Source organism: Saccharopolyspora sp. NPDC049357 (assembly GCF_040677225.1).
In the GTDB taxonomy this organism is placed as follows: domain Bacteria; phylum Actinomycetota; class Actinomycetes; order Mycobacteriales; family Pseudonocardiaceae; genus Saccharopolyspora.
In genome coordinates, this window is record NZ_JBFAQJ010000054.1 from 1 (window position 1) to 42,975 (window position 42,975).

Below are 42,975 nucleotides of genomic sequence, written 5' to 3' on the forward strand. Positions count from 1 at the left end.
CGAAGGGGGGGCGTTCCCCCGGTGACACACGGCGGTGCGACGACCGGATTCCGGTCGTCGCACCGCCGTTCTCGTCCCTCAGGCCAGGGTTCTCGGGAGGTCCGCGCCCCAGGCCGCCAGCAGCTGGGGCGAGGTCATGCCGGTGGACTCGTGGAGGGCGGCCTCCGCCTCGTCCGGGCTGGTGGCCATCGCGATGCGGCGGTAGAGCTCGGTGAGGCCCGGCTCGCCCAGGCGCTGCGCCAGGAAGTGCACCACCGACCAGGACTGCTGGTAGGCGAGGTCCAGACGGCGACCGGCCTGGTGGAACTCGGTGTTGGTGGGAAGCCGCAGCGGCGGGCCCACTTCGCGAACCGCGCGGGCGAGGTCCGGGGCGACGTCGCGGGGAGCCAGTCCGCTCTTGCGGTAGCCGATGTAGTCCGGGTAGCCCTCCAGCATCCACATCGGAGCGCCGTCGGCGGTGACCGCCCGAGCCGCGACGTGGGTGATCTCGTGCCGCAGCACCACGCCCAGCGCCACGCCGGAGAGCTGCTCGGTGGTGCTCGGGCTGAGCACCACGCGGGCGCCCTCCACCCGCTTCGTCCGGGTGTCCACCAGATCGGCGACCGCCACGCCGGCGATGCCGTCGACGGCGAACTCCGGGCCCACCAGCGATCGCAGCTCCTCCGGTGTGCCGGGGACCAGCACGCCCACGCGCTGCGCCCAGCCGCTCCCCCACACCTCCGTCACATCGGCCACCGACGCGTCCAGCTGCTCCGCGACCCGGTCCACAGCGGCGGCGTCGTGGCCGACGACCACCCCGCGATCGGTGCGCCGCACCTCGACGCGGCCGAAGTCCCACGGTCCGCGCCACGCGTCGGGCACCACGCCGGTGTCCTCGGCGAGGTACCAGGAGGCGCCGCGGCGGACGAACAGGTAGCCGAGAGGGCGCTGGGTGGGCACCGAATCGGCACCGGACAGCGCGTACCGCAGCACCACCCGGGACGCCAGCACCTCGTCGGCGGCGGGAACCGGGGCGTGCGCCAGCGGAGCGCCGTCGAGCCGGTAGCCGAAGCTGCTCAGCGGCACGGACCGCAGGTTGTGGAACAGCTGCACCTGGCGCTGCTGGAACTCGGCGGGCGCTTCCGGGTCCACAGTGGCCGCGAACGCCGCTTCGTCTCCGTCCCGGATGGATTCCTCGCGGCGGGCCAGCAACTCGCGCACGGCCATCTCAGGGGCCGGCAACCGGGCGGCCAGACCCGCGTGCCCGGCCGAGGCCGGTGCCGGCGGCGGCTCGACCGGAGCCGGGGAGGGCAGCCCCACCAGCGCGAGCCCACCCAGCACCGCGGCCGACGCGGCGAGCACCAGCCAGCCGCGGGCTTTTCCGGTCGAAGACACGGCTCGCATCGTAAGTCCGCTCACCGCACCGGTCGACGCGCACCGCACGCGAAAAAATTTCGGGGCCGGCACCCGAAGGCACCGGCCCCGAACCACGACTTCGCGGATCAGCCCGCCACGCGGCGCATGGCCGTGACGTCACCGATGTTCTTGTAGTCGGTCACCTTCACCACGTCGCCCGAGGTGGGGGCGTGCACGGCCTTGCCGTTGCCGATGTACATCGACACGTGGCTGACCGGGCTGTAGTAGAAGATCAGGTCGCCCGGCTTGAGCTCGCTGGCCGACACCGACCTGCCCTCGCTGACCTGGGTCTTGGTGGAGCCGCCGATGGTCACGCCCGCCTGCTTGTAGGCCCAGTACATGAGCCCGGAGCAGTCGAAGCTGCTGGGGCCCTTGGCGCCCCAGACGTAGGGCGAGCCCTGCTTGCCCAGCGCCGCGTTGACGGCCTGGATGGCCGCGCCGGCACCGGCGATCGAGCCGACACCGGTCTCACCGTCGGAGATCAGGGAGTCCTGATCCTCGCCGCTGAGCTCGGCGTACTTCTCCTCGACCTTCTCGATCTGGTCCTTCATGGCCTTGGACTTGTTCTTCATGTCCACGGCCAGCCGCGCGGCGTCCTGTTCGGCCTGAGCCGCGCGGTTGCGCGCGTCCTTGGCGGTCCGCTCCGCGTTCTCGGCCTGGTGCGTGGCCGCAGCGAGCGCCTTAACCGCGTCGTTGTTGTCCTTGGCCAGCGCGTCCAGCGCGGAGGCGCGGTTCAGGAAGTCATCCGGGGTCTCGCTCACCAGCAGTGCCGAGAGCTTGTTCAACCGCGCGCCCTGGTACGAGGCGTGGGTGAGCTTGTCGACCTGGCCGCGGAACCTCTCTTCTTCGCCGCGGGCCTGGTTGGCGACCTGCTCGGCCTGCGCGGCCTGAGCTTCGGAACGACCCAGTTCGGCCTTCTTGGCCTCGTGGTCGTCCTCGGCCTTCTTCATGTCCTCGGTGAGCTGCTCAGCCTGGTGCTGGAGCTCGCGGACCTGCTTGGCCGCGTCCGAGGCGTTGTTCGGGAGAGGCGGGTCTGCGAGGGCGGCACCGCCGGAGGTCATGCCGACGACTGCAGCGACCGCAGTAGCGGCCAGGGCGCCTCGCAATGAGCGCTTGATTCCGTGCGACGCCACGTCGCGCACAGCTCCTTCTGCGTCCGACCGCCTGACCGCATGCGGAAAACCCGCTGGAACGCGGCCCGGTTCCCCGACAAAACCGAATCAGCGGCGCCTCGCGTGTCGCCCGGTATGAGCAACTGATCGCCACGAGGACTCAGGTAGGTTACGAAAGGTGAGGCGACACGTCTAGAAGCGGGGTCCGTTTTCTACTGAGTGCGACTGAACTCCCCTAACGGAGGATAGTCACTTGCTCACAGTAACGGATCTTGTGCCATCGTCACCTGGTCTTGTCACCACAACACGCCCACCTTCGGGATACGGAGCGTACCCGAGTGATCGACTATGACTTCGGACACCTCCCCGAAGTCGCCGGGTGGCAGCGGAGGAGCGGTGAACGGCTAGACCCGGTTCAGACGCGCCAACAACATCGCCGAGGACACCGAGTAGGCACCGCGCCGCTGCACCGAGGTCACCACAGCCCGGTCCGACGTGGCGACCACTACCTGACGACCCTCCGGCTCCGCGGCGACCAGATCGCGGATCACGTCGTCGGCCTGCACCCCTGAATCGCTGAACAGCACCCGCACACCACGAGGTCCCGCCGTCGGCACCGCGAGCACGTCCGCGCCGTCGAAGACCAACGTGACCTCGGCACCCGTGCGAGCGGCCAGCGCCGCGAGCTGATGGCTCAGCCGATCGCGCTGATCGGCTAGCGGCAACTCCGGATACCCGGTCTTGGTGACGTTGTAGCCGTCCACGATCAGGTGCACCGCTGGCAGGCCCAGGAGCCGGTCCAGCGCGGCGACGTCGGCGACCTCACCGGAGGTCGCGGTCTGCTCCCGGACCCGCCGGACCACGTCCGCCGGGCGCGGCCCGGAACCGGCGGCACCGAGCTCGCGGCGCAATCCGCCGACCGCGCCCTCCAAGGTCTCCAGCAGCAGCGCGAGCCGGACCTCGTCGCCCTGCCGCGCCTCCCGGGCGCTCTCCCGCGCCACCCGCGCCTCCGCGGCGGCGTGATCGGCGCGCTGCCGCTCCTCCTGCGCGCGGAGGCGTTCGCGGTCCCGGTCGGCGGCGACCTCGGCGACGGCCGATTCCCGCTCCTCGTGGGCCCGCGCGAGCTCGTCCCGCGCGGCCTCAGCGGCGTCCTTGGCCTCCCGCAGCCGCACGCCCTGCTCCCGCAGGCGCTTCCGCAGCCGGTCGGCTTCCGCGTTGCCCGCGGCCTGATCCACCGACTCGCGCGCCTGCGCGAGCTCCGCCTTGAGCCGGTCGACCTCGGTGGTCAGCCGATCGACCTTCGCCAGGGCCGAATCGCGTTCGGCCCGCAACTGCCCCTGCTCGCTGCGGAAGCCGATCAACTCCGCGTAGTGCGAGGCGATCGCGGCGCCCTGCAACACCGCCGCGGCACCGACGACCACCGGATCCGGGTCCTGCAACGACAGCGCACCCGGGCGGTGGTTGCGGCACCAGTCCAGCACCGAGGTGCGGAACACCGAGGAATCGCGCAGCGCGCTCAGCAGCGCGGGCTGACCCAGCTTGGCGCGCTTGGCCGGTGCGAAACGCACCACCGGGCGCAGCGCGGCGGGCACGTCGGTCGAGCGCATCTCGTCGAGCGCGCCCGCGGCCAGGTCGGCCAACCGGGCGCGCAGCGGAGGCGGCAGGTCCTCGGGATCGACAGGCGCGGCACCGGGAGTCTGCTGGGAACCGTCCACAGCGGACTCCTCCGGAGTGGGACCGTCCGGCCCCGAGTTCGGTGTCGCCATCCCCACAGGCTAATCGCCGTCCTTCGGCGCACACGCACGCGTGGCGGTGTCGGTAGTGGGACGTAACGTGCCGATGATGTCCGCGCACCGCCAACTGACCTTCGACGAGATCGCCGTCAGCGAGGAAAACCCGCTGCAGGAGGCGACGTTCGTGGTGGTCGACCTGGAGACCACCGGTGGCGACCGGCAGGGCGACGCCGTCACCGAGATCGGCGCGGTGAAGGTTCGCGGCGGAGAAGTGCTCGGCGAGTTCGCAACCCTGGTCAACCCCGAACGCGGCATTCCGCCCGCCGTCGTGTCGATCACCGGCATCACCGAGGCGATGGTGCACGACGCACCTCGCTGGGACAGCGTGCTGCCCGCGTTCCTGGAGTTCTGCCGGGGCGCGGTGCTGGTCGCGCACAACGCGCCCTTCGACCTCGGATTCCTGCGGGCCGGCTGCGAACAGCTCGGACTGGAATGGCCGAAACCGCAGGTCGTCGACACCGTGCGGCTCGCCCGCCGGGTCCTGACCCGCGACGAGACGCCCAACCACAAGCTCGGCACGCTGGCCCGCGTCCTGGGGGCCCGCACCGAACCCGTGCACCGCGCGCTGGACGACGCCCGCGCCACCGTCGACGTGCTGCACGCCCTGCTGGAACGACTCGGACCGCTGGGCGTGCGCAGCCTGGAGGACCTGCTCGGGCACCTCCCGGACGTCACCCCGCAGCAGAAGCGCAAGCGCGGACTGGCCGACTCGCTGCCCAACTCCCCCGGCGTCTACCTCTTCCGCGGCCCCAACGACGAGGTGCTCTACGTCGGCACCGCGTCCGACCTGAGGCGACGCGTGCGGCAGTACTTCACCGCGGGCGAGCGCAGGTCCCGCGTCAAGGAGATGGTCGGCATCGCCGACCGGGTGGACCACGTCGAGTGCGCGCACCCGCTGGAAGCCGAAGTGCGGGAGCTGCGGCTGCTCTCGGCGCACCAGCCCCGCTACAACCGGCGCTCCAAGTTCCCGCAGCGCGCGTGGTGGGTGGTGCTCACCGACGAGGCGTTCCCGAGGCTGTCCATCGTGCGCACGCCGCGCGACGACGCGTTGGGGCCCTTCGGTTCCCGGCACGCCGCGAGCGCGGCCGTCGAAGCCCTGCAGTCGGCGACCTTCGTCCGGCGCTGCACCGAGCGCCTCTCACCGCGCAAGCCGATCCGCCCGTGCGCGCTGCACGAGCTGGGCCGGTGCGGCGCCCCGTGCGCCGGGCTGCAGAGCGCCGAGGAGTACGAACCCGAGGTCATCGCCATCCGGGACGTGATCCGCGGGCGCAGCGGAGACCTCCTGGAGCGGTTGCGCGAGGAGCTCCAGCGGCTCTCCGACACCGAGCGCTTCGAAGACGCGGCCAACCACCGCGATCGGCTCGCCGACCTCGTCCGCTCGCTGGACCGGGGCCAGCGGCTGTCCGCGCTCGCCTCGGTCCCGGAGCTCGTCGCGGCACGCCCGGACGGGCGGCGGGGCTGGCACCTGTCGGTCATCCGCCACGGACGTCTCGCGTCCGCAGGGGTAGCCCGCCGGGGCGTCCCCCCGATGCCGGTCGTCGACATGCTCCAGGCATCGGCGGAAACCGTCCTCGACGGCCCTGGTCCCCTCCACGGCGCCACCGCCGACGAGACCCGCGTCATCCACCGCTGGCTCACCACCGGCGGAACCCGCCTGGTCCGCACCAGCACTCCCTGGACCGAGCCCGCGAGCGCAGCGGCCACCTGGCGAACCTGGCTCGACAAGGCCACCACAGGCCGAACCCCCTACGCGGCCATCGACTGACCCATCCCGGACACCCCGAATACTCCGGTGATCAGAACCCCGAATACCGCAGCAGTCGGGGACCTGAATACGGCGGTATTCGGGGTTCGGGCGGGCGGGGTGGGTCAGCCGGTCATGTCGAAGGCGGCGTTGATCTTGGTGGGGTGGAGGCGGATCGCGAGTTCGCCGGGGACGCCGTTGCGGCGGCCGAACTCCTCGGCCTTGTCCGGTCCGACGTAGCGGGCGGCGATCATCGTGGCGGTGTCGACGAGCTCCTGGGGATCCTCCGACACCTCCGCCGTGCCCTGGACCTGCACGAACGCGTAAGGCGGCTGAGGCAGATCGACGCACAGCGCCAACCTGGGGTCGCGGAGGACGGACCTGCCCTTGGCTGAGTCTTTTCCGGTGTTGAACACCAGCGCGTCGCCGTCGACGACGAACCACACCGGCGCGACCAGCGGACGGCCGTCGGCGGCGGTGAAGCCCAGCAACCCGGTGCGGGTGCCCTGGGAGAGGAACTCGCGGACCTTCGGATCCTGCAACGTAGCCATGCCCGGACGCTACCGACCACGGCGAACCGGCGCCGGAGACGCGAAACGGCCCGGCACCCGCTCGGGGTACCGGGCCGTTTCGGCTTCGGTGCTTATTCCGTCGGCTGCGAAGGCTTGCCGGCGGTCAGCTGCGTGCGCTCCTCGGCTTCGCGGACCGCGTCGTCGTGACGGGCCTGCTCCAGCGCGGCGGTCTCCTCGACCGGGTCGGGCTTCAGCAAGCTGCCCTCGACCGGGTGACCGGCGGCGCCCAGCTGGTTCATCTTCTTCGGCACCGGAGCGCCCTGGTAGGGCAGCGCCTCCGGGTGGCCGTGGTCGTCCACCGGGCCGAGCGGCTGGTGGACCTCGATGAACTCACCGTGCGGGAGCCGCTTGATGATGCCGGTCTCGACGCCGTGGTCGAGCACCTCGCGGTCGCTGTGCTGGAGACCCAGGCACATCCGGTAGGTGATCCAGTAGGCGATCGGCGGCGCCACCAGCAGGCCGATGCGGCCGGCCCAGGTCATCGCGTTCAGCGAGATGTTGAACTCGAAGGCGATGATGTCGTTGGTACCGGAGATCATCAGCACCATGAAGAACGTCAGCGCCATGGCACCCAGCGAGGTGCGTACCGGGTTGTCGCGCGGACGCTGCAGCAGGTTGTGGTGCGCGTTGTCGCCGCTGAGCTTGCGCTCGATGGCGGGGTACATGATCGCCACCGTGAAGATCAGGCCCATGAACAGCGCGGTCGGGAAGAACGGCGCCGGGATCGTGAACGGTCCCAGGTAGACCTCCCAGGCCGGCCACAGACGCGACGAACCGTCCGTCCAGATCATGTACCAGTCGGGCTGCGACGCGGCGGAGATCTGCGAGGCGATGTACGGGCCGAGGTTCCAGATCGGGTTGATCTGGAAGACACCGGCCATGATCGCGCAGACGCCGACGACCATCGCGAAGAAGGCACCGGCCTTGACCGCGAACACCGGCATGATCCGGACGCCGACCACGTTGCTCTCGGTGCGCTTCACGCCCGGGAACTGGGTGTGCTTCTGGTACCAGACCAGCGCCAGGTGCGCCGCGACCAGACCCAGGATCAGACCCGGCAGCAGGAACACGTGGAACAGGTAGAACCGCGGGATCAGGTCGGTGCCGGGGAACTCGGCGCCGAACAGGATCCAGTGCACCCAGGTGCCCAGCACCGGGACCGACATGGTGATGCCGGAGGCGATGCGGACACCGGTGCCCGACAGCAGGTCGTCCGGCAGCGAGTAGCCGGTGAAGCCCTCGAACATGCCGAGGATGAACAGCGTGACGCCGATCATCCAGTTCGTCTCACGCGGGCGCCGGAACGCACCGGTGAAGAAGATGCGCAGCATGTGCGCCACCATCGACGCCATGAACAGCAGCGCCGCCCAGTGGTGCAGCTGGCGGGCGAACAGACCACCGCGGACCTCGAAGGAGATGTCCAGCGTGCTCTCGAACGCCCGCGACATCTCCACGCCGCGCAGGTTGGTGTACAGGCCCTGGTACTCGACCTCCTGCATGGAGGGGTCGAAGAAGAACGCCAGGTACGTGCCCGTGATCAGCAGCAGGATGAACGTGTAGAGCGCGATCTCGCCGAGCAGGAACGACCAGTGCGTCGGGAAGACCTTGTTCAGCTGCCGCCGCATGCCGGGAGCCAAGCGGTACCGCGTGTCCAGCTCGTCGGCGGCGTGCGCGACTTTGCCGTACAGCTTGCTCTCTCCCTTCGTGGGCGTGGTGATCGAACTCATGACTTACGCTCCCAGTACGCCGGACCGACGGGCTCGATGAAGTCGCCTTTCGCCACGAAGTAGCCGTCCTCGTCCACCGTGATCGGCAGCTGGGGCAGGGCACGCGTGGCCGGGCCGAACACCGGCTTCGCATAGGTGTTGACCACGTCGAACTGCGACTGGTGGCACGGGCAGAGCAGGCGGCCGGTCTGCTGCTCGAACAGCGACGTCGGGCAGCCCAGGTGGGTGCAGATCTTCGAGTAGGCGTAGTAGTCGCCGTAGTTGAAGTCTTCCTGCCCCTTGCGCTTGAGCGGCTTGCTGCCGGGGCGGAGCCGGATCAGCATGACCGGCGCGTCGCCCTTGCGCATCGAGGTGATCAGCTCGTGCTCGTCGTGCCGCCAGGCTTCCCGGAACGGGAAGACGGTCTCGAAGCCACCGGCGTCGATGTCCTCGGGCCGCAGCAGCGAGACGTCGTGCGGGTTGCCGGTGTCGCGACGCAGGTAGATCTTCTCGCCGGGGTGCTCCGGCATCCAGCCGGTGTGCAGCAGCGACTCCTGGCCCTCTTCGGCCCAGGGGTTGCGCACCATGCCGCCGAGCGCGAACACGCCGGCGCCGAGGCCGAAGGCACCCAGACCGAAGCCCGCTGTGCGCGTGATCATCTTGCGGCGGGCGATGCCGCTGCGGTTGCCGGCGTCGGCCAGGATCGCGGCGGTCGTCTGCCGGTCGACCTCGCTGGACCCGTGGCCGTCGTGGCGCTGCTGCACCGCGACCTCGTGCGGGATGAACTTCTTCTGGTACTGCACGACGCCGATGCCCACGGCCAGGATCGACAGGCCGAGGAAGAAACCGATCAGCGGGTTGTACAGCGAGTAGATGAAGTGCGCGCTCGGATCGGTCGAGGGCTGGTAGCCCCACGGCCAGAAGATGAACACCGCGATGAAGGCCAGCGCGGACAGGCCGGCCAGCACGAACCAGGCGGCGATGTTGCGCTCGGCACGGCGCTCGGCGCGGGTCCCGCTGACCGGGAAGTTGTCCCGGTACTCGACCAGCTCGACGTCGTCGAGGGCCAGACCGAGCCGCATCTTCTCGTCGCGGCTCATCTCGGCCAGCTCGGCCTCGGTGTAGTCCTTGTTCTCTTGCTCACTCATGCCCTGGCTCCGATCCACAGGGTGAGGCCGATCAGCGCTCCGAGTCCGACGACCCAGGCGATCACCGTTTCCGGTCCGGGGCCGTAGCCGCCGAGGGAGTTGCCGCCCGGGTTGTTGTTGCCGTTGGTCACGGACTTGACGTAGGCGATGATGTCTTTCTTCTCTTCCGGCGTGAGCTGCCGGTCCGAGAACTTGGGCATGTTCTGCGGCCCGGTGAGCATCGCGTGGTAGATGTCCTGCTCGGTCGCCTGGTCCAGGTTCGGCGCGAACTTGCCGGAGGACATCGCGATGCCTCGTCCGGTGAAGTTGTGGCAGGACGAGCAGTTGAGGCGGTAGAGCTCGCCACCGCGCGCGGGGTCGCCGCCCTGCAGCGCTTGACCGGACTGCTTCTGGGCCTCCGGGCCACCGCCGTAGGTCTGCACGTACGCGCCCAGCGCGTCGATCTCCTCCGGGCTGAACTTCGGCGGCTTGCGCACCGCCTGAGCTTCCTGCCGGACCATCGGCATGCGGCCGGTGGCGACCTGGAAGTGCACTGCGGCTTCGCCGACGCCCGTCAGGCTGGGACCACGGTCCTGCACGCCCTGCAGGTTGGATCCGTGGCAGCTGATGCAGGCGTTGTTGTAGAGCTGCTCGCCCTGCCTCACCAGTGCCGGGTCCGCTGCGGCGTGCGCGGTCTGCGGCTCGGGAGTCAGGACGGTGTACAGCCCACCGGCACCCACCAACGCAATGCCCAGCGCCAGTACACCGGAGATCCGCCGCTTGAGCTTCGAGCCCGCGCGGTTCCGTTTCTTAGTGGTGGTCATGAGTGCGGCAACCCTTGCTGTCCGGTTCGGGGTGTTCGTTTCGGCCTCGTTCGTGCCAGGCGATCGAGGTTCCTCGCTGGAGGAGCGATCACGGGACGAGGTAGATCACGGCGAAGAGGCCGATCCACACGATGTCCACGAAGTGCCAGTAGTACGACACGACGATCGCTGCGATGGCTTGAGCCGGCGTGAACTTGCTGAGCTTCGTCCGGATGATCAGGAAGACGAACGCGACCAGCCCGCCGATGACGTGCAGCCCGTGGAAGCCGGTCGTCATGTAGAAGACCGTTCCGTAGGCCGACGACGCGATCGTGGTCGCGTGCTCGGTGACCAACTGGAAGTACTCACCGGCCTGCCCGAGCACGAAGACCGTGCCCATGATCAGCGTGATCACGTACCACCGGCGGAGACCGAAGACGTCACCCCGCTCCGCCGCGAACACGCCCCACTGGCAGGTGAACGAAGACGCCACCAGGATGACCGTGAACGGGAGGGCATACGGGAGGTTCAGGTGAGTGGGCGGTGGTGGCCACGCGCCCTCGTTCTGCGCCTTCACCGTGAAGAACATGGCGAAGAGTCCAGCGAAGAACATCAGCTCGCTGGCCAACCAAACGATGGTGCCGACGCTGACCATGTTGGGTCGGTTCAGCGAGTGCACGCGTTGACTGATTGAGGGCGCTGCCGTTGTCACGCGACGCATTATGTCTTGCAGCTTTTCCCCTCGCGCCTTCGGGTCCTCCCCTACGGCCGCGAGGTGATCGGATTGCGATCTGGAGGTAACTCAACGTGAAAACTCTTCGGTCCGCTCTGAGCGCGCTGGGACTCCGCCGGACCGACCGCGACAAGCCCGTGATCAGCATCGATGACCCCGGATTGCAGGTGGTGGTGTGGTCCTACGACGACACCGAGGCCGCGTCGACGGCACTGGCCAGGGCCACCGCGTGGAAGCCGGAGGACCCGGCGGTGCTGCGCCACCACCTGGCACTTCCCGGTGACGCTGTCGACACCGCGAGGGCCTTGCTGGCCTCGGACAAGTGGACATTGCGCCCAGGAGGCCGCGGAGATGACCTCAGCGTGTCCGGTTTGACCCCGTTGGTTGCGCTCCGTGTGCAGCGATTGGATGCGTTGCATTGCTCACAGGAGACGTCCCGGATGGCCGGTCTGGCGCAACGGCACGGCGGCGAGACCTTCGGCTGGGACGCACTGCAACCCGGGTCGGAATGATCGAATCCGGCCGGGTGGCTACTGTCACACCCGCTCGGGCGGCTAGCATTCGGACCTGTTAATGCCCCGTGCTGCGCAGATCGGGTGCGGGTGTCCGCAAGCTCGCCGAGGAGCCAGTGATGAGCACCGCAACAACGAACGTTCTCGTGTTCAGCCACCGCGCCGAGGTCCGGGAGGCGATCATCAACGCCGTCGGGCGGCGCCCGGCACCCGATCTGGACCGGCTGCACTACATCGAGGCGAGCACCGTCGCCGACGTCCTCAGCGAGGTCGACGCGGGCAAGGTCGACCTGCTGATCCTGGACGGCGAAGCGCAGCCGACCGGCGGCATGGGCGTGTCCAGGCAGCTCAAGAACGAGATCACCCAGTGCCCGCCGGTTGTCGTGGCGGTCCGCCGCAAGGACGACCGGTGGCTCGCCACCTGGTCGCAGGCCGACGCGGTCCTGGTGCACCCGCTGGACCCGCTGGCCTCCGCCGAGACCGTCGCCGAGGTCCTGCGCACCCAGGGCAAGCCCGTCCCGGCCTGACCGTCGCCGGGCCCGCGAGGGCGGCGAGGCGACTCGGTCCGCGCAGGCATCGACCCGACCTCAGCGGAATTCCGCGTTCCGGTTTCCGCTGATCTCCGGTCGGTGCCTGCGATCCATGCCATATCGGGCAGATCAGGAGGCGTGCGCGGCGGCACGATAGTTTTTCTTTGGACAGCCGAACCGACGGAGTAGATCGTGGGAACCATGGCGGGAAGTTGGGCAGGGCTGCTGGGCAGCCTGGTCGCGGGTACGGACCTGTCCGCGGAGGACACCGCCTGGGCCATGGACCTGATCATGTCGGGCGAGGCGACACCGGCCCAGGTGGCGGGCTTCGTGGTGGCGCTGCGCGCCAAGGGCGAGACGGCCGCCGAGGTCCGCGGCATGGCCGACGCGATGCTCCAGCACGCCCGCGCGCTGGACATCACCCAGCGCGCGGTGGACATCGTCGGCACCGGCGGTGACCGCAGCGGCAGCGTGAACATCTCCACCATGGCCTCGATCGTGCTGGCCGCGTCCGGGGTGACCGTGGTCAAGCACGGCAACCGCGCGGCTTCGTCGAAGTGCGGCACGGCCGACGTGCTCGAAGAGCTCGGCGTGGCGATCGACCTGCCGCCGGCCGCCGTGGCGCGCTGCGTGGAGGAGGTCGGCATCGGCTTCTGCTTCGCGCCGGTGTTCCACCCCGCGTTCAAGCACGCCGGAGCCCCGCGACGCGAGATCGGCATCCCGACCGCGTTCAACGTGCTGGGCCCGCTGACCAACCCGGCTCGACCCGCCGCGGGCCTGATCGGCTGCGCGGACCGCCGGATGGCGCCGGTGGTCGCCGACGTGTTCGCCGCGCGCGGCAACGCGGCGCTGGTGGTGCGCGGCGATGACGGCATGGACGAGATCACCACCACGGCCGCCAGCACGCTCTGGGTGGTCAACGACGGCACGGTCCGCGAGGACGCGCTGGACCCGCAGGACTTCGGCATCGCCCGCAGCCGCCCGGAGGACCTGCAGGGCGGCGACGCGAAGGACAACGCCGAGGTCGTCCGCGACCTCCTGGCGGGCGCCACCGGCCCGGTCCGCGACGCGGTCCTGCTCAACGCGGCAGGAGCCTGCGTCGCCTACGACGGCCCCGGAGCCGACCTGCGGACGCAGTTCGAGGCCGGCCTGACCCGAGTGGCCGAGGCCATCGACTCAGGCGCCGCAGCAGCCCTCCTGGACCGCTGGACAACCCTCTGCACCGAACTCCGCTAGAAACCCCAGACGTACTCAAGTCGCGGATCTCGGAGCCAGAAGGCGTGTCAGGTTCCGCCACCCGCACCGCTGAGCAGAAGAACCAGCCCCCTACTCCTCTTCGAGACCGATGGAGAAGGCGGCTTCTTCGTCCTTGCGGGAGTACGAGCGGAAGGCGATGTGGGTGTCGGTGTCCTGGACTCCGGCCACCTTGTTGATCTTGCCGGGGACGATGTCCGCGAGGTGCTCGTGCTTGGCGACGCGGAGCATCGCGATCAGGTCGACATCACCCGCGCAGGAGTAGACCTCGTCGACGCCGTCGATGTCGGCGATCTCCTGAGCCGCCTCGGTGAGGCGGTCGGCGGCGGTCTGGATCAGCACGATGGCGGTGATCACGAGGGAGAACCTCCTGCTGCGTGGTTGTTCGTCGGACGAGATCCTAGATGCGAAAAGGCCCCTCGGTCGCGACCGAGGGGCCTTTCACGTTCTGCGTCAGTGGCTGCTCTGACCGGTGTGGTACTCGAACACCAGCCCGGCGACCATGATCAGCAAGAAGCCGACCGCGAGCACGATCATCCAGACGTGGAAGAACGCCAGGGCGATGCCCGCGAACGCCGCACCGGCGGCCAGGCCGACGGGCCAGTAGCTACCCGGGCTGAAGAAGCCCAGCTCACCAGCACCGTCGCTGATCTCCGCGTCCGGGTTGTCCTCGGGACGCTCCTCGATCCGGCGAGCCACGAAGGAGAAGTAGCTGCCGATGATCAAGGACAGGCCGCCGACCAGGACCAGCGCCACGGTGCCCACCGGCTCCTTGGCCCAGACGCCGTAGACGACTGCGGACAGGAAGAAGAAAACGGTGATGATGTTGAAGATCTTCGATTCGACCTTCATGGAGTCCTCGCTCTCACGCCGTACGCCCTGTCGAGGGCACCCCTAGCTGTTCGTCCCGATGCCGGAGGGCACGCCACCGGTGCGGTCGGTGTTGAACGGAACACCGGTCACCGCGTGCGGCGTGCACAGCTCACCGCAGTTCATCGCACCGAGAGCCTCGGCAGCGGTGTAGGTCTGCCCCGTCTGCGGGTTCACCTGGGTGCGCAGCTGCATGTACCGGTCGAACTTGTCCGGCGAAAGCGCCCGGACCTCGAAGTTCATCATCGCGTGGTAGGTGCCGCACAGCTCGGCGCACCGGCCCACGAACGAGCCTTCCCGCTCAACGGTGTTCTGGAAGACGTTGTCCTGGTTGTTCTTCTCCGGGTACGGGAAGGTGTCCCGCTTGAAGTGCCACTCCGGGACGAAGAACGAGTGGATCACATCGGTGGAGCGGATGTGGTACTCGACGCGCTGCCCGACCGGCACGACCAGCAGCGGGATCTCGCTGCTGCTGCCGACGGTGCGCACCGGCTGCCCGTCCGGCGTCTTGTAACCGGGGTAGTTGAACTCCCAGTTCCACTGGAACGAGATCACGTTCACGGTCTGGTCCGGCTTCGCCGGCTTGGCCAGAACCGTGTTCTGCGTGACCGCCGTGAAGTAGAACAGCACGACCACCAGCACGAACGGAATCGCCGTGTAGATGAGCTCGAGCGGCAGGTTGTACTGGAACTGACGCGGCAGTTCCTCGTCGTTCTTCTTCTTGCGGTGGAAAGCGACCGACCAGAAGATCAGCCCCCACACCAACACACCGACCGCGAGTGCTGCGATCACCGACCAGGTCCACAGGTTCCGCATCGCCTCGGCCTGCGGGGTGACACCCTCTGGCCATCCGAACCGCAGGACCTCGTCGGTCGTGCAGCCAGTGGCCGCGACACCAACCAGGCCGATCAGACCAGCGACCTTGACCAGCCGTGGCACTCGGGTCCCCTCCTTCAGGCCCACTGCGCGACGCCTCCTCGTGCAAAACTCACCGAAGCGGCTTGGTCGATCCCCGGTCCACCCGCAGGCAACCGCAGATCCGCCGCCGGAATCCTGGGCAGAGCCTAGCCCAGGTGTAGCCGCGATACTGCTCCGGGGGCGTCGATCGTTCGCTCAGGGCTCATCTCGAAGTAGCGGAGCCGCACCGCCACGCAGAACGACCACGAAGCACTCCCCGCACGCGCGTGCAGCGCGCGGGCCGAGGTTCTGCATACTGGAGCCAGCCTTTTCCCCCCGACTCGGAGAGGTGCACGAGACGCGTGTGCGGCCTGCTTGGACTCATCTGTCCCACTGAAGAATCTGCCGGTTACAGCGTGAACGCCGTGGCCAACGCGCTGCCCTGTCAACGACACCGGGGGCCGGACGAGAGCGACACGTGGCATGGCGGTGAGGTCGTCCTCGGCTTCAACCGGCTGTCCATCATCGACCTTGAGCACTCCCACCAGCCGTTGACCTGGGGCCCGCCGGAGAACCCGCGGCGCTACACCATCACGTTCAACGGTGAGATCTACAACTACCTGGAGCTGCGCGCCGAGCTCATCGAGCAGTACGGCGCTCGGTTCGCCACCGACGGGGACACCGAGGTCATCGTCGCCGCCTACCACTACATGGGCCCGCGGTCGGTCGGCCGGCTGCGCGGCATGTTCGCGTTCATGATCTGGGACAGCGAGCGCAAGGTGGTCTACGGCGCGCGCGACCCCTTCGGCATCAAGCCGCTGTTCTACGCAACCGGCCCCGGCGGCACGGCCTTCGCCAGCGAGAAGAAGAGCCTGCTCAGCCTGGCCAACACGCTCAAGATCGGCGAGGAGCTCGATCACAAGGCGCTGCAGCACTACTTCATCCTCCAGTACGTGCCGGAGCCCGAGTCGCTGCACCGGCAGATCCGCCGGATCGAGTCGGGCACCTCGTTCACCGTCTCGCCCGGCGGGCAGCTGGTGACCGAGCGGTACTTCCAGCCGAACTTCCGGCCGCGCCCGGCCAACACCGACGCCGACGTGCGGCGGCTGCAGAACGAGATCGTCGATGTGATGCGCGACTCGGTCGCCAAGCACATGCGCGCGGACGTGACGGTCGGCTCGTTCCTGTCGGGCGGCATCGACTCCACCGCGATCGCGGCGCTGGCCAAGGAGCACAACCCGAACCTGATCACCTTCACCACCGGTTTCGAGCGGCAGGGCTACTCGGAGGTGGACGTGGCCGCCGAGTCGGCCGCGGCGATCGGCGTCAAGCACGTGGTCCGCACCGTCTCCGCCGAGGAGATGATGGAGGCGCTGCCGCTGATCATCTGGTACCTCGACGACCCGGTGGCCGACCCGGCGCTGGTCCCGCTGTGGTTCATCGCCCGCGAGGCCCGCCAGCACGTGAAGGTGGTGCTCTCCGGCGAGGGCGCCGACGAGCTGTTCGGCGGCTACACGATCTACCGCGAGCCGCTGTCGCTGGCGCCGTTCGAGAAGGTGCCGGGCGCGCTGCGCAAGGCGATGGGCAAGGTCTCCAGCCACATCCCGGAGGGCGTGCGCGGAAAGGACCTGCTGCGCCGCGGTTCGCTGGACCTGGAGGAGCGCTACTACGGCAACGCGCGCATCTTCCGGGACGACCAGCTGCGCAACATCATGCGCGCCTTCGACCCGGGCGTGTCGCACAAGGACGTCACCGGCGGCCCGTACAGCCTGTCGAAGGACTGGGACCCGGTGACCCGGATGCAGCACGTGGACCTGTTCACGTGGCTGCGCGGCGACATCCTCGTCAAGGCCGACAAGGTGACGATGGCCAACTCGCTGGAGCTGCGGGTCCCGTTCCTCGACAACGAGGTCTTCCGGGTGGCCAGCACGGTGCCGCTGGAGCAGAAGATCACCAGCGAGACCACCAAGTACGCGCTGCGCCAGGCCCTCTACCAGGTCGTCCCGGCGCACGTGCTCAACCGGCGCAAGCTCGGCTTCCCGGTGCCGATCCGGCTCTGGCTCAAGGACGAGATGCACGACTGGGCGCGCAACATCATCCAGCAGTCCCAGACCGATCACCTGCTGGACCGCCGCGCGATCCTGCAACTGCTGGAGGAGCACCGCTCCGGCGTCCTCGACCACAGCCGCCGCCTCTGGGCCCTGCTGGTCTTCATGCTCTGGCACGCCATCTTCATCGAAGGCCGCCTCTCCCCCGAGGTCCCGGAACCGCACTACCCCGTGCGCCTCTGACCACGGGCCAGCAGAACGGCCGGTCCGCCTCCCTGGAGGTGGACCGGCCGTTTCATGTCGCCCGATGGTGAAACAGACCCGACTTATACCATCGATGCTATGTCCTGGGGTACGGTAGAGCTCGAGCCGGAAGTTCGAAGGTGGCTGGAAGGGCTCACCACTGCGCACTTCAACACAGCGGCCTTCTACATCGAACTTCTAGCCGAGCACGGACCATTACTCAGCGAGCCATACACAAAACAACTTCGCGGCAAGCTGCGGGAACTCAGGTTCCACCTGGACGGCGACGCAGTTCGGATCACCTACTGGATCGCATCTGGCAGGCGGATCATTCTGCTTACCGCGTTCCGCAAGACCAGAATGCGGGAGTCACGGGAGATCGAGCGGGCCTGGCGAGCGTTTCGCCAGTGCATGAACGACGTGCACACGGTGGTGGATGAGCATGTTGGGGAGTGAGGGGACAGTGGCCAGGACGGATTGGGAGTCTCTGCGCGAGCGCCGCATGGAGGAGCCGGGCGCCGCCGAGGCGTACGAAGCAACCCGAATCGCATACGAACTCGGCAAGGCCACGCGCGAGCTCCGCGAAGAGCGATCGTGGACGCAGAGCCAACTCGCTGAGGCCGCCGGGATGTCCCAGCCCGCGGTAGCCCGCTTCGAAGCCGGCGGCACGGTTCCGACCATCCCGATTCTTGATCGGCTCGCGCACGCATTGGGCGTCGAACTGGTGGTGCGCTTCGACCAGAGCGATTCAGCCGCAAGCGCCTGAACGAGAACGGCCGGTCCACCTCGCTGGGGGTGGACCGGCCGTTTTCGTGGCCCCAGGGGAGGTCAGCAGTTGTTCTTGCTGGTGAACGGGGTGTGTCCGTAGTACGGGACGGCTTTGCCGTTGAGGACGACCTTGCGGTCGGCACCGTCGAGGATCTGCTCGTAGTGCAGGTGGGGGCCGGTGACTCCGCCGGTGGCGCCGGCCTCGCCGATCTTGCCGCCCGCCGACACCTTCTCGCCGACCGAGACGGCCTGGCTGGACAGGTGGGCGTAGCGGGTGCGCCAGCCGTTGCCGTGGTCGAGTTCGATCCACCGGCCGTAGCTGGTGTCGCCTTCGTTCTCCGACCTGGTCACGGTGCCTCCGGCGGAAGCGAGGACGGCCATGCCTGTGATGCCCTCGCGCTGGAAGTCGACCGAGTTCGCCGGGCTGTGCCCGCTGAAGGTGGCGGCCGTGACCTCGACGCCGCACTTGAAGGGCACCTGGAAGTTCGGCGCGGCGGACGCCGGCGCCTGGGAACCGACCACGGCGACGGCGGACAGCGCCGCCGCTGCCATGGTCGTTGCTAATCGTCGCATCATGCGAGTCACCTCTGTGTCGTTGGTGACTCACATGCGACCACGGTCATTCGGGCAGAAATAGACCCACTAGGACGATTCTTGGTTACTTCTTCCCGAACTCCAGCCATGCGGTCGTGTTCGGCGGCAGCTCGCCCGTCCAGACCTCGGCGCCGTCGCTGCGGAGCAGCAGGTCCCCGGGGAGGTCGAGGTTGACCGAGGTGTCGCCGAAGTTGGTGGCGCACGCGAAACCCGGCTCGCGGGCGAACGCCAGCACCTGCTCCGGAGCGTCCAGCCAGGTCAGCTCCCCGTCGCCGAGGACGGCCAGTGCGCGGCGCAGCGCCAGCGCCGAGCGGTAGAGCCGCAGCACCGAACCCGGGGCGGCGCGCTGAGCCTCCACCGTGGACGAGGCCCACTCCTGCGGTGCGGGGAGCCAGCTCCCGCCGGGGCCGAAGCCGAACGGCGGCTCGCCACCGGACCACGGCAGCGGCACGCGGCAGCCGTCGCGGCCGACGTCGGTGCCGCCGGACCGGGCCCAGATCGGGTCCTGGCGAACCTCGTCGGGCAGGTCCAGCACCTCGCGCAGTCCCAGCTCCTCGCCCTGGTGGACGTAGACCGAGCCGGGCAGGGCGAAGCTGAACAGCGCCGCCGCGCGAGCGCGCGACAGGCCGAGCTCGCCGTCGCCGTAGCGGGTCACCGGGCGCTGGACGTCGTGGTTGCCCAGCACCCACGTGGTGGTCGCACCGACTCGAGCGGTGGTGGCCAGGGATTCGGTGACGACCTTCCCGAATTCCTCCGCCGACCAGGGCGCCTCCAGCAGCGCGAAGTTGAACGCCTGGTGCAGCTCGTCGGGCCGGACGTAGCGGGCCAGTCGCTCCTGGGTGGACGCCCAGGCTTCGGCGACGCCGATCCGCCCGCCCGAGTAGGAGTCGAGCAGCGCGCGCCAGTCGCGGTAGATCTCGTGCACCTCGTCCTGGTCGAAGTACGGCAGTTCACCCTTCCCCAGCAGGGAGATCTGCTCGCTGCGACCGGTGTCGGGCAGGTCAGGGTGCTTGATCATGCCGTGCGCGACGTCGATGCGGAAACCGTCGACGCCGCGGTCCAGCCAGAACTTGAGCACCTTGCGGAAGTCCGCGCGCACCTGCGGGTTCCGCCAGTTCAGGTCCGGCTGTTCCGGCGCGAACAGGTGCAGGTACCACTGCCCGTCGGGCAACCGGGTCCAGGCCGGCCCGCCGAAGATCGATTCCCAGTCGTTCGGCGGCTCGTCGCCGCGTCCCTCGCGGAACAGGTAGCGGTCGCGTTCGGCCGAACCCGGCTCGGCGGCCAGGGCCTCGGTGAACCACGCGTGCTGGTCGGAGGTGTGGTTCGGGACGACGTCGACCAGCACCCGCAGACCGGCGTCGTGGGCCTGGGTCAGCAGGGCGTCGAAGTCGTCGAGGTCGCCGAAGAGCGGGTCGACGCCGCAGTGGTCGGCGACGTCGTAGCCGCCGTCGGCCATCGGCGAGGGGTAGAACGGAGTCAGCCAGATCGCGTCGACGCCCAGCTCCACGAGGTGCGGCAGGCGCTCCCGCACTCCGACGAGGTCGCCGATCCCGTCGCCGTCGCCGTCGGCGAAGCTGCGCACGTAGATCTGGTACACCACGGCGTCACGCCACCAAGACATGCTTCTCCCTTTCCGGAGTGCGGGCTCAACGCTCCCGAGTGGACTCCCGGACGATCAGGCTGGGCCGGAACATGCGGCTGAAGCTGGTCGAACCGCGCTCGTCGCCGTCGGGATCGAGCTGGCGCAAGAGCTCGTCGACGGCCGCGGCGGCCATGTCGCGGATGGGCTGGGCCAGGGTCGTCAGCGCCGGTTGGCAGTAGGCGGCCAGCGGGATGTCGTCGAAGCCGACCACCGAGACGTCCTCCGGCGTGCTCAACCCGCGCCTCTTGGCCTCCCCCATCGCGCCCAGCGCCATCACGTCCGACGAGCACAGCACCGCCGTGGGCTGCGGACCGTCGAGCAGCCGGGACATCGCCTCCGCACCGCCTTCGGCGGAGAAGGAGCCGTGCGCGACGAGTTCAGCCGCCGGTTCGACGCCGGCTTCCTCCAAGGCCGCGGCCCAGCCCGCGCGCTTGAGCCGGGACGGCAGCGCGCGCGACGGGCCGCTGACGAAACCGATGCGGCGATGCCCCAGCTCCAGCAGGTGCCGCGCCGCGGTGTGGCCGGCGAGGTGCTCGTCGACGGTGATGTCCGGGACGTCAAGGCTCGGGGCACCGCCGTTGACGAACACCATCCGGACGCCCTCGCGCGCCAGCTTCTCGTAGTAGCCGCGGGTGCGGCGCTCGTCGTTGTCCGGGTTGGCGATCTCCGGCGACACGAAGATCATGCCCTCGACACCGCGCGCCTGGAGCATCTGGACGTACTCCCGCTCGCTCATCGCCGCGCGCGTGTTGCACAGCAGCGAGGCGTAACCCGCTTGCGAGGCACGGCTTTCCAGCGCTTCGGCGAAGGCGGGGAACACCGGGTTGGACAGCTCCGGCACCAGCAGGCCGATCACTCCCGTGCGCCGCAGGGCGCCGACGCCCCGGGCGGTGTGCGGCAGCTGGTTGAGCACGTCGAGCACGCGCTGCCGGGTCTCCTCGGCGATGCCGGACTTGCGGTTGAGCACGCGGCTCACCGTGGACACGCTCACCCCGGCCGCTTCCGCGATCTCGGCCAGACCAGCCAACGCCGGACTCCTCCCGTTCCCGATGGTTCCCGACACGATACTGCACGGCGCAGCAATAATTTGCAATGAACTGGCTTTGCCGATTGTCGAAACCTGTCCATTTCTGCTCGAACATCTTGACGCGATTCACATTCTGGGTATGCAATCTAACGCCAGTTGATTGCAAAAATTTGCACAACGGGAGGACTGGAAATGAGACCAAAGGCCACGGTCATCGCTGCCCTGGGCCTGGTCGGAGCCCTCACCCTCACCGGGTGCGGCGGCTCGGCAGGCGACGCGAACCAGGTCGTGTACTGGGACACCAGCGGATCAGCGGAAAGCGCGGTGTTCAGCGAAGTCGCCCGGGAGTGCGGCCGCACCGGCGGCTACCAGGTGCGAGTGGAGACGGTGGCCTTCGACCAGGCGCTGAACAACTACAAGACCGCGGCGCAGGGCGGGCAAGGCCCCGACGTGCTGCGCGCCGACGTCGGCTGGGTCTCGCAGCTCGCGCAGGCCGGCCTCATCCAGGACCTCTCCGGCACGCCGCTGGTCGCCGACACCGACGACTTCCTGCCGAACACGCTGGAATCGACGAAGTTCGAGGGCAAGACCTACGCCGTCCCGCAGGTCACCGACGCGCTCGCGCTGTTCTACAACAAGCGCAAGCTCGACGCCGCCGGCGTGGAACCGCCGCAGAACTGGGACGAGCTCAAGGCCGTCGCCCCGAAGCTGGGCGGCGAGAACGCGCTGTTCCTCAACAACGACGAGTACTACGCGCTGCCGTTCATCTACACCCACGGCGGCGACCTGGTGAACCCCGGCGCCCGGATGATCACCGTCAACTCCCCGGAGACCGTGCGCGGCGTGCAGGTCGCCAAGGACCTGCTCGACGCCAAGGCCGCCCGCACCTCGCTCGACCAGCCCAACTCCTACACCAGCATGAAGACCGCCTTCACCACCGGCGAGGCGGCCATGGTCATCGACGGCCCGTGGGCGGTCTCGGAGTTCACCGCCTCCCAGGAGTTCGCCGACCCCGCCAACCTGGGCATCGCACCGGTTCCCGGCTCGGCGACCCCGTCGCCGGTGGGCGGCCACGACTACGTGATCCGGCAGGGCAGCGACGCCACCGAGGCCTCGCAGAAGTTCGTCGCCTGCATGAGCAGCACCGCCGGCCAGGCGAAGATCGCCGCGGAGCTGGGTCTGCTGCCCACCCGCAAGTCCGCCTACGACGACCCGGCGGTGGCGGCCAACCCGATCGTCACCGCGTTCCGCCCGCTGGCGGCGACCACGCACAGCCGCGCGTGGATCCCGCAGAACAGCGAACTGCTGGAGCCGCTGCAGACCGCCTACGGCGACGTCCTGTCCGGCCGCAAGCAGACCCAGGCCGCGCTGGACGAGCTGGCGCAGACCTACCAGAGCACGATCCTCACCGACTACGCGAAGCGCTGATCATGCGGAACTTCCTCGCCCGGTACTGGTTCGGCTACGCGATGGTGCTGCCGGTGGTCGCCGTCCTCGCGCTGCTGGTCGTGCTGCCGCTGCTGCAGGGCGTGCACTTCGGGTTCACCGACATCAACGACACCAACATCGCCAACCCGGTCCTGGACCGCGAGGCGCGCTACTCCTTCGTCGGGTGGGACAACTACCGCAACGTGCTGTCCGGTTCGGCGGCGTTCGGCTCGTTCTGGGCGACGCTGGTGCGCACCGTCATCTGGACCTTCGCGTGCGTGGTCTGCCACTACGGCATCGGGCTCGGCCTGGCGATGCTGCTCAACCGGCGGATGCGCGGGCGCGGGCTGTACCGGGTCCTGCTGATCCTGCCGTGGGCGGTGCCGGTGTTCATCAGCGCCTTCGCCTGGCGGTACCTGCTCAACGCCGACTACGGCCTGCTCAACTGGGTGCTGGAGACTCTGGGGCTGCCCGGTCAGGTGTGGCTCGGGCAGTCGGACCTGGCGCTGGTGTCGGTGATCGTGGTCAACGTGTGGCTGGGCGTGCCGTTCATGATGGTCGCCCTGCTCGGCGGGCTGCAGGCCATCCCGTCGGACCTCTACGAGGCCGCCGAGATGGACGGGGCCACGCCCTGGCAGCGGTTCGTCAGCGTGACGCTGCCGGGGCTGCGCCCGGTGTCGAGCAGCGTGGTGCTGCTCGGGGTGATCTGGACGTTCAACATGTTCCCGGTCATCTACCTGATCACCGGCAACAACCCGCACACCCGGATTCTGGTGACCTACGCCTTCGAGCGGTTCTTCTCCGGCGCCACCAGGGATTACGCGATCGCCTCCACCTACGGCGTGCTGATCCTGTCGGTGCTGCTGGTCTTCGCCGCGATCTACCGCCGCGCGATGGCGCGGCAGGGAGAGGATCTCTGATGAGCATCGACGCAGCGTCCCTGCGGGCGTCCTCGGCCGCCGCGCAACCGCGCGGCCGGGGCGGCCGCTCGACCCTGGCGAGCATCGGGTTGCACGGCGCGCTGAGCGCGGCGTCGCTGATCGCGGTGTTCCCGGTGTTCTGGGTCGTGGTGGTGTCGTTCAAGCCGGACGCGAAGGCGATCGAGGCGACGCCGTCGCTGTTCAACGACTCCAGCCTGGACAACTACACCGACGTGCTCACCGGCGCGAAGGGCTCGTTCCTGGCGTGGTTCGGCAACTCGGTGCTGATCGCGGCGCTGACCACCGTGCTCGGCGTGCTGCTGGCGGCGACCACCGCCTACGCGCTGAGCCGGTTCCGGTTCCCCGGCAGGCACTGGCTGCTGCTGTCGTTCCTGGTCGTGCAGATGTTCCCGTTCGCGGTGCTGATCGTGCCGCTCTACAACATCCTGCTCACGCTGGGGTTGCAGGGCAGCGCGCTCGGGCTGGTGCTGGTCTACTGCAGCACCGCGATCCCGTTCTGCACGTTCATGCTCAAGGGCTACTTCGACGGGATCCCGGCCGACATCGACGAGGCCGGCCGGGTCGACGGGCTCTCGCCGCTCGGCGTGTTCTGGCGGCTGGTGCTGCCGCTGGCCCGCCCAGGTCTGGCGGTGACCGGCTTCTACTCGTTCATCGTCGCCTGGAGCGAGGTCGCCTTCGCCTCGGCGTTCCTGTCGGCCGCCGACGAGTCCAAGACGCTCGCGGTGGGGTTGCAGGTCTTCGTCCAGCAGAACCGGGCTGAGTGGGGACACCTGGCGGCGGCGTCGGTGCTGGTGGCGATTCCGGCGGTGATCGTGTTCTACGCCGTGCAGCGCTTCCTGGTCTCCGGGTTGGCGGCGGGCAGCGTGAAGGGCTGACCCGTTCGAATTTCGCGCGAAATTCGAGTCCGAAGTCTCCGCGTCGAATTTCGCGCGAAATTTGGATCTCCCCACGCCGGGTTCAATGGGGTCGGCGCTCTGGAACACCACTACCCTGGACGGCATGCAGGGATTCAGGGTCGATCGGCCGCTGGTGCTCGACGGCGGGTTGGCCACGGAGCTGGAGGCGATGGGGCACGAGCTCGCCGACGCGCTGTGGTCAGCACGCCTGCTGACCGACGCCCCGGAGGAGATCGTCGCCGCGCACGCCGCGTTCTACCGGGCTGGCGCCGACATCGCCACCACCGCCAGCTACCAGGCGTCGTTCGAGGGCTTCGCCGAGCGCGGTCTCGACCGCTCCGGTGCGGAGCGGCTGCTGCGCCGCAGCGTCGAGCTGGCGCGGCTGGCCGGTGAGGTCGAGCCCGGCGAGCACCGGTGGGTCGCCGCCTCCATCGGTCCGTACGGCGCGACCCTCGCCGACGGCTCCGAATACCGGGGCGACTACGGGCTGACCAAGCACGAGCTGCGGGAGTTCCACCTGCCGCGCTTGGAGACGCTGGCCGATGCGGCCCCGGACGTCCTCGCGCTGGAGACCATCCCGGACGTCGAGGAAGCCGAGGTCCTGGTCGAAGCCGTCGCCGGCCTGGGTGTGCCCGCGTGGCTCTCGTTCACCGTCGACGGCGACCGCACCCGCGCCGGCCAACCCCTCGCCGACGCCTTCGCCCTGGCCGAATCCGATGCGATCCACGCGATCGGCATCAACTGCTCGACTCCCGAGGACGTCCTGCCCGCGCTCGAAATCGCCCGAGCGGCAACGGAAAAGCCGCTCGTCGCCTACCCGAACAGCGGCGAGGGGTGGGACGCCGAGCACCACGCCTGGACCGGCGATCCCCGCCTGTCCCCGCAACAAGCCCGCCAGTGGCGCGCAGCCGGCGCCATGCTCGTCGGCGGCTGCTGCCGAGTCCGGCCCGAGGACATCACCGCGGTCGCGGAGGCCCTGCTCGACCCGGAGAGCTGACCCGGCGGAAAGCGTTGGCGTTCCAGCCGCGTGACCGCGCCACCGCATGATCACAATCCTCACCCGGTGACTACCTGCTTGCCACAAACTATCGTTTTTCGATAGATTCTCATCGTTGTTCGATCGAAGGAGTGGCGATGGGAAAGCTGGCGGTGCTCGCGCTGCGAGTCGTGCTCGTGATGTTGCTGGCCGGGTCGCTGTTCGTGCAGGCCGTGATGGTGCCGCTGCTCAACGCCGACCTGGAGGAGCTGAACCCGCAGTACGCCTACCTGCGGGTGCCACTGCTGGTGATCATCGTGCTCGGGCTGGTGGCCTGCCAGGTCGTGGTCGTCTGCGTGTGGCGTCTGGTCACGATGGTGCGGCGCGGAACCGTGTTCTCCCACGCGGCTTTCCGCTACGTGCACGTCATCATCGGTGCGATCGTGGCGGCGGCGCTCGACGTGTTCTCCCTAGCCTGCCTGCTGGCGCCGGGCGAGGCCGTCGCCCCGGGCGTCGTACTGCTGATCTGCGGCGTGGTCGTGGCGATCCTGGGGGTCGCGCTGATCGTGCTGGTGCTGCGCGTGCTGCTGGCGCAGGCGGTCGACCGCGACAACGAGGCGACGCAGATGCAGGCCGAGCTGGACGAGGTGATTTGAGTGCCGATCGCGGTCGACATCGACGTCATGCTGGCCAAGCGCAAGATGTCGGTGGGCGAACTCGCCGAGCGCGTCGGCATCACCCCGGCGAACCTCGCCGTCCTGAAGAACGGCCGAGCCAAGGCGGTCCGCTTCACCACCCTCGAAGCCCTCTGCCAGGCCCTCGACTGCACCCCGGGAGACCTCCTCCGATGGGAACCCGACGAAGACCCGGACGCCAGCTGAAACATCCACCGATGGCGGAACCTCCCGCAGGACAGCTGGTTTCGCGGGTGGGGGTGGAAGTCAGCCGGCACTCCCACCCCCGCTGCGCTCAGCCGTGCAGGACGGAGGTGGGGATCGCGTAGCCGCGGACTCGTTGCGGGTGGTCTCCGACGGGGATGCGGGCCGTCTCCTTGGTGCCGTTGAAGTCGACCACCGAGATGTCGTCGCTGTCGCTGTTGGACAGGAAGCAGTACTGGCCGTTCGGGCTGGTCGCGGCCCAGTACGGCTTCTTGCCGACCGGCACGATGGCGTCGGTGGTCAGCGACGGGACCGACACGATGGCCGCGTAGTCCGAGATCGTGCCCGCGTCGCAGAGCTTGGTGCCGTCGGCGTTGGCGCTGAGGCCGTGGTGCGCGGAGTCCAGCGGGTAGTCCTCGCGCTTCATCTGCTGCGCGTCCTCGGACAGCGGCAGGTGCACGGTGCGGGTGACCCGCTTCTCCTCGAGGCTGTACTCGACGAAGCCGTTGTGGAACGACAGCTGCGCGTACATCGTCTTGCCGTCGGGGGTGACCAGGAACGGACGGATGCCGACGCCGAAGTCGATGGTGTCGCGGACCTGCTGGGTCTCGGTGTCCACGATGGTCAGCTGCCGCTTGCCCTTGAGGCCGTCCAGCGCCGGGTCGTCGGGCATGACCACGCGGCCGATGGTGGCGTTGTACAGCGTCTTCCCGTCTGCGGAGTAGCGGTTCTCGTGCGGGAAGTCGCCGGTCGGGAATTCGCCGGTGACCGAGCCGTCGGCGGGGTTGAGCAGCTGCACGATGTTGGCGGTGGTCGCCGAGACCGCCAGTTCGGTGCCGTCCGGGGACAGCGCCATGTGGTCGGACCGGTAGCCCTCGACGGGGGTGCGCCAGACCTGCTCGCCGGTGGCGATCTCGTAGGCGGCCACGTCGCCGAGGCTGGGCCGCGAGACGTACATGATCTTGCCGTCCGGGGAGACCGCGATGTCGTCGACCAGCTGGTCGTGACCCTCGCCCGCGGTTTCGCGGATGATCAGCATGGCCGCGCGCTGGTCCGGGGGCATCTCGCGCAGCCGCTGCTCGAGGTCCGGGACCACGTTGATGCGCTGGTACTTGTCGAAGTCGGCGGCGTCGAGCAGGTCGACGGTGCCGTCCCAGTTGTTGCCGACGAACATCACGTCGCGCCGCTCGTCAGCGGTCGCGGAGGCCGGTACCGCCGCGAGCGCGATGAGCGCGGCCGCGCCTATCGCCCAGATCCTGTGTCGCATCCGAATCGCCCTTCCTGCCCATGTGGGATCAACCCCCCAACGAACATGAGATCAATTCGGATATGCCCGGCACGCAGGAGTTCGGCAAATGCATCCGAACAGCCCACGTGCCGGGCGTCGATCAGCCGAGCTTGGCTCCGGCGTGCAGCGCGACACCGGAGTTCGCGGCCACCGTCGCGGTGAACTTGCCGTCCTCGCCGACCTCGACGGTCTGGCCGGTGCAGGAACCGTTCGAGAGCTCACCGGACATCACGTCGCAGTAGCTGCCCGCGGGCAACGAGGTCTGGAAGGTCTGCGCGAGCTCCCCTGCTTCGCGGTTGATCGCCACGAAGCCCTTGTCCTGGCGGCCGAACGCGATCTGACCGCCGCCGTTGTCCCACCAGTCGGTGAGCGGGGCGCCCTGGACCGCGTTGTGGAACCCGGTCATCCCGGCGATGATCGGCCGCCGGTGCTCGCACACCCACGCGGGGTCGTCGCAGCTCGCGGGCTTGGTCGTGCCGTCGGCCTCCGCGGGCGGGCCCTGCTCGGAGTTGTCGAAGGCGAAGCTCGAGATCAGCTGCGGCGTGCCGTAGGGGTAGGCGAGTTCGAAGCCGACCGCCAGGTCGTATGCGGTGCCGTCCTTGTAGGTCAGCGTCGGCGAACTCCGCTGGGTGTCGTGGTTGTCGACGAACACCACGGCCTGATCGGCAGGCAGCGGCATCTCGTCGGTGAAGCCGTCGAGCTGCTCCAGCGAACCGTTCTTGAAGGCGTCGCTGACCTTGCCCTGGTAGGCGAACTCTGTGACGTCACCGTTGCCGGCGTACTCCCCCGCCGTGGTGGTGGAGTCGGCGATGACCTCCTGGAACACGTAGGGCTTCTGGCCGGTTCCGGGAACGGTGTTGAGCCCGCCGAAGATCGCACCGATGTCCTCCGGCGGCATGTGCTTGACCCCGTCGACCCGGAACCCGGACACGCCCAGGCTGATCAGGTCGTTGAGGTACTTGATCTCGGCCTGGCGGACCCAGTCGCTCTCGGTCTTGAGGTCGGCGAGCCCCACGAGCTCGCAGTTCCGGACCTCCCACTTGTCGTTGTAGTTGGAGATGTCCCTGCGGCAGTCGTGGAAATCCGCGTCCGAATAGGTTCCGGGGTAGTCGTACTTGGTGAACTCGGAACCCCCGCTACCCGGGTGGTCGCCGTCGGATCCGGCCATGTGGTTGACCACGGCGTCGGCGTAGATCTGCACGCCGGCGTCGTTGCAGGTCTTGACCATGTTGGCGAACTGCTCGCGGTTCCCGCGGCGGGTTTCGAGCTGGTAGCTGACCGGCTGGTAGTCCTGGTACCAGGGGTGACCGGCCTCCGGGAGCACGATGTGCTCCTGCGGCGGCGACACCTGGACCGCGCCGAATCCCTTCGGCCCCAGGAAGTTGGTGCACTCATTCGCGACCGAATCCCACGGCCACTGGAACATCTGGATGATCGGCCCGGCCACGGGTGCGGCGGCCGGCGCCGGAGCGCGTTCCTGGCCGAACGCGGCGGGCACCAGGGCGGTGCCGACCACGGTCGCGGCCAGCGCTAGCACCGTTAATCGCATTGACCTTCTCCTTCGCATCGCCTGCGATGAGCGAACGCCTACGATCACATTTTCTTGCGCAGGTAAAGTCAATACGCCAACGGAACTAGCAATTTACCAGCCATAACACTTCGCAATTTTTTGCAAGAAATGCGAAGCGAGAAATTGCGGGAGGTCTATCCGAGCGGCAGCGCGGCGGCGACCTCGGCCGCGGCGTCCTCTCCGTAGGTCTCGGCGAAGCGCTTGCGGGCGCGGCCGTGGTCGAGGGTCCACTCCTGCGTCCCGGTCACCTCGAGCACGTGCACCGCGATCAGCGAGCCGAGCTGCGCGGCCCGCTCCAGCGACAGCCCGGTCTCGACGGCGGCGAGGAAACCGGCGCGGAAACCGTCACCGACTCCCGTCGGGTCGGCCCTGGCGATCTCCGGAACGGCGGGCACCTCCAGCCGCTGACCGTCGCGCTCGACGATCTCCGCCCCGTCGGCGCCGAGCGTGGTGACGCGGACGCCGACCGCCGCCCGCACGTCATCCTCGCTCCAGCCGGTCTTCTGCAGCAGCAGACCCCACTCGTAGCGGTTGGTGAACAGGTAGTCGGCGCCCTCGACCATCCGCCGGACCTCCTCGCCGCTCAGCCGCGCGAGCTGCTGCGACGGGTCGCTGGCGAAGCGGTAGCCGCGCTGCCTGCACTCGTCGGCGTGGCGCAGCATCGCCTTCGGGTCGTTCGGGCTGATCAGCACCAGGTCGACGTCGCGCGCGGCGAGCACCGGAGCCAGTTCGATGTTGCGCGCCTCGGTCATCGCCCCCGCGTAGAAGGAGGCGATCTGGTTGAAGGCCTGGTCGGTGGTGCACACGAACCGCGCGGTGTGGGCGTACTCCGAGACGTGCACTCCCGCGCAGTCGACCCCGTTGCGCTCCAGCCACGACCGGTAGTCGGCGAAGTCCTCACCCACGGCTCCCACCAGCACCGGACGCCTGCCGAGCACTCCGAGCGCGAAGGCGATGTTGGCCGCCGCACCGCCCCGCCGCACCACCAGGTCGTCGACGAGGAAGCTCAGCGAGACCTGCTGCAGGTTGTCGGCGACGAGCTGGTCGGTGAACTTCCCGGGGAAGTGCATCAGGTGGTCGCTGGCGATGCTTCCGGTCACTGCGACTGACACAGCGCGCCTCCAATTCACTACGGACGGTGACGGAAGAATCGAGAGTAGCGCTCTCGACGACCACCGGCCGTGCCCCCACGCCGCGATCGAGGGCGGCGGCAGACAATGGGGCAATGCGCGAAGTGGAGATCTCCGACGACATGATCCGGCTGGGTCAGCTGCTGAAGCTGTCCGGGCTGGTCGAGCACGGTGCCGAAGCCAAGGACATGCTGGAAGAGGGCCTGGTCATGGTCAACGGCGCGGTGGAGACCCGCCGCGGCCGCCAGCTCGTCGACGGCGACGAGATCGTGCTCGACGACGAGATCGTCCGCGTCGTCAGCACGGCCTGAACAGCAACGAGGCCGGCACCCGAGCGGGTGCCGGCCTCCTGCCAGAACGGGTTGCTCGTCGTCAGTGGAACGAGTCGCCGCAGGCGCACGATCCGCCGGCGTTGGGGTTGTCGATCGTGAAGCCCTGCTTCTCGATGGAGTCGACGAAGTCGATGACCGCGCCCTCCAGGTACGGGGCGCTCATCCGGTCGACGACCACGCCGAGGCCCTCGAAGTCGCGGCGCGCGTCGCCGTCGAGGCTGCGCTCGTCGAAGAAGAGCTGGTAGCGCAGACCGGCGCAGCCACCCGGCTGGACGGCGATGCGCAGGTGCATGTCGTCGCGGCCCTCCTGGTCCAGCAGGGCCTTGGCCTTCTGGGCAGCAGAGTCGGTCAGCTTGACACCGTGGGCAGGCGCCTCGGTCTCGGTAACAGTGTTCGGGGCGGTCATGGACACTCCCTCGTGGTCTCGCTCTCCGATTCCGGCGTGACGTTCAACCACGTCCGGATCCGGGGTATTCCCGCGGGCGAACCCGGGGACGTTGTTGTCTCCTCCCTACATGGTGGCATAACCGCGGCCGGATCAGGTGTGACGTGGTAGGCGCGGGACGAACCGGACGGTCTCCTGCAAGCCCGCTCGACGCGTCGAATAACCTGGAGGGGTGAGGTTCCTTCGCCGCAGCAGCGCTGAGCAGACCGCAAGCACGGACTCCGAGAACGACGCAGAGCAGTCCGCGGAGGAGCGCGCGCAGAATCACACCCCCAAGAAGGGGAAGCCGACGCCCTCGCGGCGCGATGCCGAGGGCAGGCGGCGCGGCCCGGTCCCGCCGCCGCCGATGACGCAGCGCGAGGCGGTCAAGCGCGCCCGGGGCAACAAGGACGAGCGCCGCAAGGCCGCCACCGAGCGCCGCGAGCGCATGATGCAGGGCGACGACCGCTACCTGATGCCGCGCGACAAGGGCCCGGTCCGCGCCCACGTCCGCGACCTGGTCGACACCCGCAGGCACCTGATGGGCCTGTTCATGCCGCTGGTGCTGATCGTCTTCGCCACGACGCTGGCGCAGAACATGGTCATCCAGCAGTACGCGACGCTGTTCTGCCTGGCCCTGCTGATCATGATGGTCGTCGAGGGCTCGCTGCTGGGCCGCTACGTCAACAAGCGGGTCCGCGCGAAGTTCCCGGACCACAAGGACCGGCCGTTCTCGCTGGGCTGGTACGCCTTCACCCGAGCCATGCAGATCCGCAAGCTCCGCGTCCCACGCCCCCGCTACACCCCCAAGGACATCGCCAAGATCGGCTGATCGTCCGCCGGGCGGCCGCGGTTCAGACCCAGCCGGGCACTTCCTCCGGGAAGGCGCCCGCGACCCAGTAGTGCGGTAGCGCCCCCCGCAGCGTCACCCACCGGATCGCGGTCGGGTCCGACGACGCGAGGACGGCCACCAGCACGTCGGGGCCGTGACCGGCGAGGCGCTCGCGGCAGATCCCGCACGGGCTGAGGACGAGGTGCCTGCCGTCCTCGGCCCGGTGCATGCACACCGAGGCCACGTTCCTGCGATCGAGCCGGGACGCCGCGCAGTAGGGCTCCACCTCGTGGCAGAGCGCTGGGGCGGTCCCTCCTCCGGGTACGGTCTCGGCGGTTGTTGAGCGGGAGGTTTTCGTGCGGACGTTGGTGCTGGGTGGGGCTCGGTCCGGGAAGTCGGCGCATGCCGAGGGGTTGGTGCCCGAGGACGCTGCGGTGACCTACGTGGCCACTGCGCGGCGGGATCCTTCGGACGCCGAGTGGAACGAGCGGATCGCCGCGCACGTGGCGCGGCGGCCTGACTGCTGGCGGACCGTGGAGGTGCCGGACTCCGATTCGCTGCGGCGAGTTCTCGCCGAGGCCGCCGGAGGCGACCCCGTGCTGGTGGATGATCTGGCCACCTGGCTGACCGGGGTGCTCGACGACGCCGGGGCCTGGGAGCGCGACCCGGCCGCGCTGGAGGTCGTCGCCACGCACTGCGACGCGCTGGTCGAGGCCGTGTCGGCGAGCGACGCGCGCGTCGTGCTGGTGTCAGCGGAGGTCGGCCTCGGCGTCGTGCCCGGGATGCGGTCTGGAAGGCTGTTCCGGGACGAGCTCGGCTCGCTCAACGCCCGGTTGGCGGCGGTGTGCGACGAGGTGCTGCTGCTGGTCGCCGGATGCCCGCTGCGGATCCGATGACCGCTCAGGGCCTTGCTGAGCTGCGGTTTTTCAACACGGAGGTTTTCGCTTGCCCACCGAACAGAACGACCCCGGCACGATCGAGTTCCCGCCCGTTCCCGCACCCGACGAGCAGGCATCCCGGGAAGCCGTGGCGCGGCAGGCGCAGTTGACCAAGCCGGCCGGGTCGCTGGGACGGCTGGAAGAGCTCGGCGTGTGGTTCGCCGCGCGGCAGGGCGTGTGCCCGCCGCACCCGCCCGCGCGCGCCCGGGTGGTCGTCTTCGCAGGTGACCACGGCATCGCCCAGCACGGCGTGTCGGCCTACCCGCCCGAGGTGACCGGCCAGATGGTCAGCAACTTCCTCTCCGGTGGCGCGGCTGTCAACGTGCTGGCCTCGCACGCCGGGGCGACCGTGCGCGTGGTGGACATGTCGGTCACCGTCGACACCCCGCCGGTGGTCAGCGCGCACAAGGTGCGCCGCGGCTCCGGGGCGATCGACCGAGAGGACGCGCTGACCGTGGAGGAGGTCCGGGCCGCCGTCCAGGCCGGGCGGACGATCGCCGACGAGGAGGTCGACTCCGGGGCCGACCTGCTCATCGCCGGGGACATGGGCATCGGCAACACCACTCCCGCGGCCGTGCTGATCTCGCTGCTCACCGGCACCGAACCGGTCGCCGTCGTGGGCCGCGGCACCGGCATCGACGACAGCGCGTGGATGCGCAAGACCGCGGCGATCCGCGACGCGCTGCGCCGGGCCCGCAAGGTGCACAACGACCCGATCGCGCTGCTGCGCACCTCCACCGGCGCCGACATCGCCGCTCTCGCGGGCTTCCTCGCGCAGGCCGCCGTGCGCAAGACCCCGGTGATGCTCGACGGAGTCGTCGTCGGAGCGGCGGCGCTGGTCGCCGAGGAGCTCGCGCCCGGGGCGCGGCAGTGGTGGCTGGCCGGGCACCGGTCCGCCGAACCGGGCGGCCCGCTGGTGCTCCAGCACCTCGACCTGGAGCCGGTGCTGGACATGCGGCTGCGGCTCGGCGAAGGTTCCGGCGCGCTCACGGCGCTGCCGGTGCTGACCGCCGCGGTGAAGGTGCTCGGCGAGATGGCCACGTTCGACGAAGCCGGCGTCGCCGGAGAGGCCGGGGCGTGACCGACGGTCTGCGACTGGCGGTGTCCTGGCTGACGGTGCTGCCGGTGCCCGCGAGGCAGGTCGACGACCGCTCGTGCCGGCAGGCGATCTCCTTCGCGCCGCTGGTGGGGGCGCTCGTCGGCGGCGCCGGGGCGCTGGTGCTGTGGGGGCTGAGTTCGCTCGGCGCTCCCCCGCTGCTCGCGGGGCTGCTCGTGGTGGCGCTGTTGGTGCTGGTCACCCGGGGCATGCACGTGGACGGGCTGGCCGACACCGTCGACGGCCTCGGCTGCTACGGCCCTCCGGAACGCGCGCTGCAGGTGATGCGCGACGGCGGCGCCGGGCCGTTCGCGGTGGTCGCGCTGATCCTGGTGATCGGCGTGCAGGCCGTCAGCATCGGTGCGATCGCGCAGACCCCGTGGATGCTGGTGCCGGCCTGCGTCGCCGGGCGCGCGGCGTTCGTGCTGTGCTGCCGGCGCGGACTGCCGTCGGCGCGCCCGGAGGGGATGGGCGCGCTGGTCGCCGGGAGCCAGCCGCTGTGGCTGGTGATCGCCTGGTGGCTCGCGGCGACGCTGGCGGCCGCGCTGATCAGCTCGGCCGCGGCGGTGTCCGTCCTCGTCGCCGCGGGGGTGCTGCTGCTGTTCACCCAGCACGTCCGCCGCCGCTTCGGCGGGATCACCGGCGACGTCCTCGGTGCGGCCTCGGAGCTCGCGACGACCGTTGTCCTGGTCGGTGCGACGCTCGGCGTCGGGCAGTTCTAGACCGGGCAGAACCGGCCGACCGCTTCAGGTCGCGCGTCGGTGGGCGCTCGGTGTGGTGCCGCGGATGCGCTTGAAGGCGGTGCTGAAGGTGAAGGGATCGGCGTAACCGACGGTGCGAGCGATCTCGCCGATGGTCGCCGAGCCGCGCTCGGCCAGGAGATCCGCGGCGAGGGTCATGCGCCAGCGGGTGAGGTATGTCAGCGGCGGTTCACCGACCAGATCGGTGAACCGCTTGGCCAACGTCGAGCGCGACACCCCGATGCGACCGGCGAGCGCGGCCACCGTCCACGACGTCGCCGGTTCCGCGTGCAGCAGCCGCAACGCCTCCCCCGCGACCGGGTCCCGCTGGGCCTCCCACCAGGCCGGAGGTTCCCCGCCGGGCCGGTCGAACCACTCGCGCAACGTGCAGACGAGCATCCAGTCCAGCAGCCGGTCGAGCACCAGCTGCTGGCCGGGTGCGTCCACCGCCACCTCGGCGGCGAGGTGGTCGAGCACCGGGTCGCCGGTGCCGCCCGACTCCACGCGCAGCACGACCGGGAGGGCCTCCAGCAGCCGGCGGCTGATCTCGCCGCGCAGCGGGTAGGCGCCGACGATCAACGTCGTTCCGCTCCCCTGGCCCGGGTCGTGCCAGCCGAGCCGGTGCCGCGTGCCGCCGAGCTCGGGAGTCGCGCAGAACTCGCCGCACGCCAGCGGTTCCGCCGAGGTGCCGATCTCGTCGACGAAGGTGAACGTCGCGGGTCCGCGGACCACGACGGTGTCGCGGTCCCGCAGCGGTTCGGGCTCGCCCTGCTCCGGCACGATCCAGCCCTGTCCGTCGAGGACGGTGCACAGGGTCAGCGGTGCTCCGTCCACGAAGTGCAGCGACCACGGCGGGGTCAGCGTCGAGCTGCCGAACAACGAGCCCTGCGCCCGCAGCCCGCGGAACAGGTCACCGAAGGCGTCCACACCACCGACGTTAGACGATGACGCAGGTGATCCGGCTTCTCACCCATGGATCCGTCCAGGACCGGGGGGTTGAATCGTCGGCATGAGCACGCTGAACGCCCGGGACCTCGACTTCCTCCGCCGCCCGCTGCACGGCTTCCTGTCGGTGGCTGCGGGCCCGACCCCGCCGCAACCCCGGCCGGTGTGGTTCGAGGCCACCGCCGAGGGCACGATCGAGCTGTTCACCGACCCCGCCTCGCCCAAGGTCGAGCGCCTGCGGCGGGATCCCAGGGCATCGCTCGTGGTCGCCGCACCCGCGACCGAGCGCGAACGCTGGGTGTCCGTCGCCGGCCGCACCTCGGTGGAGACCGGCGGAGCGCCTGAGCTGGTGGAACGCCTCGCCGCCCGCTACTGGGACCTGAACGACCCGACTCGCGCGAACGACCTCGCCGAACTCCGCGCCGGGACCTGGTTCCGGATCGTCCTGCACCCGGAGAAGGTCACCCGCCTCGACTTCTAGGCACGACGACGCCCCCTGCGATCAACCGCAAGGGGCGTCGGTGGACCAGGTGCTCAGCCGAGCTTGGTCATCCAGCCGTGGGTGTCCTCGACCGTGCCGTACTGGATCGCGGTCAGGCGCTCGCGGAGCTTCAAGGTGACCTCACCGGGCAGGCCGTCGGCGATGCCGAACTCTCCGTCGCGGTGCTTGACGTGGCCGACCGGGGTGATCACCGCGGCGGTGCCGCAGGCGAAGACCTCGGTGAGCTCGCCGGTGGTGGCCGCCTTCTCCCACTCCTCGACGGTGATCTTGCGCTCCTCGACCTGCATGCCGAGCTCCTTGCCCAGCTCCAGCAACGAGGACCGGGTCACGCCGGGCAGCAGGCTGCCGCTCAGCGCCGGGGTCACCAGCTTCGCGTCGGCTCCGGAGCCGAACACGAAGAACAGGTTCATGCCGCCCATCTCCTCGACCGTGTGCCGGTCGCAGGCGTCCAGCCAGACCACCTGGTCGCAGCCCTGCTCCACGGCCTGCGCCTGCGCCAGGAACGACGCCGCGTAGTTGCCGGCGAACTTGGCCGCGCCGGTGCCACCGGGAGCGGCGCGCACGTACTCGTGGCTCAGCCACACCGTCACCGGCTTCACGCCACCGGCGAAGTAGGAGCCTGCCGGCGAGGCGATCAGCGAATACAGGTAGGTCTTCGACGGGTGGTTGACGCCCAGGCCGATCTCGGTGGAGACCATGAAGGGACGCAGGTACAGCGAGCTCTCACCAGTGCTGGGCACCCAGTCGCGGTCCACCGCGACCAGCTCGCGCAGCGATTCGAGGAACAGCTCCTCGGGCAACTCCGCCATCGCGATCCGGTTCGCGGAGCTGCGGAAACGGCGGGCGTTGGCGTCCGGGCGGAACGCCGCGATCGAGCCATCGGGCTGGCGGTAGGCCTTGAGCCCCTCGAAGATCGCCTGCGCGTAGTGCAGGACCGACGTCGCCGGGTCGAACTCCAGCGTGTGGTAAGCCTCCAGGCGGGCGTCGTGCCAGCCCTGGTCCTCGGACCACTTGATCGTCACCATGTGGTCGGTGAAGAACTTGCCGAACCCGGGATTCTCCAGTACCTCCGCGCGGCGCTCGGCTGAGGCCGGTTGCGGGTTGGGGGTCCGGGTGAAAGACAGTTCTCCGTTCATGCGCGTACGGTATCGCGTGCGCTGGAGCAGTGAAAACCGGCTTGGCGTCAGTTGGTCATCCAAGTATCCGGCCGTTGCCAAACGGACGCGGAGATTCTGCTGATCCCTCCGCCGCGCGCGACATATGATGGGGTCATGACGCAGGCCCAGAACACCCCCGCGCCGCAGCCCACCTCGGTCCCGCAGGACGTCCGCGCAGGTGTGCTGGCCGCCCTGATGCCGTTCGGCGCGGGCATGCTGCTCACCCTCGGCTACGCCTGGATCGGCATCTTCGGGATCGTCCTCGCAGCGATCGGGGCCGCGGGCTGGGCCTTCTGGTGGCGCAACAAGCACCAGCAGTGGTTCCCGCAGCAGGTGACCACCGGCTCGGTGGTCGGAACGACCGTCCTGGTCGCGGTGATCACCCTTCTGCTGTTCATCTCGATCAGCTGACTTCTTCTGGTCCCGCTCATCTTGCTGAGCGGTGCGGGTGGGGCGAAGAGGAACCGGCTGCGCCGGTTGACTACGCCAGCAGGTGCGCGGGGAGCTTCGGCACGGGCCAGGACGGGTCCGGGCGGGCGTCGCAGTAGGTGCCGTCGAAGGGGAACGCGCCGTCCTTGGCCAGGGAGATCATCTCCTCGCCTTCGGCGCGCAGCTTCGCCAGTTCGGCGTGGCTGAAACGGCCTGCGGCCAGCGCGTCGTCGAGCTCGTCCTCGTCCTTCCAGGACCAACTGCCGTCCGCCATGACCTCCACGTCCAGGACGCCGTCGACCCGCCGCACGCCGCATTCGTCCCGGCCGCGCGGGATTTCGAGATTGACGTACCAGTTCCGGAATTCGCCGCTCGGCTCGAAGAACCACCAGACCGACGACCACCGGTTCTCGTGGACCAAGCGCAACGTCGAGGTACCGCGCCAGGTCGACAGGGCGGGCACGCGCGGGCCGGAGAACCGCTCCGCGAGCGGCAATTCACGCGGATGCCGCCCGTCCGGGGAGGTCGTGGTCCGGACCGGGGTGTCCGGCAGCACCCAGCACAGCAGCTCCTCGCCGTCGTCGGAGACGACGCGAGCCGGGTGCACGTTCCCGAGCGAGCCGTCCAGGCGCCAGAAGCTGTAGAGCACCTCGTCGCCCGAGGACCACTGGTAGCGCTGAGAATTCCAGGTCATCTCGTCCACAATCGAGTTGGGCATGACCGCCTCATTTCCACCGGCGCGAAACGATTCCCGCCAGCAAAGGACCGACAACAACCACTCCGAGCGTTGTCAGCATCGCAGAAACCGGCATGCTCATCGCCAGCACGACCGACAAACCCATCCCAAGGCATGCACCCCGCATGGGCCAAGTGGGCCCATCGGAGAGCAGCAAACGGGCGCCTGCGTTGGCAAGAGCGTAGTGCAGGAGCAGCGCGCAGGCCGCGAAGGACATCAACGCGGTCGGGTCGATCAGCTGGGAGACGACCACCGCAGCGACCCCGGCGATCAGGTCCAGCAGGTACGGCGTTCCGGACGGACCGGTGCGGCCCAGGACTCGCGGCAGCTCACCGTCGCGCACCATCGCAAGCCCCGTCGAGCGCATCGATTCCAGCGCGCCCAGCAGCACGGGCAGCAGCGCGACCGCCGCCCCGACGCACACCAGCGGCACCAGGTCGGCGGCAGCGGCGGCGGTGAGCACGTCGCGGATCGGCATCGGCGACAGCGCCAGCCGCTCCCATCCGAGCTGGTAGGTCAGGGCCGCGATCATCACCGCCAGCAGCACCGTCACCGCCACCAGCGAGATCGTGATCGCGCGGCGGGTCGCCGCCCAGGGCGCGCGGTCGCCGTCCCCGGCGGGCGCGGCGAGTCGTTCGAAACCGGCGAACGCGAAGAACAGCACCCCACCTGCACCGATGATCCCCACGGCGCTGTCGTTGGAAGCGCCGGGATCGACGTGACCGGGAACGCCTCCGACCGGGTCGATGGCGAAGCAGATCGCCACCACCAGCACGATCACCGCCAGGCTCAGCGCCACCCACGACCAGGCCGCGGCACCGCGGATGCGCAGCCCCGTGGTCGCCGAGAGCACCACGAGCAGGATCACCGCCCCGGCCACCAGCGCGCTGGCCGAAGGCAGGAAGAACTCGCCGATCACGCGGGCGATGGCGGCGATCGCGGCGACCTGCGCGGCCAGGTGGGCCGAGGCGCCGATGCGGGCGGGCAGCAGGCCCATCCGCTCGCGGACGCACGCGTAGGTCGCGCCGGGCCCGCTGCGGGCTCGGGACTGGTAGGCGACGGCCGAGGCCGCGCACACCGCCGCCAGCAGCGCGACCAGCAGTCCCAGCGGCGCCCACGGTCCGGCCGCCGCCGCTGCGGGCGCGGGCCCGAGCAGCACACCGATGCCGACCATGCCGCTGAGCGCGAGCGGTAACGCGTCGCGGCCGGTCCTCGACCTGCTGTCCGCTTCCACCTGTTGGGTCACCGAACCACCCTTGCAGACGAGTGCGGGCACTTCAGCCTCCTGTCGGCTGAGTCATGGCGGGAGACCGCCGGTGAGCGTATGACGGATGTGACCACTGCTCTCCCGCCACGCCCACGGTGAACACGCCGATCACCGGTGGACCCGGCGTTCTAGAGTGCGGGAAGGCTCTGGGAGAACCAAGGCACCGATCCGGAGGATGACCACGTGACGACCCCGAAACTCGCCCTCACCGACACCGCGGTGGCCAAGCTGAGCGTGGACGCGCTCGTCATCGGCACCGTCTCCGGCGCCGACGGCCTGCAGCTCGCACCGGGTGCAGAGCCGGTCGCCACCGCCTTCGACGGCGACCTGGTCAAGGTGCTGACGTCGCTGGGCGCGAGCGGGAAGGCCGATGAGGTCGTCAAGCTGCCCGCCCACGGCTTGGCCGCGACCGTGCTGCTGGCCGTCGGTCTCGGCAAGACCGGCGAGGACGGCCCGAGCGCCGAGGCCGTCCGCCGCGCCTCCGGTGCCGCCGCCCGCGCGCTGTCCGGCGTGGAGCACGCCGCGACCACGCTGCCCGCCGCCGACCTGCCCGCCGCGGTGCAGGGCACGGTCATGGGCGCCTACGGCTTCACCGAGTACAAGTCGAGCAACGGTGACGGTCCGGTGGCCGCGGTGGACTTCGTGGTCTCCGACGCCAAGGCCGACACCGCCACCCACGCGCTCAAGGGCGGCTCCGCGATCGGCGAGGCGGTCAACACCGCCCGCGACCTGATCAACACCCCGCCGAACGACCTGTTCCCGGCCTCCTTCGCCGAGCGCGCCGCCGAGCTGGCCAAGGCCGCCGGCCTGGAGGTCGAGGTCCTCGACGAGGCTGCGCTGCGCAAGCAGGGCTTCGGCGGCATCCTCGGCGTCGGTGCGGGCTCATCGCGCCCGCCGCGCCTGGTGCGCCTCCGCCACAAGGGCCCGAAGGCGGCGAAGAAGGTCGCGCTGGTCGGCAAGGGCGTCACCTTCGACACCGGCGGCATCTCGCTGAAGCCGGGCGGCGGCATGGAGAACATGACCTCGGACATGTCCGGTGCCGCTTCGGTGATCGCGACGATGGTGCTGGCGGCGAAGCTGAACTACCCGCTGGAGATCACCGCGAACGTGCCGATGGCCGAGAACATGCCGTCGGGCACCGCCTACCGCCCCGGTGACGTGCTGAAGATGTACGGCGGCAAGACCGTCGAGGTTCTCAACACCGATGCCGAGGGTCGGCTGATCCTGGTCGACGCGATGGTCCGCGCCTGCGAGGACGAGCCCGACTACCTGATCGAGACCTCCACGCTGACCGGCGCGCAGGTCGTCGCGCTGGGCAACCGCACCCCTGGCGTGATGGGCGAGGACGGCTTCCGCGACCGGGTCGCCAGGCTGTCGCAGGCCGTGGGCGAGGGCGGCTGGCCGATGCCGCTGCCGGACGAGCTGCGCGCCGACCTGGACTCCAAGCTCGCCGACCTGGCCAACGTCACCAACCACCGCTGGGGCGGCATGCTCGCAGCGGGCATCTTCCTCCGGGAGTTCGTGGCCGAGGGCGTGCAGTGGGCGCACATCGACATCGCGGGCCCGGCCTACAACACCAACTCGCCGTGGGGCTACACGCCCAAGGGCGGCACCGGTGTCCCGGTCCGGACCCTCGCGGCGGTGCTCGCCGACATCGCCGAGAACGGCTGAGCCCGCGCATCGCCGGTCCGCTCGGAGCCCCGGTCGGCTCCGGGCGGAACCGGCGAACCGCCCACGATGCGGAACCAGAAGTTCAACCCGGGGTGACCCGGACACCGTCTTTGTGATCCGAGTCACGAAAAGGTCACCACTGCGGGGTGCGCCGATGTCACGATGGGTTTATGACCGAATCGCAACCGGCCACGCTGAACGCGACCAGGCACGGCTATCAGGTCGACGTGGTGTGGACCGGCAACACCGGCGAGGGCACCAGCTCCTACCACAGCTACGAGCGCACCCACGAGGTGCGAGCCGTCGGCAAGGACTCCATCGACGCTTCCGCCGACCCGGTGTTCCTGGGTGACGCGGACCGCTACAACCCGGAAGAACTCCTGGTCGCATCGCTGTCGCAGTGCCACATGCTCTGGTTCCTGCACCTCGCCGCCGACTCCGGTGTCGTGGTCACCGGCTACCACGACCACGCGCGCGGCATCCTGGCCGAGAACTCCGACGGCACCGGCCAGTTCGAGGCGATCGAGCTGGCACCGGAGGTCACCGTCTGCGACCTGGCGACCGTCGACGTCGCCGAGGCGCTCCACGAGCGCGCCCACGAGCTCTGCTACATCGCCAAGTCCGTGACGTTCCCGGTGCGGTGCACGCCGACGACGCGCGTCGCGAACTGATCCACCGACGAATCGATTCAGCCATCAGCGCGGCCGTGCACGCAGCGAATCGGTGAGAAGTGCGACTCGCGCGTTCACGGCCGTTCGTCGGCGGCGCGCTGCGCGCGCCTGCGGAGAATGCGCTGCCGGGCCTGGTGATCACGCATCCGCTGCGGATATCCGACCTTGGCGACTTCGTAGAGCGGGATGCCGAGCCGCCTGGTGAAGCGCCCTGCCGCCGAAGGCGACTCGATCCGTCGACGCGTCCATTCCCCGTCGTGGGCGATGAGCAGCAGCGTCGTCTCGGTGACCAACGTCTGCGGTTCGAGGTAGCCCTCGACACCGCGGCGCTGCGCCGCCCAGTTCCGGAGGTGGTCGGTGTCCGCGGACGTGGCGCGTCGTCCGGTGCCGGGACGGCGGTTGCGGAACCGGTCGAATAAGCCCACCGAACTCCCCTCCCCAATCCCGATTCAGGCCGGTTGCATTCGATTTTGCCACCGCGAACATGTGCGGAGTGTGAAAACGAGCTGAGAATGCGCGGCGCCGGGTCGTGAGTGCAGTACAGATCACCCAGCCCACCGCGCAACGGCCGCTCGGGTGGTGACAAGATGGCTGGTGGTGTGCATGACCACCAGGTCACGCGACCAACCGCAAGTCAATGACGCCCTGTCGAGGAGTGCGAAGTGACCGACACGTCCGCCGATCTGGTCATTCTCGGCGGCGGTTCGGGCGGCTACGCCTGCGCTTTCCGCGCGGCCGAGCTCGGCCTGTCCGTCGTC

45 protein-coding genes and 1 pseudogene are annotated in these 42,975 nt (G+C 69.4%); 22 read left to right on the plus strand and 24 right to left on the minus strand.

All coding sequences use genetic code 11. The features are described from left to right. Positions 1-78: 78 nt before the first annotated feature. The 3 genes from AB0J91_RS29835 to AB0J91_RS29845 form a co-directional block, all read right to left on the minus strand. Positions 79-1,374: a hypothetical protein gene (locus AB0J91_RS29835; RefSeq protein ID WP_363875537.1), complete on the minus strand. Its 1,296-nt coding sequence runs from the start codon at positions 1,372-1,374 to the stop codon at positions 79-81. A gap of 107 nt (positions 1,375-1,481) precedes the next feature. After that, positions 1,482-2,528 (minus strand): NlpC/P60 family protein, encoded by a 1,047-nt coding sequence (locus tag AB0J91_RS29840; protein WP_363790605.1) that lies wholly within the window; start codon positions 2,526-2,528, stop codon positions 1,482-1,484. A gap of 383 nt (positions 2,529-2,911) precedes the next feature. Further along, the gene (locus AB0J91_RS29845) at positions 2,912-4,273 is read right to left on the minus strand and encodes an NYN domain-containing protein (RefSeq protein ID WP_363875540.1); all 1,362 of its coding nucleotides are present in this window, start codon (positions 4,271-4,273) and stop codon (positions 2,912-2,914) included. A 76-nt stretch (positions 4,274-4,349) separates the two neighbouring features. Here AB0J91_RS29845 and AB0J91_RS29850 point away from each other — a divergent pair, with 76 nt between their 5' ends. After that, positions 4,350-6,065 (plus strand): DEDD exonuclease domain-containing protein, encoded by a 1,716-nt coding sequence (locus AB0J91_RS29850; protein WP_363875543.1) that lies wholly within the window; start codon positions 4,350-4,352, stop codon positions 6,063-6,065. A gap of 104 nt (positions 6,066-6,169) precedes the next feature. Here AB0J91_RS29850 and AB0J91_RS29855 read toward each other — a convergent pair whose 3' ends face one another. From AB0J91_RS29855 to AB0J91_RS29875, 5 genes are all read right to left on the minus strand, one after another. Continuing rightward, positions 6,170-6,595 carry a PPOX class F420-dependent oxidoreductase gene (locus AB0J91_RS29855; RefSeq protein ID WP_363790599.1) on the minus strand — a complete coding sequence of 142 codons (426 nt, stop codon included), beginning with the start codon at positions 6,593-6,595 and terminating at the stop codon, positions 6,170-6,172. A 92-nt stretch (positions 6,596-6,687) separates the two neighbouring features. Then, positions 6,688-8,343 (minus strand): cytochrome bc complex cytochrome b subunit, encoded by a 1,656-nt coding sequence (locus AB0J91_RS29860; RefSeq protein WP_363875546.1) that lies wholly within the window; start codon positions 8,341-8,343, stop codon positions 6,688-6,690. Continuing rightward, a complete protein-coding gene (locus tag AB0J91_RS29865; RefSeq protein WP_363875549.1) occupies positions 8,340-9,470 on the minus strand; it encodes a ubiquinol-cytochrome c reductase iron-sulfur subunit in 1,131 nt (376 codons plus the stop codon). Before AB0J91_RS29865 ends, AB0J91_RS29860 begins: the two co-directional genes overlap by 4 nt. After that, a complete protein-coding gene (locus AB0J91_RS29870; RefSeq protein ID WP_363790593.1) occupies positions 9,467-10,273 on the minus strand; it encodes a cytochrome c in 807 nt (268 codons plus the stop codon). Before AB0J91_RS29870 ends, AB0J91_RS29865 begins: the two co-directional genes overlap by 4 nt. 88 nt (positions 10,274-10,361) lie before the next feature. Then, positions 10,362-10,973 carry a heme-copper oxidase subunit III gene (locus AB0J91_RS29875; protein WP_132672553.1) on the minus strand — a complete coding sequence of 204 codons (612 nt, stop codon included), beginning with the start codon at positions 10,971-10,973 and terminating at the stop codon, positions 10,362-10,364. Positions 10,974-11,122: 149 nt separating this feature from the next. Here AB0J91_RS29875 and AB0J91_RS29880 point away from each other — a divergent pair, with 149 nt between their 5' ends. The 3 genes from AB0J91_RS29880 (at position 11,123) to trpD (ending at position 13,263) form a co-directional block, all read left to right on the plus strand. Then, on the plus strand, positions 11,123-11,497 hold the full coding sequence (locus tag AB0J91_RS29880) for a hypothetical protein (RefSeq protein WP_363875625.1): 375 nt from the start codon (positions 11,123-11,125) through the stop codon (positions 11,495-11,497). A 119-nt stretch (positions 11,498-11,616) separates the two neighbouring features. Further along, positions 11,617-12,024 carry a hypothetical protein gene (locus AB0J91_RS29885; RefSeq protein ID WP_363875552.1) on the plus strand — a complete coding sequence of 136 codons (408 nt, stop codon included), beginning with the start codon at positions 11,617-11,619 and terminating at the stop codon, positions 12,022-12,024. Positions 12,025-12,228: 204 nt separating this feature from the next. Further along, entirely contained in the window at positions 12,229-13,263 is a 1,035-nt protein-coding gene (gene trpD / locus AB0J91_RS29890) for an anthranilate phosphoribosyltransferase (RefSeq protein WP_363875554.1), read from the plus strand. 90 nt (positions 13,264-13,353) lie between these two features. Here the strand turns inward: trpD and AB0J91_RS29895 are convergent, their stop codons facing one another. From AB0J91_RS29895 to coxB, 3 genes are all read right to left on the minus strand, one after another. Further along, a complete protein-coding gene (locus AB0J91_RS29895) occupies positions 13,354-13,638 on the minus strand; it encodes an Lrp/AsnC ligand binding domain-containing protein (protein WP_363790584.1) in 285 nt (94 codons plus the stop codon). 96 nt (positions 13,639-13,734) lie between these two features. Beyond that, positions 13,735-14,133, minus strand: coding sequence for a cytochrome c oxidase subunit 4 (locus tag AB0J91_RS29900; protein ID WP_132672549.1), 399 nt, complete (start codon positions 14,131-14,133; stop codon positions 13,735-13,737). A 42-nt stretch (positions 14,134-14,175) separates the two neighbouring features. After that, positions 14,176-15,114, minus strand: a complete 939-nt coding sequence (gene coxB, locus AB0J91_RS29905; protein ID WP_207918470.1) for a cytochrome c oxidase subunit II — start codon at positions 15,112-15,114, stop codon at positions 14,176-14,178. A 296-nt stretch (positions 15,115-15,410) separates the two neighbouring features. Here coxB and asnB point away from each other — a divergent pair, with 296 nt between their 5' ends. The 3 genes from asnB to AB0J91_RS29920 are packed head-to-tail and all read left to right on the plus strand — an operon-like array spanning position 15,411 to position 18,105. Then, the gene (gene asnB / locus AB0J91_RS29910) at positions 15,411-17,339 is read left to right on the plus strand and encodes an asparagine synthase (glutamine-hydrolyzing) (protein ID WP_363875557.1); all 1,929 of its coding nucleotides are present in this window, start codon (positions 15,411-15,413) and stop codon (positions 17,337-17,339) included. Positions 17,340-17,393: 54 nt separating this feature from the next. After that, entirely contained in the window at positions 17,394-17,795 is a 402-nt protein-coding gene (locus tag AB0J91_RS29915; RefSeq protein WP_363875560.1) for a type II toxin-antitoxin system RelE/ParE family toxin, read from the plus strand. Between the two features lie 7 nt (positions 17,796-17,802). Continuing rightward, on the plus strand, positions 17,803-18,105 hold the full coding sequence (locus tag AB0J91_RS29920; RefSeq protein WP_363875563.1) for a helix-turn-helix transcriptional regulator: 303 nt from the start codon (positions 17,803-17,805) through the stop codon (positions 18,103-18,105). A 65-nt stretch (positions 18,106-18,170) separates the two neighbouring features. Here AB0J91_RS29920 and AB0J91_RS29925 read toward each other — a convergent pair. From AB0J91_RS29925 to AB0J91_RS29935, 3 genes and pseudogenes are all read right to left on the minus strand, one after another. Continuing rightward, positions 18,171-18,659, minus strand: a pseudogene (locus AB0J91_RS29925) (M23 family metallopeptidase); the annotation flags it as partial. 106 nt (positions 18,660-18,765) lie between these two features. Then, positions 18,766-20,322, minus strand: coding sequence for an alpha-amylase family glycosyl hydrolase (locus AB0J91_RS29930; protein ID WP_363875566.1), 1,557 nt, complete (start codon positions 20,320-20,322; stop codon positions 18,766-18,768). A 25-nt stretch (positions 20,323-20,347) separates the two neighbouring features. Beyond that, the gene (locus AB0J91_RS29935) at positions 20,348-21,370 is read right to left on the minus strand and encodes a LacI family DNA-binding transcriptional regulator (protein WP_363875569.1); all 1,023 of its coding nucleotides are present in this window, start codon (positions 21,368-21,370) and stop codon (positions 20,348-20,350) included. 192 nt (positions 21,371-21,562) lie between these two features. On the opposite strand from AB0J91_RS29935, the gene AB0J91_RS29940 reads away from it, so the two are divergent. From AB0J91_RS29940 to AB0J91_RS29965, 6 genes are all read left to right on the plus strand, one after another. Beyond that, positions 21,563-22,798 (plus strand): extracellular solute-binding protein, encoded by a 1,236-nt coding sequence (locus AB0J91_RS29940; protein WP_363875572.1) that lies wholly within the window; start codon positions 21,563-21,565, stop codon positions 22,796-22,798. A gap of 2 nt (positions 22,799-22,800) precedes the next feature. Beyond that, positions 22,801-23,718, plus strand: coding sequence for a sugar ABC transporter permease (locus AB0J91_RS29945; RefSeq protein ID WP_363875575.1), 918 nt, complete (start codon positions 22,801-22,803; stop codon positions 23,716-23,718). Beyond that, positions 23,718-24,614, plus strand: coding sequence for a carbohydrate ABC transporter permease (locus AB0J91_RS29950; protein ID WP_363875578.1), 897 nt, complete (start codon positions 23,718-23,720; stop codon positions 24,612-24,614). The genes AB0J91_RS29945 and AB0J91_RS29950 overlap by 1 nt, the downstream gene beginning before the upstream one ends. Positions 24,615-24,738: 124 nt before the next feature. Further along, positions 24,739-25,632, plus strand: coding sequence for a homocysteine S-methyltransferase (mmuM, locus tag AB0J91_RS29955; protein ID WP_363875581.1), 894 nt, complete (start codon positions 24,739-24,741; stop codon positions 25,630-25,632). Positions 25,633-25,769: 137 nt separating this feature from the next. Beyond that, positions 25,770-26,267 carry a DUF2975 domain-containing protein gene (locus tag AB0J91_RS29960; RefSeq protein WP_363875584.1) on the plus strand — a complete coding sequence of 166 codons (498 nt, stop codon included), beginning with the start codon at positions 25,770-25,772 and terminating at the stop codon, positions 26,265-26,267. Next, on the plus strand, positions 26,268-26,492 hold the full coding sequence (locus AB0J91_RS29965) for a helix-turn-helix transcriptional regulator (RefSeq protein ID WP_363875586.1): 225 nt from the start codon (positions 26,268-26,270) through the stop codon (positions 26,490-26,492). Positions 26,493-26,580: 88 nt separating this feature from the next. Here AB0J91_RS29965 and AB0J91_RS29970 read toward each other — a convergent pair whose 3' ends face one another. The 3 genes from AB0J91_RS29970 to AB0J91_RS29980 all read right to left on the minus strand — a co-directional run bounded on the left by AB0J91_RS29970 (position 26,581) and on the right by AB0J91_RS29980 (position 30,417). Beyond that, entirely contained in the window at positions 26,581-27,756 is a 1,176-nt protein-coding gene (locus tag AB0J91_RS29970) for a serine/threonine protein kinase (protein ID WP_363875589.1), read from the minus strand. 121 nt (positions 27,757-27,877) lie between these two features. After that, on the minus strand, positions 27,878-29,326 hold the full coding sequence (locus tag AB0J91_RS29975; RefSeq protein WP_363875592.1) for an alpha-amylase family protein: 1,449 nt from the start codon (positions 29,324-29,326) through the stop codon (positions 27,878-27,880). A 155-nt stretch (positions 29,327-29,481) separates the two neighbouring features. Beyond that, the gene (locus AB0J91_RS29980; RefSeq protein WP_363875628.1) at positions 29,482-30,417 is read right to left on the minus strand and encodes a carbohydrate kinase family protein; all 936 of its coding nucleotides are present in this window, start codon (positions 30,415-30,417) and stop codon (positions 29,482-29,484) included. A gap of 155 nt (positions 30,418-30,572) precedes the next feature. Between AB0J91_RS29980 and AB0J91_RS29985 the strand changes: the two genes are divergently transcribed. Continuing rightward, the gene (locus AB0J91_RS29985) at positions 30,573-30,788 is read left to right on the plus strand and encodes an RNA-binding S4 domain-containing protein (protein WP_363875595.1); all 216 of its coding nucleotides are present in this window, start codon (positions 30,573-30,575) and stop codon (positions 30,786-30,788) included. 61 nt (positions 30,789-30,849) lie between these two features. On the opposite strand, the gene AB0J91_RS29990 is transcribed toward AB0J91_RS29985, so the two are convergent. Continuing rightward, the gene (locus tag AB0J91_RS29990; RefSeq protein ID WP_363790553.1) at positions 30,850-31,215 is read right to left on the minus strand and encodes an iron-sulfur cluster assembly accessory protein; all 366 of its coding nucleotides are present in this window, start codon (positions 31,213-31,215) and stop codon (positions 30,850-30,852) included. Between the two features lie 211 nt (positions 31,216-31,426). On the opposite strand from AB0J91_RS29990, the gene AB0J91_RS29995 reads away from it, so the two are divergent. Further along, on the plus strand, positions 31,427-32,065 hold the full coding sequence (locus tag AB0J91_RS29995; RefSeq protein ID WP_132620443.1) for a DUF3043 domain-containing protein: 639 nt from the start codon (positions 31,427-31,429) through the stop codon (positions 32,063-32,065). A gap of 22 nt (positions 32,066-32,087) precedes the next feature. Here AB0J91_RS29995 and AB0J91_RS30000 read toward each other — a convergent pair whose 3' ends face one another. After that, positions 32,088-32,351 carry a hypothetical protein gene (locus tag AB0J91_RS30000; protein WP_363875598.1) on the minus strand — a complete coding sequence of 88 codons (264 nt, stop codon included), beginning with the start codon at positions 32,349-32,351 and terminating at the stop codon, positions 32,088-32,090. A gap of 70 nt (positions 32,352-32,421) precedes the next feature. Here AB0J91_RS30000 and cobU point away from each other — a divergent pair, with 70 nt between their 5' ends. Genes cobU through cobS form a run of 3 tightly spaced genes read left to right on the plus strand, consistent with a single transcriptional unit; the run spans position 32,422 to position 34,821 of the window. Further along, positions 32,422-32,961, plus strand: coding sequence for a bifunctional adenosylcobinamide kinase/adenosylcobinamide-phosphate guanylyltransferase (gene cobU, locus AB0J91_RS30005; RefSeq protein ID WP_363875601.1), 540 nt, complete (start codon positions 32,422-32,424; stop codon positions 32,959-32,961). 49 nt (positions 32,962-33,010) lie between these two features. Continuing rightward, on the plus strand, positions 33,011-34,084 hold the full coding sequence (gene cobT, locus AB0J91_RS30010) for a nicotinate-nucleotide--dimethylbenzimidazole phosphoribosyltransferase (protein ID WP_363875604.1): 1,074 nt from the start codon (positions 33,011-33,013) through the stop codon (positions 34,082-34,084). Continuing rightward, positions 34,081-34,821, plus strand: a complete 741-nt coding sequence (gene cobS / locus AB0J91_RS30015) for an adenosylcobinamide-GDP ribazoletransferase (RefSeq protein ID WP_363875607.1) — start codon at positions 34,081-34,083, stop codon at positions 34,819-34,821. The genes cobT and cobS overlap by 4 nt, the downstream gene beginning before the upstream one ends. A gap of 24 nt (positions 34,822-34,845) precedes the next feature. Here cobS and AB0J91_RS30020 read toward each other — a convergent pair whose 3' ends face one another. Then, complete coding sequence (locus AB0J91_RS30020; protein WP_363875610.1) at positions 34,846-35,766, minus strand: AraC family transcriptional regulator; 921 nt, start codon at positions 35,764-35,766, stop codon at positions 34,846-34,848. A gap of 82 nt (positions 35,767-35,848) precedes the next feature. Here AB0J91_RS30020 and AB0J91_RS30025 point away from each other — a divergent pair, with 82 nt between their 5' ends. Further along, positions 35,849-36,265, plus strand: coding sequence for a pyridoxamine 5'-phosphate oxidase family protein (locus tag AB0J91_RS30025; protein WP_363875613.1), 417 nt, complete (start codon positions 35,849-35,851; stop codon positions 36,263-36,265). A gap of 53 nt (positions 36,266-36,318) precedes the next feature. Here AB0J91_RS30025 and AB0J91_RS30030 read toward each other — a convergent pair whose 3' ends face one another. Then, positions 36,319-37,422 (minus strand): branched-chain amino acid aminotransferase, encoded by a 1,104-nt coding sequence (locus AB0J91_RS30030; protein ID WP_363875616.1) that lies wholly within the window; start codon positions 37,420-37,422, stop codon positions 36,319-36,321. Between the two features lie 135 nt (positions 37,423-37,557). Between AB0J91_RS30030 and AB0J91_RS30035 the strand changes: the two genes are divergently transcribed. After that, complete coding sequence (locus AB0J91_RS30035) at positions 37,558-37,854, plus strand: hypothetical protein (RefSeq protein WP_363790534.1); 297 nt, start codon at positions 37,558-37,560, stop codon at positions 37,852-37,854. Between the two features lie 70 nt (positions 37,855-37,924). On the opposite strand, the gene AB0J91_RS30040 is transcribed toward AB0J91_RS30035, so the two are convergent. Next, the gene (locus AB0J91_RS30040) at positions 37,925-38,590 is read right to left on the minus strand and encodes a DUF402 domain-containing protein (protein WP_363790532.1); all 666 of its coding nucleotides are present in this window, start codon (positions 38,588-38,590) and stop codon (positions 37,925-37,927) included. 7 nt (positions 38,591-38,597) lie between these two features. Then, complete coding sequence (locus AB0J91_RS30045) at positions 38,598-39,854, minus strand: amino acid permease (protein WP_363875619.1); 1,257 nt, start codon at positions 39,852-39,854, stop codon at positions 38,598-38,600. A gap of 204 nt (positions 39,855-40,058) precedes the next feature. Between AB0J91_RS30045 and AB0J91_RS30050 the strand changes: the two genes are divergently transcribed. After that, complete coding sequence (locus AB0J91_RS30050) at positions 40,059-41,546, plus strand: leucyl aminopeptidase (protein WP_363875622.1); 1,488 nt, start codon at positions 40,059-40,061, stop codon at positions 41,544-41,546. Between the two features lie 170 nt (positions 41,547-41,716). Then, positions 41,717-42,217, plus strand: a complete 501-nt coding sequence (locus AB0J91_RS30055; RefSeq protein ID WP_363790525.1) for an OsmC family protein — start codon at positions 41,717-41,719, stop codon at positions 42,215-42,217. 74 nt (positions 42,218-42,291) lie between these two features. On the opposite strand, the gene AB0J91_RS30060 is transcribed toward AB0J91_RS30055, so the two are convergent. Then, complete coding sequence (locus AB0J91_RS30060) at positions 42,292-42,642, minus strand: oxidoreductase (RefSeq protein ID WP_363790523.1); 351 nt, start codon at positions 42,640-42,642, stop codon at positions 42,292-42,294. Positions 42,643-42,975: the final 333 nt, after the last annotated feature.

Bases quoted from the DNA above. Each gene is read 5' to 3' on its own strand.
- AB0J91_RS29865 (WP_363875549.1), bottom strand. From the start codon at position 9,470: ATGAGTGAGCAAGAGAACAAGGACTACACCGAGGCCGAGCTGGCCGAG.
- AB0J91_RS30035 (WP_363790534.1), top strand. From the start codon at position 37,558: ATGACGCAGGCCCAGAACACCCCCGCGCCGCAGCCCACCTCGGTCCCG.
- AB0J91_RS29990 (WP_363790553.1), bottom strand. From the start codon at position 31,215: ATGACCGCCCCGAACACTGTTACCGAGACCGAGGCGCCTGCCCACGGT.
- AB0J91_RS29945 (WP_363875575.1), top strand. From the start codon at position 22,801: ATGCGGAACTTCCTCGCCCGGTACTGGTTCGGCTACGCGATGGTGCTG.
- AB0J91_RS29950 (WP_363875578.1), top strand. From the start codon at position 23,718: ATGAGCATCGACGCAGCGTCCCTGCGGGCGTCCTCGGCCGCCGCGCAA.
- AB0J91_RS29855 (WP_363790599.1), bottom strand. From the start codon at position 6,595: ATGGCTACGTTGCAGGATCCGAAGGTCCGCGAGTTCCTCTCCCAGGGC.
- AB0J91_RS30040 (WP_363790532.1), bottom strand. From the start codon at position 38,590: ATGCCCAACTCGATTGTGGACGAGATGACCTGGAATTCTCAGCGCTAC.
- AB0J91_RS29960 (WP_363875584.1), top strand. From the start codon at position 25,770: ATGGGAAAGCTGGCGGTGCTCGCGCTGCGAGTCGTGCTCGTGATGTTG.
- AB0J91_RS29900 (WP_132672549.1), bottom strand. From the start codon at position 14,133: ATGAAGGTCGAATCGAAGATCTTCAACATCATCACCGTTTTCTTCTTC.
- trpD (WP_363875554.1), top strand. From the start codon at position 12,229: ATGGCGGGAAGTTGGGCAGGGCTGCTGGGCAGCCTGGTCGCGGGTACG.
- AB0J91_RS29845 (WP_363875540.1), bottom strand. From the start codon at position 4,273: ATGGCGACACCGAACTCGGGGCCGGACGGTCCCACTCCGGAGGAGTCC.
- AB0J91_RS29985 (WP_363875595.1), top strand. From the start codon at position 30,573: ATGCGCGAAGTGGAGATCTCCGACGACATGATCCGGCTGGGTCAGCTG.
- AB0J91_RS29980 (WP_363875628.1), bottom strand. From the start codon at position 30,417: ATGCACTTCCCCGGGAAGTTCACCGACCAGCTCGTCGCCGACAACCTG.
- mmuM (WP_363875581.1), top strand. From the start codon at position 24,739: ATGCAGGGATTCAGGGTCGATCGGCCGCTGGTGCTCGACGGCGGGTTG.
- AB0J91_RS29875 (WP_132672553.1), bottom strand. From the start codon at position 10,973: ATGCGTCGCGTGACAACGGCAGCGCCCTCAATCAGTCAACGCGTGCAC.
- AB0J91_RS29860 (WP_363875546.1), bottom strand. From the start codon at position 8,343: ATGAGTTCGATCACCACGCCCACGAAGGGAGAGAGCAAGCTGTACGGC.
- AB0J91_RS29975 (WP_363875592.1), bottom strand. From the start codon at position 29,326: ATGCGATTAACGGTGCTAGCGCTGGCCGCGACCGTGGTCGGCACCGCC.
- AB0J91_RS29870 (WP_363790593.1), bottom strand. From the start codon at position 10,273: ATGACCACCACTAAGAAACGGAACCGCGCGGGCTCGAAGCTCAAGCGG.
- AB0J91_RS29885 (WP_363875552.1), top strand. From the start codon at position 11,617: ATGAGCACCGCAACAACGAACGTTCTCGTGTTCAGCCACCGCGCCGAG.
- AB0J91_RS29970 (WP_363875589.1), bottom strand. From the start codon at position 27,756: ATGCGACACAGGATCTGGGCGATAGGCGCGGCCGCGCTCATCGCGCTC.
- AB0J91_RS29915 (WP_363875560.1), top strand. From the start codon at position 17,394: ATGTCGCCCGATGGTGAAACAGACCCGACTTATACCATCGATGCTATG.
- AB0J91_RS29940 (WP_363875572.1), top strand. From the start codon at position 21,563: ATGAGACCAAAGGCCACGGTCATCGCTGCCCTGGGCCTGGTCGGAGCC.
- AB0J91_RS29850 (WP_363875543.1), top strand. From the start codon at position 4,350: ATGTCCGCGCACCGCCAACTGACCTTCGACGAGATCGCCGTCAGCGAG.
- AB0J91_RS30030 (WP_363875616.1), bottom strand. From the start codon at position 37,422: ATGAACGGAGAACTGTCTTTCACCCGGACCCCCAACCCGCAACCGGCC.
- AB0J91_RS30025 (WP_363875613.1), top strand. From the start codon at position 35,849: ATGAGCACGCTGAACGCCCGGGACCTCGACTTCCTCCGCCGCCCGCTG.
- AB0J91_RS30055 (WP_363790525.1), top strand. From the start codon at position 41,717: ATGACCGAATCGCAACCGGCCACGCTGAACGCGACCAGGCACGGCTAT.
- AB0J91_RS29930 (WP_363875566.1), bottom strand. From the start codon at position 20,322: ATGTCTTGGTGGCGTGACGCCGTGGTGTACCAGATCTACGTGCGCAGC.